This window comes from Corynebacterium sp. HMSC078A10 (genome assembly GCF_001811565.1).
Lineage (GTDB): Bacteria > Actinomycetota > Actinomycetes > Mycobacteriales > Mycobacteriaceae > Corynebacterium > Corynebacterium hesseae.
Genome location: NZ_KV805228.1, coordinates 1 through 52,854, shown reverse-complemented (window position 1 = coordinate 52,854; position 52,854 = coordinate 1). Strand labels below are relative to the sequence as shown.

The window sequence follows — 52,854 nt, the reverse complement described above, 5'->3', positions numbered from 1 at the left end:
GTCGGGTCCTCGGTCGGGTCTTCCGTCGGGTCTTCCGTCGGGTCTTCCGTCGGGTCCCCGGTGGGATCAACTGTTGGGTCCTCGGTCGGGTCCTCGGTTGGCTCTACCGTCGGATCGTCGGTGGGAGCAACTGTCGGGTCGTCCGTCGGCACTTCGCACTTGCACTTGGAACCCACACGAATCTTGCGCGGGGTCGGCTCCTTAATGACTTCCTCAGACGTCTCCGGATCGCCTTCCGGCACGCCGTCCTTGAGCTTCCAGGTCTTGGTTACTTCCTTCTCACCAAATTCGCCTGCCTGGTCCTCAACAACCTTGCCAACTTCCAGGTTCGGGTCATACTCAATGATGGTGTCGAACGGAGCGCTCTCCTTGTGCTTATCCGTCAGCTCAGTCTCGTGGTGGGTCGCAGGACCAACCTCGATGATGTGCGTGGTCGGATCACTGATCTTCTCAGTGGACTCATCCTTCGTCGCCTCACCGTTCTCAGCGTTAACGGTGACGGTGTGCTTAATCTCGCCCTGCTTGCCTTGCTGGACAGCCTTGGTCTCGCCAGGCTTCAGCGCAGGGTTAACGCGGACCTCAACCTCGAACGGAGTGTGCTCATTCCATTCAATGACCGTGGATGCAGGTTTGCCCTTGGTGCCTATCCTGACGATCTTCTTGACTGGATCGCTAACACGCTCAGTGGTGGTCTCCGTACTAGTAACCTTCGAATTCTCGATGGTCTTCGTCGTGGTGACCTTGTCCTTGCCCAGCTTGCCCTCTTGGACAGTCTCCTGGGTACCGGCTTCCATCGTGTCATCGAAGATGTACTCGGTCTCGAACGGCACGTCGACCTCATACTCGGAGGTCTCAGAGCCCTCGGTCTTGGTGCCGACGCGGATCACCGCGTTGCTCGGCTCCTTGGTGCGCTCAGTAGTCACAGTCGGCTCACCATCCGGCTTACCGTCCTTGATCTTCTGAGTGGAGGTGACGGTCTCGCTACCGAGCTCGCCTTGCTTGTCGACGACCTGCTCGCCCTCCTTCAGCGTGTTGTCAAAGACAATCTTGGTCTCAAACGGAACCGGCTTTTCAACCTTGGTCACCACAGAGGTGTCCTTGGGCGCTGGGCCATATTCGATGATCTCATTGACAGGAGCCTTGGTCTGCTTCTCCTCCGGGGTCACCGTTGCCTGATCGCCCTTCGCGGTGAAGTCCGCGGTGTAGGTCTTCTCACCCGGAACACCCTTCTGGACAACCTTGATCTCACCCGGCTTCAACTCCGGGTTCGGCCGGGTCTCAACATCGAACGGAACCTGAGCGGTCCACGTAACCTTCTCAGAGGCCTCAGACGGCTTGGTGCCAACGGTGATGACTTCGTCGACAGGTTGCCTGGTGATCTCTTCGGTGATCTTGGGATCGCCCGGCTTGGAGTTGACGATGTCACGCTTGATCGTCACCGTCTTCTCACCCGGCTCACCCTTGGTGGTCACCTTTGACTCGCCAGCAGGCATGTTCGGGTCATACTTCACTACAACCTTGTACGGGGCCTCAGCCTTGTAGGTCTCGGTGTTCTCACCGGTGGTCTTGGTACCGACGCGGATGATCTGCTCGGTCGGCTCCTTGGTGCGCTCCGTGGAAACGGTTGGGTCGCCGGAAGGCTTACCGTCGACAAGCTTCTGCGTAGAGGTCTCGACCTCAGTGCCGAGCTCGCCCTTCTTATCGACGACCTGCTTGCCCTCTTCCAGGATGTCATCGAAGACGACCTTGGTCTCAAACGGAATCGGCTTCTCGGTCTTGGTCACCAGCTCGCTCGGGGCCAGACCCGGGCCATACTCAATGATGCGCTTGACCGGTTCCTTGGTGGTCTCTTCCTCAGCTACCTCGGCCTTGTCGCCCTTAGCGGTGAACTTAGCGGTGTAGGTCTTCTCGCCGTCCGCACCTTCCTGGACAACACGGGTTTCACCAGGCTTCAGGTCCGGGTTCTCGCGAACCTCAGTCGGGAAAGGAATCGGGACCGTCCAGGTCACGTCCTTGGCGCTCTCGGCAGGCTTGGTGCCGACGACAACGACCTCATTAACCGGCGCCTTGGTGCGCTCCCAGCTACCGTCCTTGTTCTGCTTCTCCGAGCCCGCCTTGCCTTCGGTTTCAACCTTGTACTCGCCGGCAGGGATGGAGTCGTCGTACTTGTAGACGACGTCAAACGGAACTTCGCGCGTCGGAACGTCAACAACGTTCACAACACCGTAAGCGGTGTCCGTGGAGCCATCCTCGTAAGTCACAGTAACCGGGATCTTGACCTGGTCACCCGGCTTGGCATCCTTAGGTGCGGTTGCGGTGATCTGGCCATTGTCATCAATGCTGACGGTCCAACCTGCCGGAACCTTGCCCAACTTATAGGGGTTTTCCTTCGCAACGTTGACGTTGTCCGGCTTCTCAATCGTCACCGGCAGCTTCGCAGTGTCACCCGGGTAGACCGTTTCCTCGGGGTAGGTTGGATCGGCCTCCCATTTGTTGGTCAGCTTCACCACGGTGGTCACGGGGACCTTCGGGGTGGATCCGTCTGGGGTCTCAACCGTGACGCTGACGGTCTTCTTATCGCCCGGTTTGGAATCCGCCGGCGGGGTGGAGGTCACGACACCAGTGCTCGGGTCGATCTTGTACTTCCAGCCGTCGATTTCTTGCTCGGTGATCGGCGTTCCATCGTCGTTCTTGCCGAAGGAGAACTTTGATCCCTTCGGGGCATCCTCGACCTTGTGCTCCACAGACTGGTTCGGGCCTGTGACCTGTACGTCGTAGGTAGGGGCGATGTCGCTCTTGAGCACGACAACGGTGCCCTTGACCTGCTGCGGTTTAGCGGTGTTGTCGTAGTAGGCAAGAACCGGAACGTCCAGGACGTATCCTTCGGGCGCGGTCCGTGGGATGGTGGTGGTGATTTCACCAGTATTCTCATCGATCTTGACGGTCCACGTACCGCTGTCATCCGTGACGGTGTACTCGGTCTTGCCGCCTTCAAACGTGTAGCGCTTCGGGGCTTCATCGTTCGCGTTACCGCTCAAACCACGCTCCGGGAGCTTCGGCTTGAGGCTCACCTTTGCGGTCGGCTTGTTGGTCACCGTGTCATAGTCGGGGATCTTGATGTCCACGATGGCTTGGAACTGCGTCTCAATCTCATCGGTGGTCTGATCCGGGTAGGTGGCCTTGATCTTTGGGGTGATGATGCTGCCCGGCGGGACGGTTTCGTCCGCCTTCGCGGTAACCCTACCGGTCTCATCGACGGTAACGGTCCAGCCATCCGGAACGGAATCCGGGTCAACCTCAAACTTCGCTGGATGGACCGGCTTGTGCCCCTTCATGATGGACTTGGTGCCTACCTGAGCAGTAATGTCCTGGCCCACCTTGCCCTTCGAGATGCCCGGGCGCACTAGATCGGTGACCTGGGTGTTGTTCGGGTCGACCACGACGAGCAGCTCAAGCTCATCGGTGGAGCCGTTCGAGTACTCCACAATAACCTTCGGACGAGCGAAGGTGCCAGGCTTTGGCTCCTCTGGAGCGGTGACGGTGACGTTGTAGTCCTCGTCCATCTCGACGGTCCAGCCGTCGAAAATGTACTTTTCGTCCAGCTTGACCTTGGCTTCGAAGCCCTTTTCACCCTTCTTCTTCGCCAGATCCTTGATCAAGTCCGGGGTCTGGGTGAAGGTCACCTTCTGCGGCTCAGTGGCGAGAGGACCGGTTTCACTGTCAACGCCCGAAATGATTGAGGCGTCGGTCTTGTCATACTTCGGGGTGTGGTACTCGGTGTCGTCCAGGGAGAAGGCCTTCGAGTCGATGACGTTCGCCTTGTTGTAGCGAGCCAGCGAGTTGGAGGCATCAAACGTCTCGCCTTCGCCATAGTTATTGTGTTCAACCGCAGCCTGAAGCTGGTCGACGGTACGCGGCTTCGCCAGAACGGAGAAATTCACGTTCTTGTCAGTCGCTAGATCCGTGCCCCGGTATTCCGGCCACGTGAAGTAAATGTCACCGTTGTCGTCGATGCGTAGGTCCTGCTCGCCACCGGAGGCTGCGGGGTCCGTGGTCCCGATGAACTTACCGTTGCCGTCGTAAGCCTCCACAAGCATGCGCGACACTGAATCGTCCGTACCCCCACCGTCCCCCTCCAGTGCCGGGATGTTAATGTGACCAACCTTGGTTTCTTCACCAGGGACGATAACGTGCTTTTCGAAGTTTTCCCACGAGACCGTAATCGGGTTACATTCGATGTTCTCGCTCGGCCACGGGTTCACTACAGCCGTAAAGGCTGCGTTGGCCCCCCGGGTGGCAAACGGAGCGACGGCGTGGTCTACCTTATAGTTGCTCTGCCACGCATAACGCACCGGGTTAGCGGCAGTTGCCTCAGCGAACTGCTTGACTTTCTGATCAGTCAGTTCTCCGTAGAGGTTCAGGTTTAGTTGTCGGCCAGCAGCAGTAATCTCGAAGTCTTCGTCAGCCTTCTGAGTAACTTTGTTACCAAGAAAGGTCTGACCAGCACCCGTAGAGGGAACCTTGCCCTTGTCGAGGAAATTCGCCAACAGTCCTGAATTGGTAAAGCCCCAATCGGCAAACGTGCGGTCCTTCGAGTTATCGAAGGCGACACTCAGGCCCCAAGCGGTTTTTGAGGGAGAGGTGCTACCAGGCTCCTGGGTGCTCCAGCTAAAACCAGCCTGACTACCATCCGGAGTTGTCTCATTGACCACACACGACCCGGCCGGCAGGTCCGAGGCCTTCTGCTTATCCTTCTCCACCGCGCCGGACTTGTCGCGGATACCGCCGCTGAGGGTGGCGGCGGTGGCCTCGGGGACCACAGTATTAAAAGAAGTGATGCTCAGCCCACTGAGCGCGAGAGTAATAGCGGAGAGAGCGGCCACTCCCCTGCGAGGAGAACGACGACGCGACGAGCTACTGCTTTGTGCATTCATTCCAATAGACCTTTCCAATGCAAAACTCTGCCTCGCCCCCGCGGGAAAGCGTTGGTCTTAGGGCTTGCCAAGCGCTCTCCCCTCAAATACCCGAGAGAACAGACAGGAAATAGACAGGTTATCGCTAGAAATAATACCTACCAAAGAGGAGAAAAGCAAGGAAAAATACCTACTCACCAGCCATTTATTGACGACAGTTCACAGCATTTTAAAAGCTGAAAATTCGCTGGATCGTTCACCCTATGAGACGGGACTAGGTTTCTGCATGTAGGGCACGGCGAGACGTCGCCAAGCACAGCGTGCCCACCGTCATGCGAAGCACACGAACAAGCGGTAGGCACAACCCCTTAGGATTTTTCGTGGACCAAATCCGAGCCACCGGAGGAATTGGAGTCGCCTTCCTCGTTGAGGTTCTGCGAGAGGTTCGCCTCCATCCAGGCGCGCACGGCGCCCTCGAAATCCTCAGACTCCTCCACCTCCTCAACGACTTCATCGAGGTCCTGCGTCGTCAGGAATTTGGTAAAGGACGCGATCTCTAGTTTCTCATCGCGGTTAAAAAGCCCGTCCTGGTAGACCACAACATAGTTTTGCGGCAGTTCCGGCTTGGAGTTAGGGCAGCCCTCAGCGCCGGCAGGCTCGACCACGGACATCTCCGGAGGCATCGACGCCATGAGCGCAACGTGGGTGCGCTCCAGGAAATCCACGTCCTTCGTCCCCTCATCCTTGGCGGCCACATAATCCTTTGAAATCTCGCGGGCCTCCACCGGGTTGTAGATGTTTAAAAACTCGCCCGTACAGCCAACAAAGAAGTTACCGTTCGTGCTTACCCCACTGACGTGTTCACCGCCGCGCCGGACCATCATTGGCTCCTGGGAAACGGTGGCCGCACGCCCCTCATCGCGGAGGGTCTGGCGGTAGATTTCCGCCAAAACACGCTGCGCATGGGATGTCGGGTCAATCATGATGGTGATTGGCGCCGATGCAACAGGCTTGGGATCTGGCTTGGGCTCATATCCCGAGCAAGCGCTGAGCGACGCCCCCACAACCCCCACCAAGGCCACCCCAGCAACGCGGGAGAAGGTTCGGGAACGTGAGGTTTCGCGGGGCATCAAAATAGGGCGCATTCTTTCTCTTAAACCAGACATGGGGCAGGACATAAACCACAACATGTCACTACTGTGCAGCTGCAGCGCTTCAGGCGCAGCATCTGGCTGAATTTTACACATCCCATTGCCCTGACGCGGTGTGGCTCTCCTCAGCAACGGGTGACTAGACTGGTGCGGGTTATGACTAGCGCTATTACTGAATCTTCCGTTCGCGACGCGCTCACCCGCGTCGATGACCCAGAAATCGGTCGCCCCATCACTGAGCTCGGCATGGTGAAGTCCGTGACCGTCACCGGCTCGGACGTGGATATCGAGCTTTATCTCACCATCGCGGGCTGCCCGATGAAGAGCACCATCGAGTCCAATACCCGCGCGGCGGTTTCCGAACTAGACGGGGTCGGCGAGATCACCATCTCCATGACACCGATGAGCGACGAGCAGCGCAAGGAGCTCAAACAGAAGCTGCGCGGCGGGCAAGCCGAGCCGGAGATCCCCTTTGCCAAGCCTGAGTCCACCCCCCGCGTCTTCGCGGTGGCCTCCGGCAAGGGCGGCGTGGGTAAGTCCTCCGTCACGGTGAACTTGGCGGCTGCCTTGGTGAACAAGGGCCTCAAGGTGGGCATCGTGGACGCCGATATCTACGGCCACTCCGTGCCCAGCCTGCTGGGTTCCACGGCGGGCCCCACAGTGCTTGACGACGAAATGCTGCTTCCCCCCGTCTCCCACGGCATCAAGCACATCTCGATTGGCCAGTTCGTGGAGGGTAACGCGCCCGTCGTCTGGCGCGGACCCATGCTGCACCGAGCCCTTCAGCAGTTCCTCGCGGACGTCTTCTGGGGTGACTTGGATGTGCTCCTGCTGGACCTGCCACCGGGTACTGGTGACGTGGCCCTGTCGGTGGCCCAGCTCATCCCCAACGCCGAGCTGCTCATCGTCACCACCCCGCAGGCGGCCGCGGCCGAGGTGGCCGAGCGCGCCGGTTCCATCTCGCAACAAACGCGCCAGCGCGTAGCCGGCGTGATCGAGAACATGGGCGCGATGGTCATGCCAGACGGCTCCACTATGGATATCTTCGGCTCCGGTGGCGGCAGCGTGGTAGCCGAGCGCCTCAGCGTACTGCTGGGCCACGAGGTTCCCCTGCTGGCCAGCATCCCGCTCGATCCAAGCCTGCGCGCGGCTGGCGATGCCGGAACCCCCATCGTCATCTCCGCGCCCGACTCCCCCGCTACGCAAGCCATCACCAAGGTGGCGGATTCCATTGCGGTGCGCTCCGATTCCCTCGTGGGCAAGAAGCTCGGCTTGGGCGTGACCCGCAAGAACTAATCGGGCCTTAGGTGACATCCTCCCAGGAGGAGCTGCCCTCGCCGGCGGATTCATTCCCGCCGCGCGGGGGCTGTGTCGTTTTCTTGTTAGTCGCTCGCTCTTCCACGGACTGCTGCGCACCCAGGTCCGGGTAGACCTGCGAATAATCAAACGTCGGCCGCGCGGGGTTCTCCTGTGGCGCGGGCTGCGCTGGTCTCTGCGGCGCGGGTTGGTTGTTTACTTCTGCGTCGTGCTCGTACGGGCTGGTGCTCTTCTTGATGTCCTCAGCCATCTTTTTCGGGTTGAAATCGTCCCAGGCGGACTCGTCGCCGTCGAAAAGCGCCTTGGTGATAACCCCGCGCGGCCCCATGCGCGTCCACTCCGCCGCCTGGCTCAGAGGTACGCGAAGATCATCGAACTCCGCGCCGAGACCGCTCATCTCACCGTTGAGCTCCGCCTTAGCGTTGGCAATTGCTTTGCGCGCCGCATAAATCGCCGCACGCACGTCCATAATCACACCGGGCAAGCGCTCAGGTCCGATGATCACCAGACCCAGCAGCACGATGACGAGGATCTCTACCCAACCAATTGAGGAAAACACGAAACTATCTTAACTACTTCGCTAATGGTGACAGGGCGACGGGCGCGCGGAAGGCTTCGGGGCTTATAAGTCAGCCCCGCTGGTTATGCCGGATGGCGCGCACAACCATCTCCACCTTGTCAAGGAAGTCTTGGCGAGGCCGATGGGCGGGCATCTCCGCGTCCGGCCCAGGCCCAGCGCCCTGATTAGCAATACCCGCAAGTTTAGCCATGAGGGAATCCGGCGCCTTGACATGGGAATCCACGCTGCATTCCCGAATCCATTCGGCGGCATTGCGCTGGTGGTGAATGTCCGCACGGCACTCCGCACAGTGCACGAGATGAACGCGCACGCGGTGGGCATACTTGGCCGGCATTTCACCGTCGACAAAGGCGACGACCGCCTCGGGCCCCAAGTGGCCAATCGTATCCGCGCGCTGAGCGCGTGACTTGGCTTTATCGCGGACTTTGGCTTGGGCCTCAGTAAAGAATCCGGACAAGCCTAGGGAGTGGCCATGCTCCTGATCCCCCGAGGACTTCTTATGCCCTGATTCCTTCACCTCAACGTCACCTCAACTCAGCGCGTGCTTTAAACCTTCACTTAGCTGCGAGTTTCGCAGTCCTAAGGCTAAACGCTGCCCAGTCTAGCGCGTGCGCAGCAGGCTGCGGGTGTCCGCGTTGGTCTGTGCTTCCTTTTCCAATGCGGCGCGCAACTGGGAGCGGCCACGGTGGATTCGAGAGCGCACGGTACCCATCTTCACGCCGAGAGTTTCGGCGATTTCGTCGTAGCTCATGCCAACGACATCACAGAGCACCACCGCAACACGAAAGTCAGGTGCAAGGTTATCCAGTGCCGATTGCAACGCCGGGTCGAGGTTAGCCACCGAGTAGGCCTGCTCCGGGGTCATGTCAGTGCCGGGGACACGCTCATAATCCTCCGGCAAGGCCTCCATGCGGATTTTGGAGCGGTGGCGGACCATGTCCAAGAAGAGGTTCGTGGTAATGCGGTGCAGCCAGCCCTCAAAGGTTCCGGCCTGGTACTTATTCAAAGAGCGGAAGACACGCATGAAAGTCTCCTGCGTAAGATCCTCAGCGTCATGCTGGTTACCGGAGAGGCGGTAGGCCAAACGGTAGACACCATCAGCATGTTCGGCAACGAGTTCCCCCCAAGAGGGCATATCACCCTGGCCAGCGTCGAACGCTGCGGTTCCGGTCAGCTCTTGGGCTTCTGCGTTCTCGGAAGAGCTGACGGTGGAAGAAGAATCACGAGTGCTTTGAGCGGGCTCAACACTGCGCTGCTGTGTGGTCATGACGATCATCATTCTATAGTGCGGGCCGAAACTCCAGCCAGCGCACTGTGAGCAGCCTGTGAATCCGTCACTCCTCTTACATGCGCTTCTTGTGCCACACGGAGAGGACAATCGCGGGCGATTCTCGGCGCGCAGCTGCAGCGAGTTCACTATGGTTTTCTATTGTGACTACTACGGCTTATGACGCAATGCGAACCTATATCGAATCCACCAGCGAGAGCTCTGAGGTACTCGCCGCCGCCCGCGCCCACGCGGAGGAGTACGGACTTCCTTCGCCGGATGAGGCCACCGGCCAACTGCTCAGCACGCTCGCCGCGGTTTCTTCCGGTACCGCCTCCCGCCCCCAAGCGGTGGCGATTACCCCCGCTGCCTCTGTCGTGGGCCTTTACCTGTTGGCGGGGATGCCGGACAACGGAATCCTGACATGCATTGACCCAGAGGCCGAGCACCAGGCCAGCGCTAAGCAGGCCTTCCGCGATGCCGGCTACTCCCCTAGCCGCGGGCGCTTCCTTCCTTCCCGCCCCCTCGACATCATGGGCCGCTTGGCTAATGACACATACCAGGTGATTTACGCCGAGGTCCCCGCCCTCGACATGCCTGCGCTTCTCAAGGCCGCCTGGCCTCTGCTCCATCAGCACGGCACCTTGGTGTTGGCCAATGCGCTTCTCGACGGCACCGTGGCCGACCCCTCCCGCACCGACCGCGACACCGCCGCCGCCCGCGAGGCCGACGAATACGCCCGCTCCCTCGAGGGTGCGGCCGTCACACGCCTGCCCTATGGCGCGGGTCTGACGCTCATCACGAAGCTCTAGTCCACCAAGCACCACAAAAGCGGGCGTGGGGTGGACTTCAATCCACCCGCACGCCCGCTTAGTGTCCTTCGCTGTCTTGCGGCTTAGACCTTTACGTTCTTGCCGACAACCACGACTCCACCTTCAGAGACCTTGAAGCGCTCCTCATCGCGCTCGCGGTCCACACCGATGATGGCACCATCACTGACCACCACGTTCTTATCCAGGATGGCGTGGCGGACCACCGCACCGCGGCCAATGCGCACACCCGGCAGGATGACGGAGCCTTCCACCGTCGCGCCATCCGCCACGTGCACGTCCGAAGCCAAGACGGAGTTGCGCACCGTGCCGCCGGAGACGATGCAACCCGGAGCCACCATCGAGGACTGCGCAATACCGTTCTGCACAAACTTCGCCGGCGGGAAGTTGGAATCATCCGTGGAGTGGATAGGCCACGAACGGTTGTACAGGTTGAAGATTGGGTGCACCGAAATCATGTCCATGTGCGCCTCATAGAAGGAGTCGATGGTACCGACGTCACGCCAGTAGCCATGGTCACGCTCCGTGGAACCGGGAACTTCGTTAGCCATGAAGTCATAGACGTGCGCCTGATCGCGCTGCACGAAGTAAGGGATAATGTTGCCGCCCATATCGTGAGCGGAATCCTCATCCTTTTCGTCTTCCAGCAACGCGTCGATAAGCGCCTGCGTGGTGAAGACGTAGTTGCCCATGGAGGCATAGGTCATGTTCGGATCATCCGGGGTCGCCGGAGGATTGGCAGGCTTCTCGACGAACTCCGTGATCGTGCCCATCCCATCCGCCTGAATGCAGCCAAAGGCGGAAGCCTCCGAGCGCGGGACGCGGATACCCGCTACCGAGCAATCGAGACCGGTGGCGATGTGCTCTTCCACCATCTGGGCCGGGTCCATGCGGTAGACGTGGTCGGCGCCGAAGACGATGACATAGTCCGGCTTTTCGTCATAAATCAGGTTCAGCGACTGCAGGATGGCATCGGCGGAACCGTTGTACCAGCGCTTACCGCGACGCTGCTGAGCCGGAACGGAAGCGATGTACTGCGGGGTGGGTCCAGACAGGTTCCACGCTTGGGAAATGTGGCGGTCCAGAGAATGGGACTTGTACTGGGTCAGCACCGCGATCTTGAGGAATCCGGCGTTGACAAGATTGGACAGCACGAAATCGATCAGGCGATAGGAACCGCCGAACGGAACGGCGGGCTTAGCGCGGTCTTCCGTCAGAGGAAAAAGGCGCTTTCCCTCACCGCCGGCAAGGACAATGGCAAGGACATTTGGAAGGCTTCTCACATCACCCAATCTATAGACGTTTTCTGGATCGCGCAGTCGAAGAGTGCTTGTTTTTACCCCCTTTTGATGACCTCTCGCCGCCCCCGCGGGCCAACGTGCCACATGGCCTCTCAAGGTTTAGCGCGAGCTGTGGATAATCCGTATTCTGGCGATTATGAGAGCCGGAATTTTTTCTAAGGAGTATCCGCCGGAGATTTATGGCGGAGCGGGCGTCCACGTTGCAGAGCTCACGCGCTTCATGCGCGAGATCATCGATGTTTCAGTTCACTGCATGGGTTCTGAGCGCGACGAGAAGGATGTGTTTGTGCATGGCGTTGATCCCTCGTTGAAGGAGGCTAACGCCGCGCTGCAGACACTCTCCACAGGGCTGCGCATGGCCAACGCCGCCTCCGATATTGATGTGGCTCACTCCCACACCTGGTACACGGGACTGGGTGGGCACCTTGCCAGCCGCCTGTACGGCATCCCCCACGTGGTCACCGCACACTCGCTCGAACCCCACCGCCCGTGGAAGCGCGAACAGCTTGGTGGTGGCTATGAGATCTCCTCGTGGTCGGAAAAGAACGCCATGGAGTACGCTGACGCCGTCATCGCGGTGTCGGCCGGAATGAAAGACTCGATCTTGGATGCCTACCCCCGCATCGACGCCGACAAGGTCCACGTGGTCCTCAACGGCATCGATACCCAGGTATGGCAACCGGGTGAGTCGGCGGTGCTGGATAAGTTGGGCGTCGACAAGCAGCGTCCCATCGCCGCCTTCGTGGGTCGGATCACCCGACAGAAGGGCGTGAAGCACCTGCTGAAAGCCGCCCAGAACTTTGACCAAGACATTCAGCTTGTGCTGTGTGCCGGCGCACCCGATACGCCGGAGATTGCGGCGGAGACCGAGGCCCTCGTGGAGGAGCTACGCGCCCAGCGTGACGGCGTGTTCTGGGTCAAGGACATGCTCTCGCGCGAGGAAATTAAGCAGGTCTACTCCGGCGCCGACGTGTTCGTCTGCCCCTCAATTTATGAGCCTTTGGGAATCGTCAACCTTGAGGCAATGGCTTGTGGCACCGCCGTGGTGGCGTCCAATGTGGGCGGCATCCCCGAGGTCGTTGTCGACGGCGAAACTGGTGTTTTGGTCAACTATGACGCAGATGACGACGCGACCTTTGAGGCCGATATTGCCGCCGCCGTGAACCGCGTTGCTGCCGATAAAGAGCTGGCACAACGCTTCGGTGCTGCGGGCCGCCAGCGCGCCATCGAGGACTTCTCGTGGGCCACCATCGCGCAGCAGACCGTGGACATTTACCGCTCGTTAATGTAGGAAGGACTGCCGTGACGCATAAAGAAACGCACCATCGCCCAGAACTTCACTTCGTTCCCGATAGCGGGATCCTCGACGCCCCCGCAGGAATCGTCCGGGACGGTCATACCTGGCACTTGTTCCACCAGTACCGCCCTGACGCTGGCCAGCCTGCGCGCTGGGGCCATTCCACCTCCGAGGAAACAGCCTTCGCGTGGCTGGACTGCGACGACGTCCTCGCCCCCGTCGGTGGCGAGCTGTCACTACGCGCAGGCTCAGTGGCGGAGGGCAAGGACGCCCTCAACCTTTATTTCACCTCGGTGACCTCGGTGGGCACCAGCGTGCGCTTGGCGCGGTATACCGACTACGCCGATGAATGCATCGTGTCTGATGACCCTTCTGCGCTCGATCCGGATGTCGTCCGCTTTGGGGAGGCCGTGGGCGCCCACACCAACTATGACCGCTTCCGCTCGCCTTCCGTGGTCCCGGATTGGGCCAAGGAAGACCGCGAAGAGGGACACGATGGCTGGCTGATGCTGGCGCTGACCGGTCATTCCGATGCCCCGATGCCGGTAATTCTGGACAGCCCCAATGGCGAATCTTGGACTCTTCTTGGGCCCTTGAGCTTCGACGGCGACCCTGGCTTTGAAGACGGCGAGGTCCCGGCTACCTCCCCCATCCCGCCGGTGGTGTCACCGCGCTTGGTGCGCCTTCGTGACGAGGTAGATAGGGAAATCTACGATGTCCTCTTCGTCACCTTAGAGCGCGAGGGCCGCGACGTTTCTGGCTACATCGTGGGCCGCCTCGACGGCACCGTGTTCACCGTGGCACGAGGTTTCCAGCGTGTGGACTATGGCCATGACTTCTCCCGGCCACGCAACACCAACACCACGACCGGAACGATTCCGCAGGAGCGCCGCTACGACCGCGCAGTCATCCTCGGCCTGCTCAATGGCAATGGCCGCGGTGATGACGCTACCAAGCACCCCACGTGGGAGGCTGAGGACTGGGCTAATAGCTTGTCACTGCCACGTGCAGTCACGCTGCAGGGCGGTGTGCTCTACCAGACTCCGGCGGAGGGGCTGCCGGATGCTGTGAAGCTCTCGAACTACGCACGGTCTTGGACAGGTGTATTGGAGGTACCGGCGGGCTCGAGCGTGACTGTCACGCTGAAGGACGGCTCCGGTGACGCCGCTGCGGTCATCCGCCACACGGGCGAGGAAATCAGCTTGGATCGCTCCATGTCGAAGTCCTTCGACAACTACTTCAAGGATTCCGCGCCAGCAGTGGCCAAGCTGGCCGAGGGCGATTCGGATACCCTCACCGTCATTCAGGATGGTGCCAGCGTTGAGGTGTTCGTAGACGGCGGATTGGTCGCCATGAGCTCCCGCGTCTACTTCGAGGGTGGTTGCTCTGCTATCGAAATCAGCACCGAGGGCGAGGCTATTATTGAGCAGTCCTGGAACAGGAAGGGCACCAAGCTCTCTTAAGAGCATCGAACGACGATCATAGAAGGAGGCCCGGGGTAACCGGGCCTCCTTTTGTGTGCGGGCCCACTGTGTTGTGTGGCCACGTTGCGCCGCTGCGCTCGCGGTCATCATTTCTCGCGCATGCCTCATCAGTTCCACTCGCTCCCCTTCCGCCCTTCGCGCTCACCGGGAGCGGTCATGACGGCTGATTGAGGCTCTTGGTGAGCGCGAAGGGAGAATTCGATGGGTGGCTTCGAGGCAAGGGTTCAGCGAAATAGCCAGCGCGTCAGCGCAAGCTCCAGATCACAGTGAGCAAACAGGCCCAGGGGTGGTTGCATCACAGGCCGCCCCGCCCTTCGCGCTCACGGAGGAGCTAAAAACTTCCGACGGACCCATTGCCGGTGAGCGCGAAGGGTCGTTCCGGAGAGAAAAGGGACGTTCCGAAGAAAGAAGGGCCGTTCCCCGGGGCTGAAAAGCAAGGGCTGGCAATGAGAAGCCGAGCGCAAGCGATGAGTTAGGCCGAGCGCAAACGATCCAGACGGGCGTGGGCCGTCACAGTCAACGTCTGCGGCAAGGAGGCCATGCGCTCTGCCAGCTCTTCCGGACTAATGTGGCGCGCCGAGGGGCTCATCCCTACCTGCGCGGCGATGGACGCCTTGTCCAAGACGATGGGGAAAGAAATATCGACCGGATCCGCTGCCTGCTTAAGGAACCCTTCCGCCTGCGTGTAGAGGCGATCCACCTTGCCTTCTTCCACGCCGAGAATTCCCAGCGGCTCTCGCAGCTCATCCAGGTGACCGGACTGCGGGGTCAAGACGATGACCTCCCCGCCGGGTGCGAGAACGCGCTGGAACTCCGCCGGATTGCGCGGCGCGAAGACCACCGAGATGGCATGGATTGAATCATCCTTCAAGGGCAGGCGCTCCCACACATCCGCAACCACAGCGCCGACGCGCTCGTGCGACTTTGACAGGTGTTTAGCCGCATGCGTAGAGATATCGAGGCCCACGCCGCGAGCGCCCTCGATCGAATCGAGCGTGTGCGCCAGGTAGTAACCCGTGCCAGCGCCTACCTCCAGGAGCGAGGGGGCGGTGTCCTCATTGAGGCCTGCTTGCTGAGCCGCGTCCTGACTCTCCAAAGAATCCTGCACCGCTCCAGTGACTGCCTCCACGAAGGGCGCGAAATGCCCCATCGCCAGGTAGGTTTCACGGGCGGTGACCATCGCGGCATCGTCACCTTGATGCTTCAGACCCGCACCAGCTGCCAACGTGACGTAGCCTTGCTTGGCCACGTCATAGGAATGGCCGGTCTCCGACACGAGGCGGGAAAAATCATCCGCGCCCTCAAGGGCGCTGCCATCGGCGGGATCGGCCAGAATATCGACGATATGTGAAAGCATGCTCCCTAGACTAGCTAGAAACTGCTACGAGGAGTGAACCCAACTCCGCTGCTTCTTCTTTGCTGAGCTCAATAACAATGCGTCCACCCCCGTCAGAAGGAATGCGCATGACGATCTTGCGGGACTCCTCTACCGCTTCCATCTCTCCACCAGTGGTACGGGGCTTCATCGCTGCCATATTGAGTCTCCTTCGACTGTATTTTGTACGTCCTTCTAGTCTAGCTCTTTTTCGGCCGCCGGCGGCAGACTCGTCGCTGTAGGCTCGGCCTAGGCCTGAACCGAAGGTTCTGAAGGTTCGCCCGATGACGCCGCCTTGGCACCCCAATGGCGCTCCACTGCCGCCAACAGGGCATCCACTTGGTCCTGGCGGTAGCCGCGCGCAACCACGTCAAAGCGCAGGTCATCGAAGCGCCCCTCCTCGAGGGCCCGAAGATTCTCTCGATCGGTATCCACGGCCTTGTCGGGAGCGCCCATGACAGGCCCCCGGCCCACGAAGCTTCCCCACGCCCACGTGCCGATGATGATGAGGGCAATGAGCACCACGATAAGAAGAATCCAGGACATCATGCGCTAAATCCTACCCAGCAATGGTGGCCTTTGGGCAACAGGCCCAACCACGCCAGCACGGGACAGGATGGTGCGCGCAACCACATCGGCCATCGGGGCCAGCTCCTCCAATGGTCGGTTACGGTGGGTGCGGGTGCCCAGGTCAACCTCGGCGAGGGCATAGGGGCCATAGCGCTTGGCGACGTCTATCAGCAGGCCCGCTTCCACCCCGTACCCTTCCACGAACGGCAGCTCCATGGCGGCCGCGCGTCTTAAGGCGTATTCGCCGCCGAGTGGTTGGTCAATGTATGCGAGCTCTGGGAAGAAATGTCGCAAAAGCGGCTTGGCGGTCAGCTCGGTCACGCGCCCGCCGCCGGTGGGCTTGCCGTTCAGGCTGCGCGCATAGCGGGCCTTAACCAGCTGGACGTGCGGATCCACGAAGGGCTCGCTGAGCGCTGTGACCATTCCGGGCGCGGCGGATTCTAGGTCCGCATCGATGAAGACAACGATGTCGCCCTCAGCTGCCGCCACGCCGCGCCAGAGGGATTCACCCTTGCCGGGTCGGGGCTTCTCAGGCAGGATCTCGCGCCAATTGAGCACCCGAGCCCCTGCCGCCTGTGCCTCAGCCACAGTTTCATCGCTCGAGTCCGCATCAATGACGATGACCTCTAGAGGTTCATCCGCCAGGCAGGCACGCACCACGTGCGCGACTGTGCGCTCCTCGTTGAGCGCAGGGATAACCACAGAAACGCTGTCGGTCATGGCTTAGGCTAGCCCCCGCGTCGTGGCCAAGGGAGCTATCTGGCCCTGGATGGCGGCGGTCATGCGGATGACGTCGAGAGTCGGGGCCACCTCATGGACCCGAAAGGCCGCCACGCCCCGTGCCGCCGACCATGCCGTCGCTGCCAGCGTGCCCGCGACGCGCTGGTCCACGGCGCGGTCGAGGGTCTCACCCACAAAGTCCTTGTTCGACAATGCCATGAGCACCGGCCAGCCGGTCGCCACGATCTCGTCGATGCGCCGCAGCAACTCCAAGCCGTGGAAGGTGTTTTTGCCGAAGTCGTGCGTGGGGTCGATAAACGTCAGCTCCTCCGGGCAACCGAGGTCGGCGGCTCGCTCGGCCAGCCGCGTGGTCTCGCTGATGACATCGGCAACCACATCATCGAAGTGCACGCGGTGCGGGCGGGTGCGCGGGGTGACGCCACCGGTGTGCGAGCACACGTAGCCTACCTTGTGGTGGCCAGCCACCTCGATGAGTTCGGGGTCCCAGCCGGCCCACGTGTCATTGACCAGACCAGCACCGGCGGCGATAGCCGCTTCTGCTACCTCAGCGCGCCACGTGTCCACGGAAATCAGCGCCTCTGAGCGGCGGCGGTGCAGCTCCGCGATGGTGGGCACGACGCGCTCGATTTCCTCGGCGGCGTCGACATGCTGACCCGGGCCGGCCTTGACGCCTCCGATGTCGATGATGGAGGCGCCGTCGTCAAGCGCTTGCTCCGCGCGCTGGATTGCTGGGTCGAGCTCGAAGGTGGCGCCCTTGTCGTAGAAGGAGTCTGGGGTGCGGTTCACAATCGCCATGACCCGCGCGAGGTTGTGCGCTTGGGTCACTTGCTCTCCTGCTCCCGCAGGCGCTTGTCCGACATGACCTTGTGCGCGGCCAGGATGTGGGCGACGGCTTCATCGATATCGTCGGTAACCAGGAAAAGATCGAGGTCCTCGGGGTTGATGAACCCGCCCTCGGCCAGGGTCTTCTTCATCCACTCCACCAGACCGGACCAGTATTCAGTACCCATGAGCACGATGGGATAGTTGGTCACCTTGCCGGTTTGGACCATGCACATGACCTCGAAGAATTCATCCATGGTGCCCATGCCGCCGGGAAGGCAGATGAAGGCCTGGGAGTACTTGAGGAACATGGTCTTGCGGGCGAAGAAATAGCGGAAGTTAAGCCCCAGATCCACGTAGGGGTTCAGGCCCTGCTCGTGCGGAAGCTCGATGCCCAAGCCCACAGACAACCCTCCGGCCTCGTGCGCGCCGCAGTTGGCCGCCTCCATGATGCCGGGGCCACCGCCGGTGATGACGGCATACTTGGCTTCTACCAGGCGGCGGCCCAAGGCCACACCTAGCTGGTAGTTCGGATCCTCCTCCGGGGTGCGAGCGGAACCAAAGACGGTCACGGCCTTCGGCAGCTTGGCCAGGGCGTCGAAACCATCCACGAACTCGCCTTGGATGCGCAGGACGCGCCAGGGATCGGCATGCTGCCATTCGTGATCCGCGCCGGACTGCAGCAGGCGCTGGTCAAAGGTGGAAGACTGCTCTCCAGCAGTGCGCACGAGGAGAGGTCCGCGCAGGGTGCGCAGTTGCTCAGGCGTCATGGTGGTCTTATCCCTTCAGGTAGTTCAAGAGTGCGGTCGAGACTTCGGCGATCTGGGTGACGGGCACTTGTTCGTCCTTCTTGTGGGCAAAGCCTGGGTCACCAGCGCCGAAATTGACGGCTGGGGTCCCCATCTCGGAGAAGCGGGCCACGTCGGTCCAACCATACTTGGCGCGGACGTTGCCGCCGACGGCGTCGACAAGCGCGCGTGCCGCCGGCTGACCCAAACCGGGCAGGGCGGCACCGGCGATGTCATCGACCTCCACGGTGATGTTCTCGTGTTCGCCGAGGACCTCCATCAGGTGCGCCAGCGCCTCCTCGGAGCTGCGGTCCGGGGCGAAGCGGAAGTTGACGAACATCCAGGCCTCATCCGGGATGGTGTTGGTGGCCACGCCGGATTCGAGGTGGACGATGTTGAGGCCTTCCTTGTAGGTGCAGCCGTCAATCTCCACGTCGCGCGGCTGGTAATTGGCCACGTTGAGCATCACCGGCACCAAGGTGTGGACGGCGTTGGACCCCAGCCAGGCGCGGGCCGAGTGCGCGCGGGTGCCGTGGGCGGTAACGCGCACGCGAATGGTGCCCTGGCAGCCGGCCTCGATCATGGCGCCGGAAGGCTCCCCCAGCAGAGCGAGGTCCCCCTTCAGCCATTCCGGGTGATCCTTTTGCAGGTGGCCCAAGCCGTTGAACTCGGTGGCAACCTCCTCGCCCTCGTAGGCGATGACGGTGAGATCGTGCTTCAGCTCGTCGGAGTTATATAGCTGCGCAAAAGCGTTGAGGTAGACGGCCATGCCCGACTTCATGTCCACGGTGCCGCAGCCATACATGATCTCCCCGTCCTCCGACATGGTGTGGGGGACGTTATCGGCCAGAGGAACGGTATCGATGTGGCCGGCTAGGACCACGCGGCTTTCAAAACCCCGGTTCGTCCGGGCACACACGGTGTTGCCATAGCGTTGCACCTCCACCGTGTCCTGGTCCAGATCGCGCAGGGCCTCCTCGACGGCGTCGGCGATCGCCTCTTCGTGATGGGAAGGGCTCGGGATATCCACCAGGGCCTTAGTGAGCTCGATAGGATCGGAGAAGAGATTTAAAGTCACAACCCGCCATGCTAGCGCCCCCGGATGCTCAGCGCATTGCGTAAAGTACTTCCCATTACAAACAATCAATAGCGTTGAAGGTGATCACCCTATGGCAGCGGCCACACAACTTAAAACCCGCCACCTCACCATGATGGGTCTCGGATCCGCGGTGGGTGCGGGGCTCTTCCTGGGCGTGGGCCTAGGCATTCAGGTGTCCGGCACCTCCGTTCTCATCTCCTACGCGGTGGCCGGCGCGCTCATCGCCTTGGTGATGTGGATGCTCGGAGAGATGGCCGCCGCACGCCCTTCGCTGGGCGCGTTCTCCACTTATGCAGGACAGGCTTTTGGGCCGTGGGCGCGGTTCACTCTGGGCTGGATTTACTGGTTCATGCTGGTCATGGTGATGGGCGCGGAGATTACCGGTGCTGCGGCCATTATCTCGAATTGGTTCGGGGTCGATCCGTGGATACCGGCTTTGGTGGCTGTGGTGTTCTTCGCCGTGGTCAACTTTGCCGCCGTGGGTGGTTTCGGCGAATTCGAATTCTGGTTCGCCATTATCAAGGTGGCCACCATCGTGGCCTTCCTGGGCGTCGGTGTGCTCATGGCTTTGGGCATCCTGCCCGGAATGGACCTCTCCTTGGCAGGACAGAACTTCACAGAGAACTTCCTGCCCAACGGCGGCCCCGGTTTTGCTGCCGGCCTGCTCGCCGTGGCTTTCGCCTTCGGTGGCATCGAGTTGGTCACCATTGCCGCTGCCGAGTCCGAGGATCCAGCGCACAACGTCGCCACTGCGGTGCGCGCCATCATCGTGCGCATCATGGTCTTCTACATCGGTTCCATCCTGGTTATCACCCTGGCCTTGCCTTTCAGCTCCATCCAGGACGCCGACGTCGCCGCGGACTCGCCGTTCACACTGGTCCTCGCCGCCGCGAAAATCCCCTTCGCTGCGGGATTCATGGAAGCCATCATCGCCCTAGCGCTGCTCTCTGCCTTCAACGCACAGATCTACGCCACCTCCCGCCTGGTCTATGACATGGCGAAGGACCATAGCGCGCACCACATCTTCCTTCGGACGAACGCCTCCGGTTCCCCCATTTTTGCGGTGGTGCTCTCCATCATCTTCGCCTTTGCGTCGGTGGTGCTGCAGTACTGGAACCCGCCGGGATTGTTGGCCTTCCTCTTCAACGCGGTTGGCGGCTGCCTGCTGGTCATCTGGTGTTTCATCGTGGCCTCCTATATCAAGCTGCACCCACAGATGCAGGCCAACGGCGAGCTCACCACGCTGCGCGTCCCGGGCTTCCCGTGGCTGCCGTGGCTCACCGCCCTAGCGCTGGTCGGCCTCACAATTCTTATGCTTTTCGACGCCTCCGCCCGCAACCAAGTCCTCGCCGTCCTCATCCTGACCGTGGCCCTGGTTGTGATCTTTCACCTACTACCGGGTAACTCACGGCGCACGACAGAGGCGTAGCTGCTAGGGTGTGAGCCTATGACTTCAGCATCCGCACGCGGCCTGGCAACCATTACCCACGACGGCACCGTCCTGGACGTTTGGTTCCCGGCAGTTCACACCGATATTTCTGTAGACGCCAGCGGCACCGAGCGCTTGGGGGAGGTTCCGCAGCAATTCGCTGACCTGGTTGGCCCCGATGAGGAGCGCGGCGTCGCCCGCATCGCCGTGGAGACTAAGATTGCGGACCTTGACGCAGCACCCGCCGATACCTACGACGCTTACCTGCGCCTGCACCTGCTCTCTCACCGCGCAGTCAAGCCTCACGGCCTGAACGTGGACGGGATCTTCGGCAAGCTGGCCAACGTGGTGTGGACCAACTACGGCCCCTGCGCGGTTGCCGATTTCCAGATGGTCCGCGGCCGCCTCGCCTCCCGCGGCCCGGTCGTGGTCTACTCCGTGGATAAGTTCCCGCGCATGGTGGACTACGTCGTCCCGTCTGGCGTGCGCATTGGTGATGCCGACCGCGTGCGCCTAGGCGCCCACTTGGCTGAGGGCACGACCGTGATGCACGAGGGCTTTGTCAACTTCAACGCCGGCACCCTGGGCGCCTCCATGGTCGAAGGCCGCATCTCCGCGGGCGTCGTCGTGGGCGATGGCTCCGATATCGGCGGCGGCGCCTCCATCATGGGCACCCTGTCCGGTGGCGGCAAGGAGGTCATCTCCATCGGTGAGCGCTGCCTGCTCGGCGCGAACTCGGGCGTGGGCATTTCGCTTGGCGACGACTCCGTCGTCGAAGCCGGCCTCTACGTCACCGCCGGCACCAAGATTGCGGTCTTTGGCAAGATTGCGCAGGCACTAGGCCTGTCCGAGGGCGAGACCGTCAAGGGCTCTAAGCTCTCCGGCGTCTCCGGCGTTCTGCTGCGCCGCAACTCCGTCACCGGCGCCGTCGAGGCCGTGGACTGGAAGTCTGAGGCTGTGGCCCTCAACGAGGATCTGCACAAGAACTAAGCGCTGTTGCTTGAGGCCCCCGTTTCTGCGGGGGCCTTTCGCGATCGTGGACTTAAGCCCTCCGCATTGTGCACAAGCGCTATAAAATCGCCCCTTTATGCCCAAACGCCTTGGCAGCTGCCTACAATGCTAAAGGTGACTGCTCAAAACGATTCCTCTCCTAGCTCACTCGGCAGCGGCTTGAAAGTCCGCCACCTGACCATGATGGGGCTGGGCTCCACTATCGGTGCCGGTCTTTTCCTAGGCACCGGCGTAGGTATTTCCGCCGCCGGTCCCGCGGTTCTCTTGGCCTACCTCATCGCTGGCTTCCTTGCCATCTTGGTCATGCAAATGCTCGGTGAGATGGGCACGGTCATCCCCGCTTCCGGTTCCTTCTCTGAATACGCCGAGCACGGTATCGGACGCTGGGCAGGCTTCACACAGGGCTGGATTTATTGGCTTGCCACCGTCGCCGTCCTCGGCGCGGAAATTACGGGCGCTGCTGGTTTCATCGGCGCATGGTTCGACTGCCCGCCGTGGATCCCCGCGGCCATCTGCGTGGCGCTCTTTGGCACCATCAACCTCTTGCGTGTGCGCTTGTTCGGCGAGTTCGAGTACTGGTTCGCCTTCATTAAGGTCGCCGTCATCATTGCCTTCCTTGTCATCGGTGCGCTGCTGATCTTCGGGCTGCTTCCTGGCCACACCTTCATCGGGACGTCCGTCTTCCTTGCCGACGGCTTCATGCCCAACGGCCTCGGCGGCGTGGCCGCCGGTCTGCTCGCCGTGGCCTTCGCCTTCGGCGGCATCGAGGTCGTCGCCATTGCCGCAGCGGAATCCGAGGACCCCGAGAAGTCCCTTGTCAACGCGGTGCGCACCACCATTACTCGCATCTCGGTTTTCTACTTGGGCTCCGTCCTCGTCATCACCTTCCTCCTGCCCTACTCTTCGCTCGGCTCCGCGCAATCTGCCGCCGAGTCTCCGTTCACGATGGTCTTGGACCGGGCTGGAATCCCTGGTGCTGCGGCCATCATGGAAGTGGTCATCGTGCTCGCGCTACTCTCAGCGTTCAACGCGCAGATCTATGCTTCCTCCCGCATGATGCACTCGCTGGCTAGCCGCGGCGAAGCCCCCAAACTCTTCGCGTCGACAGACCGCCGCGGCGTGCCGACTGCCGCCATTGCGCTGTCGGTCATCCTCTCCGCAGTCATGGTTGTTCTCAACTATGCGGATACCGGATGGCTGCTGTCCTTCATGCTGAACGCCGCTGGTGCTTCGCTGCTCATCGTGTGGGTCTTCATTGCAGTGAGCCAGCTGCGCCTGCGCCCCCGGCTCGAGGCCATCCACCCACTGCCGGTGCGCATGTGGGCCTACCCCTACCTCACGTGGTTCGCATTGGCGCTCTTTGCAGCTATCGCAGTGCTCATGCTTAGCGACGCCTCCGCCCGCATCCAGCTCTACTCCGCTGCCGCCATGTTCGCTGTGCTCGCTGTCGCGGGCGTGATCAACGCTAAGGCCCGCGGAATCTCCCCGACCGCGCGCCTGCCGCTACCGACAGCCGAGGCGCTGAAGGCCCGCTAGCCGCCCCTCCCGCTGCCGCTCCACTCCCTTCGCGTCCCTTCCTCACTCCTCCTCGCAGCCACCCCACCCCCTTCGCGCTCACCGGCGCACTGCGTAGCACCGTTTCTTCGATCCCTGTGGCCGCCAAGGGCATGCCGCATGAGCTGTCACCCCAGCAAGCGCCCTTCGCGCTCACCAACGAAGGGCGGACTATGACAGGCGCCTGCCCCGTGAGCGCAAAAGGTAGGTGGACCCGAACGGCGCTCGATGCAATTCCCAACCTCACCGATGCAATTCCCGACCAAGCCTATGCCCTTCGCGGTCACCGCCGAAAGCTCTAGCAGCTAATCAGCGAGCTCGGTGAGCGCCAAGGGCGCGGAGGGATTTAAGGGGCTGTGTTGGTCGACAACGCCGAATCGATGCGGCGATCCGAACACTGCAAAGCCCAAACGATAGGGAATGCGCTAGACAGGAAGACGACGCGTCAACATAAACCCTCAAAATCTGGCTTTTGAGGCAGGGTTATCCACAGGCGGAGAATTGACTATCGACTCGTCGCCAAGCACTGCATACCTTGAGTTTCATGAAGGCATGGACTACCGCAGAGCTGCGCGAGATGGGGTTGAGCAAGGAGGCAATCCGGCGGAAGCTTCGCGCGGGAAAGCTGTTTCGCGTGCATCGGGGGATTTATAGCGATGAGTGGTCGCCGTTAGCTGTGGCACAAGCTCTGGCTCACGGGCTGAGTCGAATACATTTCACGGGTAAGACCGCGCAGGAGATTCACTTGGGGCGGAATTTGACGTTTCCGCTGGAGGCCGAGGGGCCGCGAACGCTCAAGGGGAAGAGCTTTCGGGTGACGCATTCGCGGCTTTCGGCCACAACCCTGGTCAACGGACTTCCGGTCATTCAGGTTCTCTGGGCGGCGCGGCGAATAGCCGCAGCGTGTGGTCAATTGCTGGAAGAGCATTATCGCGGCAAGACAGGCCCTGCTCGCCTCGAAGATGACCGGCGGAGAATGCGGCGAGTCCCACAACGCTTGAAGGAAACTATCCGTCGCACGCCCATCGGCACAGACAGCGTGCCGGAGCGCCAGCTCAGTCGAAGACTGCGCACGGACGGAATCTTCCCTGAACACAATGCGCTCATCGCGGGCTACCGCTTTGACTTGAAGATTGGCAAGCTCATAGTCGAGGTCGACGGCTGGGAGCACCACAAACATAGTCGCGCTTTTCAAGCAGACCGCTCGAAGCAGAACGCCGCAGTGGCACATGGCTATACGGTTTTGCGCTTTACTGCCGACGATATCCGCTACCACCTCGACGATGCAGTTCTACTCATCAAAACCACACTTGAACAGCTCAAAGGCCGTAAACCGAAGCTGCCGGCTGTGGTGATGCAGCCCTACTGGACATGGCATGTTTGCATGTAACTCTTGCTCTACTGGCAAGTTGTCTTTACACTAAGACATGTAAACGCGACACACCGTAAAGGAGACCAGATGGCCGAGCACCAAAACATGGTTCGCAAATGGCGTCGGTGGCTCGAGATGTCTCAAGCTGACCTCGCTGAACAGGCGGGCGTGTCCCGCCAAACTATCGCCAATATCGAACGCGGCAACTACTCCCCATCTGTGCACCTAGCTCTCGGGATTTGCCGCGAACTAGGAAAAACCGTCGAAGAAGTCTTTGGAGATGAACAACATGATTAACGCCCTGGCCAACTACACCCTCAACGAGATCGAACGCGCCTCTCGCGACGAATACGAACGCGAAACTTTCTACAAGGCGTATGCCATCAGCGCTACCCCGAAACTCTTCCTCGAGCTTGTCGCCGCAGCCATCCTCGCCTGGGTCCTCCCTGGTCAGATGAGCATGCTGTGCTTCCTCGCCATCGCGCCGTCTATCATCGGCAATCTCTTCGGCACGGCGTGGCTGCGCAAACGAGTCGCTACCCCATCTGTTGGCCGTAATTGGTCCGCCATGGCCGTCTACCTCATCCCGCTCATTGTGATGTTCGTCGGAATTGCCCATAACGCTTACGCACCGGACTCCACCTCCTACTTGGTTGGCGCTGGGGCAGGCGTGACCGCCGCCATCATCTTCACGCCATTCCTTCGCCGCCGCCAGCACCAACGCGACCAAGAGCGCCTCGACGCCGAGCTCGACGACTAGGCAGCTCTTCCCCGCCCACCTTCCTCCATCCCGCCCTTCGCGCTCACCGCGGACGGCGGGTTCCTCTATTTTGCAGGCGCCGGTGAGCGCCAAGGGAGAATAGGGCCACGTCGAACCAAGCGCCGAAGTGCATCTCATCCCGCCATCTCACCGGTCAAACCGCTAACACGCCCTTTCGCGCTCACCGGCAGCAGTAGCTACCGAATCTATTGGACGCGTGTGAGCGCGAAGGAGGCATTTCCACCAATTACCCCTAAGCGCTCACCAGGGCGATGGAGCGCTGCCTCGTCGTGTTTCCGGTGAGCGCGAAGGGAGCATCTGCTTGCCGACGCCCCCCTTCCCGCTCACCGCAGCATCGAAAAGACCCCACCGGCCGTCGCTGGTGAGCGCGAAGGGCAGGCGGGGCGAAGGGTCGATTTTAAGCCGGTTCCGTCTCGTGGACCACGACCGGCGCCTTGGGCTTCGAGCGGAAGGTCCACAGCTTGTTGAAGATGAAGTTAATCGGCATGGCTACCACGATTGAAATGGCATTGGCCCAGTAGTACATCGTGCGGAAGCCGGTAGAGTCGTCGAAAATATGCGGCGGCAGCTGCAACGGCGAGGTCGGATTCATCAGCAAGTACTGCACAGCAAGAGTTACCAAATACGCGCCAATGCCCGTAATGAGGAACGGGAAGAAACCCCGCAACCACGAGACTTTGCTAACGGATTTAAAAGTCCACATGCGGTTGAGCTGGTAATTCCACGTATTCGCAACGAGGAAGGCGATGGTGGAAAAGAGCATGAACCAGCGCACGTGAAACTGGGTGCCGAAGAGGTTGAACATCGCGTCATGCGGCGTAGCGCCGAACCAGGACAATCCACACTTTGCGGCCAGGATTGAAACTGCAATATTGACCAACGCGCCCGAACCGCCAACCAGACCGAACTTAATGAACTGGCCAAAATTCGAGGCAAAGCGAGCAAAGCTCAGATCCGCCATGGACACGCCCTTCGTACAAAATGCTCAAATATGATGAATAAAACTTCGTTTGAGTTTAGTCCCTCATTCAGCACAAACTAAAACGCACGCCGCATTAGCGCCCAATCTCACAGCTGAAACTCCCGGTTGCGGCCGGTAACTGGATCGCTAAAACTCAAAGCGACATGGGAAAGCAGCAGCGGCGTGGAGAAATCATAAAGATCCAAGCCTCGATCCACGGGATAAGTATCATCCCCCACAATCGGATGTCCCAGGTGGTTAAGTACCACGCGGATCTGGTGGGTATGGCCGGTGAGCGGCCATACATCGGCAGTCGTTCCACTAGCACACACGCGGGTCACCGTAGGCGTACCGGTGGAATCCACGCGGACCTGGCGTTCACCACGCACGCGCCGCATACCCAGCCGTACAGTGCCGCCGAAGGAGAAGGGCGCGGCCACCTGAGCCCGGTAGTGCTTCACCACCGCACGCTTCTGAAAGAGTTGCTGATACGCAGCGCGCGTGCGGGGATTGCGCGAGCACAGCACCAACCCCGAAGTCAACCGGTCCAGCCGGTGCAGCGGCACGATGAAGTCCTCATTTAAGTCCACGCGCAAGCGTGTCTGGAGCGTCTCGCGGACGATGCGCCCATTCGACGTCGTGGGTAAGAAGTGCGGCTTGTCCGCGACTATCAGGTCCCCGTCCTCATATACCACCCGGTAATCAAAGGGAATGGGCTCTTCGGAAGGTACCGAGGGGTGATACCACGCCAGCGTAGGGCCAGGAAGTAGAGTGCCTGGTTCCAAGCGAGTGCCAGGAGAAAACGCGGAATCGCCCGCCTCACCTGCCCAATAGGTAGGTGTGGCGGGCACGATTCCAGTGAGCATCACCTTGCGCGGGCTAATCCCCTCCCGCGCAGGTGGGCGAAAGGCCACTTACTCAGCCAAGCGCGCCACCGCCGCCGCGATGCGCTCGTCCGTACCGTTGAGGCCAATGCGCACGAACTGCTCGCCCGCTGGGCCATAGAAATCACCCGGTGCAACGAGGATGCCGCGCTCGGCCAGCCAGTCGACGGTCTCGCGGCAGTTCTCACCGCGCGTTGCCCACAGGTAGAGCCCAGCCCCGGAGTGCTCGATCCTAAAACCAGCTCCAGTCAGCGCCCGCATGAGCTCCACACGGCGCGCGGCGTAGCGTTGGCGCTGGAGGGCTTCGGAGGGGTCGTCGTCAAGCGCGGCAACCATGGCCGCCTGGATGGGGCCTGGAACAATGAGCCCTGCGTGCTTACGCAGCTCCAGCAGCTCGGCGATGAGCTTGGCATCGCCCGCAAAGAAACCGGCGCGATAGGAGGCCATGTTCGCGCTCTTGGACAGCGAATGCATGGCGATAAGCCCGGTATTGTCGCCATCGGTCACGCGCGGGTCCAAGATGGACACCGGCGGGTTCTCATCGTCCCAACCCAAGCCCATGTAGCACTCGTCCGAGGCCACGATGGCATTGTTCGCACGCGCCCAGGCGACGATTTCACGCAGCTTCTCGACGCCCAACACCCGGCCCGTCGGATTCGACGGCGAGTTAATGAACACGAGCGACGCATCTTGGAAGTCCTCGTCGGCGCGCAGGGGCTTAGCACCGGCCAAGAGGGCGCCGACTTCATAGGTGGGGTAAGCCACCGTCGGGAAAGCCACGGTCTCACCGCGCATGCCCAGCAAAGTGGGCAGCCAGGCGATAGCCTCCTTGGTGCCGATGACCGGCAGCACCGCGTCCACGTTCATGGTGTAGCGGCGCTCAAGTGCCTTCGCGATGGCCTCGCGCAGCTCCGGAGTGCCCTGAGTCTGCGGATAGCCGGGAGCCTCGGCCGCTGCTGACAGCGCTAACTGCACGCCAGGGGCAACTGGATCAACGGGATTACCCACCGATAGATCAACGATCCCGTCCGGATGCGCCTGGGCTTTCTTCTTGGCACCGGCGAGCGAGTTCCACGGAAAATCCGGAAGCGTCTGTCCAAGCGGCGTGCGGCTCATGCTCTACTCCTGGTTCTGGGGCGGGAGCTTAGCGATCATCGGGACGTCAAAGTCCTGAGGTCCAAGTGCTGCCGCGCCACCCGGGGAGCCGAGATCATCAAAGAAGGCGGCATTGGCGTCGTTGTAGTCCAGCCACTCATCCGGGACGTCATCCTCGTAGAAGATGGCCTCCACCGGGCAAGCCGGCTCGCAGGCGCCGCAGTCCACGCACTCGTCTGGGTGGATGTAGAGCATGCGCTTGCCCTCGTAGATGCAGTCGACCGGGCACTCTTCAACGCAGCCGCGGTCCATCACGTCGACGCAGGGCTGCGCGATGGTGTAAGTCATAAGGTGTTTAAACTCCTGTGTGTCACGGGTTTTCTACGAATAACAGTATGCTACTCCGAGGCGAAAAATGGCCAAACGCTGCCCGCGATTCCCGCAGCGAACAGCAGCAGGCTGAGAATATTATTGGCCAGCAGACTGCCATCCCCGATGGCGGCTCCCAGCATGAATGCGAGAAAACCGCCCACCCAGGCCAGTCCTGGCACGCCTGCGATGTAGGGATTCTCACTCCACAGACGCGCTGTGCGGGTCAACACCCCGTTGAACCAGAAGGCGATGAGGATGGTGATGGGAAAGGCCATCCCGGACTCGCCGGGCCACGGCAGACGCGCGGTGAGATAAACCACCTCGAGGGTCAGCGAGCAGAGCGCTCCCAAGACCAGCCACACCAAGCCACCTATCTGTTCGCCCCGGGAGAAATCAGTGCGAATGGCGCGCTCGCTCACTTCTCCCCCAGCAATGAATCCTGTGGCTCTCCCTGACCAAGCTGGTAGAACTCTTGGCGCAGCAGCGGCATCGTGAGCAGGTTGGACAAGGCATAGGCGGCGGGGACTTGGGCGGGGTCCTTAAGACCCGCCTGGGCGGCGTGGGGGTTGACGGTGGTGAGAGAGCCGTCGGCAAGCCAGATCTGCGTGGCGTGGGCCAGCATCGCGGCGCGCTTGGCAGCAAGTGCTGCGTCGCTGAGCGCGTAGGTCACGTCGCAGCCGGCGTTGGTGAAGTTGTCCAGGTACGTCTTGTCCGGCAGGCTCCAGCCATCCGGAGGAGTAACAGCCTCGAGGCCGCGATAGTGCGCGGCACGCTCAAAGACGGCCCACCAAATGCGCTGTTCCGGCGCGGCGGCCGTGTGCACGGCCTTGTGCACGGCGATGTGGTCTGGGTGACCGTAGCCACCGTCCGGACCATAGGTCAGCACCGCGTGCGGTCGCAGCTGTTCAAGGTGGCCGCGCAACAGGTCTGCTGCTTCCTCCACACGGTTGACCAGGGCCCGCGGGTGATCATGGGCGGGGGAACCTTCCATCCCGGAATCACGAAAATGCCCGAAGCCGCCCAGCTGGATTCCTTCAACGCCCAAGGCATCGAGCGCGTGCTTGAGCTCCCAAGCGCGGAACCCTCCCAGCTGATCTGTTTCCGCGAGGCCTTGGTAGGGCTCACCGATGATTTCGCCCTCCTCCCCCAGCGTCGCGGTAATCACGGTGACCTCCGCACCGCGCGCGGACAAGTCCGCCAACGTGCCGCCTGTAAAGAGCACCTCATCATCCGGGTGCGCGTGAACGGCCACGACACGGTAGCCGGTGAGATCCTTATTCATCGTCTTTCCTCCACTGCGGTGCACTAATCAGACCGGAGTCCCAGTCCTTGATGCTTTGTCCGGGGCCAACAATACCCTTGCCCAAAGCGTGGATTCGCACCTCATTAAGCAACGGGACGAAGAGAACTTCTTCTTTGTTGAGGTGCTCCACCTGCTCTTGAGCCGCTGCTGAATCGAGCTTTCCCGACAAAATATCGGTAGCAGTCTTCGCGGACTCTTCAGGGCAGAACTCCGACTGCGTTGCCGCAGGCCGCGTGGGCGTTGCGCACACGAAGTAGTTAGCCAAACTCAGCGCATCGCTGCCGTTTTCGTCCCACGCCACCACGGCATCTACCTTGCCAGCCGGGAGCAAGTCAGAAGTAATGGTGGTCGGGCGTTCGGTGACGAGCTCCGCGTCGATGGCCTTGGCTTGCAACACGTCCACGATGGTGGTGGCTGCAGCCAGGGCAGTTGGATTGAGGGGATCCGCGGCGATGCGCACGGGTTTGCGGCCCGCACGCTCGCGCAGCGGGGCAAGTTCTGCGTTGCTATCGAAGGGGTTCTCCCCCGGTTCGAGCTCCGCAGCGCGGCCGGTGGCAAGCCGGGCCAGCTGGTCGGTGTTGAGCAGTGAAGCCAAAGCGCGGCGTTGCGGCTGCTCCTCGAGAGCGCCCTCGGCGGCCGACATCTCCAGGCGGAGCTGGCGCTGCCGGGTCACCACACCGGTATTGACGTTGCTGAGCAGGCTCAAATTCTCCAGGGTGGTCTGCTGCGGGGTGAAGTCAGCAAACCCGATCTGGTGCGAGCGCAGCATGTTCACCGCCTGTGCGGTATCGCGCACAGCGCGCAATTGGATCACGTCGATATGTGCGGGATCCTCTCCCCAGAACCGGTCATTGCGGTTAAGCGTGATAATCCCTCGCCCGCGATCCATCCCTTCTACGAGGTAACGTCCAGCAGAGGCTGGGATACCCTCAGCTAAGGCCGAGGTGAAGTCCTTGTCCTCCAGCACATGGGAGGGCAATAGGTGGGCGAAAAGCTTGTTCCAATCCTCCACGCGGTGGTCGAAGTCCACGGTGACCACTCGCCCATTACCGGAAGTCCGCACGGCCGAAATCGCCCGGTAGCCGGACACGTTTTTAGCACCCGGAGTGCGCGAGATCTGGGACCATAAGTAATTAAAGTCGGAGCCACTGATCGGCGTCCCATCGGACCATTGTGCTGGCGCGGCGATGGTGTAGCGCACCCGCATTGCAATGCTGCCCGGAGCATCGATCTCCTCGGCGGATTCGAGGACATCCGTGTCCATCTGGTCCCCGTGGAAAGCCGAGGGCAGCACGAGCTCCGCAATTTGGTTGACCAGCTCCGAATTATTCGCCACGAGGTGCGGGTTGAGCCCGCCGCGCAGCGGGTCGACCCCGATGGCCACGGTACTGCGCTTCGGCAGTGTGTCTTCCTCGGGTGCTGCCTCCGGCGGCGGGGCGGTGGTGCTTGAGTTCGTGGGCGTGGCGCTGCGATCGTCCTCGTCCACCACCGGCGGCGGGCCGGGATTGGCTTGGCATGCAGTCAGCACGGCGGCTGCGAGAATGACTCCGAGCCGGGGCAGGAAACGGTCCACTCCACACAACCTTTACGTCCGGAAAACTCTTCCGCGCTATTTTAATACCCCGGGGCAGGTGGTCCTAGCGGTGGGGCGCCGCTTGGCGACGCCCACAGCGGCCTATTTGTTGAGCTGCTTAGCGCGTGCGGTCGCGCGCTTGCGGTCGGTGGCAGATAGCTCGACCTTGCGCACGCGCAGGACCTTCGGGCCCACCTCGACGCACTCATCGGTGCCACAGAACTCCAATGCCTCATCGAGAGACAGGGTCTTGGCCTTAGCCAGCGTGACGGTGGCGTCGGCGGTGGCGGAGCGCATGTTGGTCAGCTTCTTTTCCTTGGTGATGTTGATGTCCATATCCTCATCACGGTTGTTGGCACCGACGACCATGCCCTCATAGGCCTCCATGCCCGGCTCCACGAAGAAGTCACCGCGGTCCGCCAGCTGCTGCAGAGCATAAGCGGTGATCTGGCCGGAACGGTCGGCCACGAGCGAGCCGGTCGGGCGAGCCTTGATGTCTCCGGCCCACACGTCGAGACCATCGGAGATGGAGTTAGCGATACCGGAACCGCGGGTCTCCGTCAGGAACTGGGTGCGGAAACCGATCAGGCCGCGCGCTGGGACGCGGAAGACCATGCGCACCCAGTCGCCCTCGCGGACATCCATTGACTGCATCTGGCCCTTGCGGGAGGCCAGCAGCTGGGTGATAGCACCCTGGAATTCCGATGGGGAGTCGATGGTGAGCATCTCGTAGGGCTCCATGGTCTTTCCATCGATGACCTGGGTCACCACCTGTGGCTTGCCGACGGTCAGCTCGAAGCCCTCGCGGCGCATATTCTCGATGAGCACGGACAGTGCCATCTCGCCACGGCCCTGAACCTCCCAAGCATCGGGACGCTCAGTCGGCAGCACCTTGATGGAGACGTTACCGATGAGCTCCTGGTCCAAGCGGGCCTTGACCATGCGGGCGGTGAGCTTGTCGCCGCCGCCCTGGCCTGCCATCGGGGAGGTGTTCACGCCGATGGTCATGGAGATAGCCGGTTCGTCGACCTTAATGCGCGGCAGCGGCTTCGGATCCTCGACGTCGGCGATGGTGTCACCGATCATGATGTCGGAGATACCGGAGATGGCCACGATGTCACCGGCGATGGCCTCAGTGTCCGGCTGACGCTCGAAGCCGACGGTGCGCAGCAGCTCGGCCACCTTGACCTGCTTGACGTGCATCTCGCCCTCGTCGTCGTAGTGCATCCAGGCCACCTGCTGGCCCTTCTTGATGGTGCCGGAGTAGATGCGCAGCAGTGCGATACGACCCAGGAAGTCGTCGGAGTCCAGGTTGGTCACGTGGGCCTGCAGCGGGGCGTCGACCTTGGCGGAGGGCTCAGGGAGGACCTCGTAGATGACGTCGAAAAGCGCCTGCAGGTCGTCGGCGTTAGGAACATTGCCGTCACCCGGGTTTTCGGTCGAGGCCTTGCCCTCGCGGCCGGAAGCGTAGAGAACCGGCAGGTCCAAGAGTTCCTCGGCGGCAGCGGCTGCTTCCTCATCTTCGAGGCCGGCAGCGATTTCCAGCAGAAGATCCTGCGCTTCGGTGACAACCTCGTCGATACGGGCGTCGGGGCGGTCGGTCTTATTCACGCAGATGATGACCGGCAGCTTGGCTTCCAGTGCCTTGGTGAGCACGAAGCGGGTCTGCGGGAGGGGGCCTTCGGAGGCGTCGACAAGCAGCACGACGCCGTCCACCATGGAGATACCGCGCTCGACCTCGCCGCCGAAGTCGGCGTGGCCCGGGGTGTCGATGACGTTGATGATGAGGTCCCCGCCGTCCTTGCCCAGGCCCTTGCGGTGAATGGCGGTGTTCTTCGCCAGAATGGTGATGCCGCGCTCGCGCTCCTGATCATTGGAGTCCATGACGCGGTCCGAGTGTTCGCCATGGTCGCCGAAAGCGCCGGACTGCTCCAGCATTCCGTTGACGAGGGTGGTTTTACCGTGGTCAACGTGTGCGACGATGGCTACGTTACGGAACTCAGTATTACTCACGTGTGGGGTGCTCCTTTAAAGCAAGATGCGTTAGCGGTATGAACGGCCCTTAAATATACTCTCTAGCTCTTTCATGTGCAGCATCGTGCGCATCGCACGCATTAGCGCGCGATGTAACAGATTGGTATCAACAGCCGACATACCGCACAGTAGGTCTCTATTTAGAGTTGACTACGCCAAAAAAGTGAATATTGTGGCAGCAGATACTATTGTGACGCATGTGATTTAGTTTCCTGCCGCCACGTTCCCCTACCCAAACACAAGGATTATCCATGGCCCTTTCCGAACAGCGCTCTTCCCGCTCCGCCCGCCGTGGCGTCGCCGGACTAACTGCTGCCGTGATGATGGGCTTCCTCAGCATCACGCCAGCACATGCCGGCGCCCCCGACCTCTCCTCGCTGGTGAACATTCCACAGAGCAGTAACCCGCTGGACAGCCTCGGCCGCCCCACCCCGGAGACGCAGGAGCGTGTTCGCGCTTTCGCGGCACAGCCATGGATCCCACAGGAGGCCCGCAGCGCCATCCTCACCGCCCTTAACTTCTCCGCCGGTGACGGCGGCGAAGGCGGTGTGGCCATGCCGGAGGGAAACAACCCCGGCTTCCGCCAGTTCTACTGGCCTACGGTCTCCGCGCAGTGCATCGGCGGGCAGGGCGATTCGGTGGGCTCCGCCATCGCCGTGCCTGGCCCGACCGATATGCCGGCCCCAGGCGCAGGCGAAGGAGAAACCGTCTTCCTCTTCACCGCGCTGGGCACCCCCACCGCCGCTGAGCAGCAGGGTGCCATGAGCGTCCAGTGGTTCAACCTGGATACCTTCCAGTTCGGCATCACTCCCCTGTTCAACAACGGCATCAACGCCGATGGGCCGACCACGGTCTCGGGCCGCGCAGCAACGGGCAAGGGCACCGTCGTGGCGGTCCTCTCCGGTGCGGTCAACACTGCTGAATCCTCGTGTTCTTTCCCACCTACCGCGGCTTACCTCGAGGTTAACTAATGAGCACTGACCTGCACCCAGTCAAGCAAGAAACCTTTAACACCCCCGACAACATCAACGTCGACCCGAAAGGTTTTCAGCGGGAGGTAGACACCTACCGGGTCACCGACTTTGGCCTTTACATGGCCCGCGGCGCCAACCACCCGCGCTTCGGCTACCTTGAATCCTGGTTGCTCCCGGAGCTGGGCCTGCGCGCCAATATCTTCCACTTCCGCGAGGGCGTGGATGTCCACCAAGATTTCTACATCGACGTCGCTGATATCGACGTCGACGGTGATGTGTGGACTACCCGCGATCTTTATGTCGACTTGGTCTCCACCTCCGGCGAGCCGGTTGATGTGCTCGACATCGACGAGCTAGCCGCCGCAACCTCCAACGGCCTCATCAGCGCCGAGGAGGCCGAGCGCGCCATGGAGCGCACGCTTACCGCCGTCGAGGGCATCACGCGCTACGGCGATGACGCCATGAGCTGGCTGCGCACGCTGGGCATGGAACTTACCTGGGCAGAAAATGTGGAGCTCGTTCCTGCCGAGTAACCTAGGGTAAACACTTACCCCTACACCACAAGGAAGTGAGCCATGGCCGGTGGCCTTTTTGCCCTGCTTGATGACGTCGCCCTGATCGCCCGCTCCGCTGCCTCCAGCGTCGACGACGTAACAGCATTGGCCGGAAAGACCTCGGTGAAAGCAGCGGGAGTCGTCGTCGATGACGCCGCTGTCACGCCCCAATACGTCCAAGGCGTCAAACCGCAGCGTGAGCTGCCGATGATTTGGCGGATTACCAAGGGCTCGCTCATCAACAAGCTCGTCATCATCCTGCCGATTGCGCTCATCCTGTCGTGGATCGCTCCTTGGGCGCTCACCCCCATCCTCATGTGCGGCGGCACATACCTGTGCTTCGAGGGCGCGGAAAAGATTTTCCATGCTATCCTCCACCGCGGCGAGGAGGAGCAGACCGTAGAAGAAAAGGGCGCCGACGCCGAAGATTCTCTGGTCAAATCCGCGATCACCACGGACCTCATCCTCTCCGCCGAAATCATGGTGATCTCCCTCAACGAGGTCATGGACCAGCCCTTCTGGCTGCGCCTCGGCGCCTTGGTTGCCGTCGGCATTCTCTTGACCTTAGGTGTTTATGGCGCCGTCGGGCTCTTGGTCAAAATGGACGATATCGGCCTCGCCCTGCTCAAGCGCCATGATGGCGATTCGGCCGTGGGTACCGCCCTGGTCAAGGGCATGCCCATCGTGCTCAACATCATCGGCATCATCGGCACCGCCGCCATGTTGTGGGTCGGCGGCCACATCGTGGTCAAGGGCTTGAGCGAGTTCGGCGCTGAGCAGCCCTATGGCTTCATCCACCACGTGACCGAGAGCATCAACAATGGCGCGCTCGCCTGGTTGGCGGACACCGGCTTGTCCATGTTGTGCGGCTTTATTCTCGGCTCCGTTATCGTCACCATCATCATGGCGGTCAAGGCCACCGCGGAGCGCGTTAAATAAACATCGCGAGGGACACTGCCATGACCGCCATACCAGCGATGAGGCCGTAGATGGCGCAGTGGTGTTCGCCAGTCTCCTCCGCCGTGGGCAAAAGCTCATCCAGGGAGATGAACACCATGATTCCTGCGATGACGGCAAAGCTTATGCCAAACGTCATCGGGCCAATGAACGGCATGAGCAGAGCGAATCCGATAATGGCGCCGACAGGCTCAGCGAGCCCAGAAATCGTGGCCCACCAAAATGCCTTCGTGCGCGATCCCATGGCACTGCGCAAGGGAACCGCAACCGCAATACCTTCCGGAATGTTGTGGATGGCGATGGCCACCGCAACGGGGATCGCAATCTCGGGGGCTTCGAGGCCCGAAAGAAATGTGGCAAATCCCTCGGGGAAGTTGTGGATGGCCAGCGCGAAGGCGGTGAACATGCCGGTCTTCATCAGCCTCTTGCGGCGTGCTTCTTCCTCTGTCGTGGCCGGCTCGTGCGGGTTAATCTCCTCGGGAACGAGGCGGTCGATAATGGCGATGACCGCAATGCCGGCGAAGAACGCCGCCATCATCGTCCACGTGGCAGTGGCCTCTCCCCCAAGGGTGCTTTCCAGCTTCTCTAGGGACTGCGGCAGGATCTCCATAAAGGAGACGTAGAGCATCACGCCCGCAGACAACCCCAGGGCTGCGGCCATAAACTTCGGCCCGGGCTCGCGCTTGCCGACGGCCAGGGCGGCACCGATGGACGTCGACAAGCCAGACAACAGCACGAGGCTGAAAGCAAAGGCGATGGTGGCTAGATCCATAGTGGGAAACTATAGCCTGTCTGTGCTGTCCTCTGGCGGTAGCGCAAGTGACTCGCCGTCCTTGACTGTCGGGTCGTCGTCGGTGTATTCGCCGGTCTCATAGTCATAGCCCACGGCGTGTCCATCTTCATCCGTGCGCGCATACCATTCGGTGACTTCAACCGCGGTGGAATCAAAGTCTGCGCCAGTGGCGTAGGCGGAATCATCCGTTGTGGGCTCAATGGCCAACGCAAAGTTATCGCCGTGGTCTCGGACGCCGTGGATGATGGCATTGGACACTGCTTGTTCTTCATAGAACGTGCGGATCGCGGCGGGGTCGTGACGCAACTCCCGAATCAACGCGATGCACATGAGCACAATGATGACCGCGAAAGGCAATGCAGTCACGGTGATGAGGTTCTGGAGGCCTTGCAGCGCATTACGGCCGCCCGCGAGAAGAATCACTACGGCGATTCCCGCCATGCACATGACCCAGAAGATGGTGACCCCGGGCTTCGGCTTCGGGTTGCCGCGTTGCGTGAGCTGTGAATTCACGATGGACGCGGAATCCGCCGTGGTGATGAAGAAGACGATGAGCATGACGAGCACGAGCGGCGCCATGATCTGCGACCCCGGTAGGTGGTCCAGAACGGTGAAGAAGATATCTTCTGCAGGCGGCATGGAGTCAATCGTTCCATCGGGCGCAATATCTCCGTCGCGACGCTGCAGCCAGATTGTCGTGCCGCCCAGGATGGTGAAAGCGCACACGATGATGGCGGAAGGAATGAGCAAGACGCCCAAGATGTACTGGCGGATGGTACGTCCGCGCGAGATCTTGGCCACGAACACACCGACGAAGGGCGCCCAGGACACCCACCAGGCCCAGTAGAACGTGGTCCAGGAGGACAAGAATGACACCATTTCTTCGCCTTGTCCCATGTTGGCGGAGAGCATGCTCGGCATCTCATCGAGGTACTCAATGATGACGGCGGGCAGCATGTTGGCCAGGAAGGCGGTGGGCCCCACGACAAAGAAGAAGACCGCGAGCCCGAGCGCCAAGACAAGGTTGATGTTGGACAGCCAGCGGATTCCTTTCGATACACCCGAGACCGCGGAGAAGATCGTGCCGATGGACAGCACCATGATGATGACCAGTGCCGCCGTGTTGCCCGTGGTTGACCAGCCGCTGACGATTTCCACGCCGCGACCGATCTGCAAAGCTCCAATACCGAGCGTTGCCGCGGTGCCAAAAAGTGTGGCGATGATTGCTAGCCCGTCGATGATGCGCGCGGGCATGGAGTCCGTCTCGCGGTTGCCAAAAAGCGGCATGAGGATAGAACTCATCAACGGCACTCGCCCGCGGCGGTAGGACACATAGGCCACACACAGTCCGACGATGGCATAGATTGCCCACGCATTGATTCCCCAGTGCATTGCTGCTTGAGCCATCGCACCCATGACGGCTTCATCGCTGGCGGCCTCATAAGCGCCGGGCCGGGGTGACAGGTAGTAGCTCAGCGGCTCGAAGGGGCCGAAGAAAATAATTCCGATGCCGATGCCGGCTCCAAAGAGCATCGCTGCCCAGCTCACAGTAGAGAACTCCGGCTTCTCTCCATCCACGCCCAAGGGAATCTTTCCGTATTTGGAAAAGGCGAGGATGAGGAGCAAGAACATAAGGAATGTTGCCAGCGTAGTAAAGATCCATCCCAGGTTGCGCATGACCCAATCCAAAGCCGCGGAGGAGGCGGTAAAGACCTGCTCGGGCGCGATGACGCCCCAGGCAACGAATGCCACAATGAGTCCGCCCACGACGATCAAAATGGGTTTGTCCACCCCATACTTCACCTTTTGGTCTTCGATGGACACGCCCGGAACCAAGGCGGGATGGATGTTGTGCGGATAGATAATATCTTTAAGAATCCGCTTAGCCTCGCGCGTACGCTTCTTGCTCTGATCGGTATTGTTCACCGAACTACGAGAATCAGCCGTGATGGGTCTTCACTCCTTATTCGATATGTTGTTGTTTAAGTCTTCTATCGACCGTATCGGAGATCCGGCTCCTGCGTAAGCTTGAGACAAGTCCGTCGATTCCCATCTGACCCACGAGGTGACTGACGCAACTATGGCGCTGTATCCGCTAGCTCCTTCTTATTTTGGTGTCGAGCACGTCGCGGTTCTTGAGCACGTGAACTTCTCCACCGCGTTGAGCATCCCTGGGTTGGCGCAGGAGCCTGCGCTCGTCGACGTTTCCTTGCTCCCCGACCCCACCACCGGGGGCTGGCGCGTACATTCAGCTTTCGGTTTCTTGGGTTCACTCGATGGCGAGGAGTCCGCAGAGTATCCCGCCCTGAATCGACTGCGCACGGCGGCGATGAACCCGGCGACGCATGCCACCGTCGACATTGTCGACGGTGAGGTGGAGATCGCCCTCGCCTTGGGGCTCGACCCGTGGATGGTTCCCGCCAACAACCAACCGGCGGGTACCGCGCTGCTCAACGGCGGACAGGGCGCGCTTGTTCGCGTCGCGGAAGGCGAGCTCACCGCATATCAGCTCCGCACGATGGGCACGGAACAGTTCTTCGTGACGCTCGTGCTTCTCGACGACACCGTCCTCGCCACCCACGACAACCTCGTCCTCGGTCCGTGCGCGGGGCTCTCCGATGCCCCAGCGCTGGCCGCCGCGTTCGCGGCCGCCACCCAATCCGGTGCCTCCCTTGCCGCCCGTGCTTATGCTGCCGCGGGCCGCATCGCAGTGGACCTTCCGATAGACCCCGCCGAGCTCTTCGCCCCCGCAGTCCCGCCGTTGCCGATCGACCCGAACAAGCCTGCTATCCCGCCAGTGCTCAACCCCAATGCCGATTGGGAGTTCACTGCCCCGGCCGATCCCCTTGCCTCACCGCTGCCGGCCGGTCCACGCGCCTTCGCGTCCCCCAAAGACACCTTTTAACTGGCACCTTATGCGCTTAACCTAATACACTGACCTGGGATTTCTCCGAAATCCGGCCACAAATGGTGCCGTTACTTTGGTTCCTTTGCCCCTGCCGCGCGCACGAATCGCTTTCCGTCGACTAGGCGCGTCGCCCCCGTGGCGTCGAGGTGCTCCAGCACCGGGATGGCAACCCGGCGCGTCGTTCCAAGTACCTTGCGCGCCTCCGAGAGGGTGAAGGGCTGTTCCAACTGTGAGACCACGGCGAGTGCCTCGCGCGGAGCTGAAGGCAGAAGCACCACACCGTTGGCCAGCCGGAGCAGGCGACCGGCGCGTTCAGCAGCGGCCAGCTCTTTCGGTCCCAGTCCCAGCTCTTTGAGGTCTTCCGCTTCCGGGGCAGCAAAGGGGTCCTCGCGCAGTCGCCGCTCGAGCTCCGCCACTCCCCTCTCCGCGGGGCCGAGGTCGACGGTCTGCCCGGGCATGCGCAGCACGCCATCAACTGTCTCGAGCTTGGCAGCTGCTACCGCTAGGCCTAACAAGGCCGGCTCGGTCAGTCCCAGTGCATCCATGGCCGCTGCCTTCGTCAGCCCCGGGGAGAGCGGATTCGCCTCGGCATGGGCTTCCACAGCCTGAATCAAAGCCCCTTTCCACGCAGTGACCTGACTGGCGGCGATCCACCAGTCGCGGAACTCAATGACTCCCGCCGGCTTCTCTGCCACAGAAAAGCCGTCGCGCACAAGACCACGCAGCTCCGCGTAGCCACAGCGCTTGAGCCACTGGGCCGGGTTCGTTGCTTCTAAAGCTTCTAGCTCAACAGCGCGCTTCTTGGCATCACCGCGCCTATTTAATTCAGCTGGGTGCACATCCACCACTTCTAAACCGGCCACGACGTGCCGCCCGCCCGGACTGCGCACCACAAACCTATCGAGCAAAGTAAGCGGTAACGGGCTTTCCAGAGTCAACCGCGCGAACTCACCTCTTAAAGGCCGCAGCCGCGCGCCCACTCCCGCGGTGCCGATGTGCACCACGAGGTTCTGCGGAAGCTCGCTCATGTCAGTACCGAACGTTCGCCGCACATCCACGGTGTCGAGCACACGCCAGCACCCAGGGCTAAGCAAAGCATCTCCGCGATGAACCTGGTCCGCAGCCACCCCGCGCAAGTTGAGCGCCACGCGCGTGACGGGTGCAGCGCTGTCCACTGCCTTGTTCTCACTGTGCACCCCACGCACCGTGACGCGTTGCCCACTGAGCTCAAGGCCATCGCCTACCGAAACCGTCCCGGCCGCCAGCGTTCCCGTCACCACGGTTCCAGCGCCCTTCACGCTGAAGGCGCGATCCACCCACAACCGCACGCGCGCCTGCGGATCCGACGTGGGCATACCGGCGAGAACCCGGTCCAGTTCGGCACGCAGCTTCTCCACGCCCTCGCCGGTCTTCGCCGAGACTTCGACTACGGGAGCGTCGGCAAGCGCTGTTCCAGCCAGTTCTGCTTTGACCTGCGCGGCTACCTCTGCCCGGCGGGCAGTATCAGCCCTATCAGCACGAGTCAGCGCCACCACGCCGTGCTCGATTCCCAGGGCACGCAACGCGTCACGATGATCGGTGGACTGCGCCTGCCAGCCTTCATCGGCCGCCACCACAAAGAGAACCACCGATGCCGGCCCCACCCCGGCCAGCATGTTGCCCAAGAACTTCTCGTGCCCCGGCACATCGACAAATGCGACGTCCGCGCCCGAGCCCAGCCTCGTCCACACAAATCCTAAATCGATGGTCAATCCGCGCCGCTTTTCTTCCTCCCAGCGGTCCGGTTCCATCCCCGTCAGCGCCTTGACCAGGCTCGACTTGCCGTGATCCACGTGCCCCGCAGTGGCCACTACATACACCTAGATCACCGCCCGCAATGCCGCGATGAGCTCGGCATCCTGTGCCTCCGGCACACACCGCACATCCACCAGGCAGCGCCCCTGATTCACGCGCGCCACCACAGGAGGCTCACCCAACCGCAACGGCCGTGCCAACTCCTCTGGCAACGCCACGGCCCACCCCGGTAGCGGCACCTCGGGTGCCCCGCCACCGCCGACGCGTCCGGCGTGTTCGACGACCTCACCGCCAACTGCCGCTGCCACCTTCTCCGTGCGCTCGCGGTGGCGCTGCGGATCAATGTGGAGCGCGTCCTGCACGGCGTTGGAGGGCGTGGACAGAGAGGCCTCGAGCGCGTTGAGCCGTAGCTTATCGATGCGCACCGCCCGCGCCAACGGATCTTTCTTGCACGCAGTAATCGCTTCCTTTGCACCGACGAGCACCCCGGCCTGCGGGCCGCCGAGCAGCTTATCCCCTGAAAAGAGGACAACGTCGGCGCCATCGCGAAGAGCCTCGCTGGCGGAGGGTTCTGCCGGCAGCGCGTCATCTGGTCTAAGCAACCCCGAACCGATATCCACGATGAGCGGCAAGTCGGTGAGCGCACGAAGCTCAGCAACCGATACCGAAGAAGTGAACCCACTGATCAGGAAGTTGGAGGGATGCACCTTCAAGATGGCTCCCGTGTCCTCCCCCATCGCCCGCTCATAGTCCGCCAGGTGAGTGCGGTTCGTAGCGCCGACCTCGCGCAAGCGGGTGGCCGTGGACTCGATGAGCTCGGGCAAGCGGAATCCCGCGCCAATCTCGATGAGCTCACCGCGGGAGATGATGACTTCCTTGCCAGGGGCCAAGGCCGCCGTAGCCAACAGCAGCGCGGAGGCACCGTTGTTCACTATCAGCGCATCCTCCGCGCCGGGGCATGCAGCCAATACCGCATCAACGGCCGCGCGGCCCCTATCTCGTGAGCGCAGGCCGCTGTCCAGATCCATCTCAACGTCCGTATACGATGCCGCGGACACTAGCGCATCTACCGCTGCCGGCGGTAAAGGAGCCCTGCCCAAGTTCGTGTGGATGATGACGCCAGTGGCGTTGATGACGTGGCGCAAGGAATATGGCTGCACAGCATCGAGCCTGGTGGCCAGCTCCTCCTCAATCTGGGAGGGGGCGAGGGAGCCGGAGCGGGCGTCGGCAAGCACGGCGTCGATGATCCCGCGCACCGAGTGCGGCGCCAGGCGGTGGTGGGCATCCTGCACCGCCGGGTACTGGAGGATCTCATCCATCTTCGGGATAAAGCGGCGGGGGTCAGTCATCAAAGTTCCTCCTAGCTGCGCACATGGCGGAGACGGACAGGAATCGAACCTGCCAGACCGAGATGCTCGGCCTCACCGGTTTTGAAGACCGGGGCGCCCACCAGGACACGTACGCCTCCGTCTGCTCACCTTACACGGGGCTAAAGTAGGACTTATGACTGACATTAAACTTACGTCCTTTGCCGCCGGTGGCGGTTGCGCCTGCAAGATTCCCCCGGGAGAACTCGAGTCTGCTGTGGAGGGCCTCGTGGGCACCGCGGACCCCAACGTGCTGGTCGGGCTTGACGACGGCGACGATGCCTCCGCCGTGCGCATCCCCAACGGCCTGGCGGTCATCTCTACCGCGGATTTCTTCACGCCGATGCTCAATGACCCTTATGACTGGGGCCGCGTGGCTGCTGCCAATGCGCTTTCCGACGTCTACGCCATGGGCGGCACCCCCATCACCGCCATCAACCTGGTTGGCTGGCCACGCGAGGTGCTTGGTCTCGACATTTTGCGCGAGGTTCTGCGCGGCGGCATGGACGTGGCATCTCAGGCCGGCATCTCCATTACCGGCGGCCACTCCATCACCGCACCGGAACCCACCTATGGTTTGGCAGCCACGGGTATCGTCCACCCGGATAAAATCCTGCGCAACGACGCCGCCGAAGCTGGACTTCCCATCACGCTGACCAAGCCGATTGGCGTGGGCATCCTCAATAACAAGCACAAAACCACCGGTGAGGTCTCCCAGGCCGCGGTGGACTCCATGACCGCGCTTAATCGGGATGCCTCTGCGGCAGCCGTGGCGGCCGGGGTGCGCGCGGCAACCGATGTCACCGGCTTTGGTCTTCTGGGCCATCTCTACAAGATGTGCCGCGCCTCCGGTATAGGCGCAGAGCTGGACTTCTCAGCTGTTCCTGCGATTGAAGGTGCCAAGGATGCCTTGGCGGATGGCTTCATCCCGGGTGGCTCGCGCCGCAATCTGGATTGGGTGCGCCCCCACCTCGACACAGATTTGAGCGAGGAAGACTTGATTTTCCTCGCCGATGCCCAAACATCCGGTGGACTCCTCGTCATCGGCGAGGTTCCCGGCTACCCAGTCATTGGCCGGACTGTGCCGGGCGATGCACGGATTTCTATCCGCTAGTCACCGTCGAATGGCTGAGGCCCTCTGCCCTGCGGCGGGCTTCAGCGCGCCGCTTTTGGGGGCCAATGCTTGTCGACGGATCCTTCACCGCCTCCAGCCCAGCGTTGAGCACGCCAAAGCGCGTGCACGCGGATCCCGCCATGAGCGCCACGCCGGATACCACCGACACCGCGCGCGACTTTGTCGCCGACGCGATTACGGTTCCCACCCCACCCGCGGCGATGAGCGCCTCAGAGGCCTTCATGAGTTTCCCGGGCGTGCCTTCGTGCAGCGGGCGAAGAGGCTCAGGCTCCATGTTCGCTTCCATGACACGGGTCGCGGCCAGATCGGCCGCTGCGGCAGTAATACCGAGCGCTCGTGCCGCGCCCGCATTCTCCACCGGGGTAAAGACCATGACAGCACCCGACGCCGCTGCCGAGGCCGAGGACACGAACACATAGGGCAGGTGCTTCTTCGCGTCATTCCACGTCGGGTTTGATGTGTTGGCCAACAGCACCGCGGTGTAACCCGCCAGCGGTCCGCCAAGCACGCCGGCGACAGCGCCTGCTGGGCCCGCGGCCTTATTGAGGAGGCGGCGAAGCGGCTCCGGCAGCACACCACCGACCAGCTCGTCCGCTTCCACGACCGCGGGCAGGGCCGCGGCGGAAGCGAAGCTGCCCAGGATCCACGAGCCGATGGACATCGGCGAGGTCACCTTGAAGACGCGGAACATGTTGAGCAGGCGCTCTGGGCGGCCGAGGTCCAGCACCAAAAAGACCGAACCTACCGACGCCGCGGAGAAAGCCGTCAACCGCGTCGAGCGTTTCAGCGGTGCGTTCCCAGTGGCCTGGGCACCGGCGGCCAACATCGCAGAACCGCCGGCCACGCCGCCGAGGAAGAAATAGCCGCCGATGGGCCACTCCCACGGCGGGGCCTTGACTACTGGCTTGCCGTAATACGAGGAGAACTCGAAGTCCTCGGCCATGCGCTCTTCTTTGGAACCATCCTGTGCGCCGGCTCCGACTCGTCCACGCCGGCGCTTCTTGCCGCCGCCACGCCTGCGCCTAGGCTCCTGCGGCGGGCGGTACTCATCAAACTCGCTCACTTGCGGCCTCCCAACATGAATGCCCCGGCCACAGCCAGCGCCATTCCTCCGATAGCTTTCGCTGCGGTCTTGTACATCTGCGGCAAATCCGCCGTGGGCACGCGCGGATCCGGCGGCAGCCCATAAACCTCAGGAGAGTCGAGCAACAAGAAGATTGATCCCGTTCCCCCAACACCATCTTGCGAGTTTGCTCCGTAGAGACGAGCCTCCGTCAGCCCTTGCTCGTGGAGGACGCGCACGCGCTCCCGCGCTGCGGCAAGCATCTCCTCGTAGGGGCCGAATTGGATGGAGTCCGTCGGGCAGGTCTTGGCGCAGGCAGGCTGCTCACCAATTTTCAGGCGGTCATAGCACATGGTGCATTTCTGGGCCACGCCCAGATTCTTAATGGGCATGGCCTGTCCCGGTGTATGGTCGGGGCCCTGCGGCTTGAGTTGCTTCAGCTTTGCCAACACGTTTACGCCCGCGTGGTCCGGAACCTGGTAGTCCACGGTGGCCGTTTTATCCGCCTTCAGCGTCACGCCGCCGTCATCGCGGCGCTCAATCACGCCGAACGGACAACCGGCCACGCATGTCCCGCAACCATTGCACACATCATCTTGGACCACGACGGTGCCGAATTCGGAACGGAACAGCGCGCCTGTCGGGCACACGTCCAAGCATCCAGCGTTGGTGCAATGCTTGCACACGTCGGAGGACATCAACCACCGGAAATCATCGGTATCCGGGGTCATGCTTGGGGCGGAAGCTTTGGGCATGCCTAGCGAAACAAGTTTCCGTCCCTCCTCGCGAGCCTGTTGAATACGCTCGTTGCTTTGCTCAATGAAGGCCACGTGGCGCCAAGTATTGGCGCCCAGCGAACCAGTGTTGTCATAAGAGTCACCGGTGACCGCGTACCCCTCAACCGGGTTTCGGTTCCACTCTTTACACGCCACCTCGCAGGCCTTGCAGCCAATGCAAATCGAGGTATCCGTAAAGAAAGCCATGCGCTGATAGGACTCATAGCCGTGCTTATCAGCCTTTTCGGTCAAAAGATTAGCCATTGGTCCTCCTTAGCTTTCTTTGCCTTCATAGTCGGCGACGTTTCCAGCAGTCGCATCATCACCCGTGTTGTCCTCGGTAGCTGCTTTCTCAGTGCTGAAGGCATCGTCAACATCCAGGATCCGGTTGCCGGAGTCCACGGTGAGGTGTGCTCGTTCTTGGTACTCGTGCAAGAGCTGAAGACGTGCCTCGCCACGCGGGCGGCGGCCCGGCTGGATATCGCACGCGCCCACCTTGGAATTCTGGATGAATACGTTTGGTTCCAGGGTCAGGCCCAACAGGTCGTTGGCGCCATCGCCGGCTACCTCGGTGGTCTCCGATTCTCCGTAGTGATACGGCAGACCGATCTGGTGGAAGTCCTCACCATTGATAGTAAGCATCTCCATGCGGTCCGTTACCAGAACCTGTGCCTCGATGACACCGCGTGGGGACACGATGGTGGCCCACTCACCGTTGACCAATCCACGCTTGGCGGCCAGCTCCTTGTCCACCTCGCAGAAGAGTCCCGGCTGCAGCTCCGCCAAATAAGGCAGGCGGCGTGACATCGCACCCGAGGTATACATCTCCGTCAGGCGATAGGTGGAGAAGACGAACGGGAAAACATCAGCACCGCGCTCCCCCGGCTCCGGGCGGGAGAGGTTGTCTTCGCGCTTAATTGTCAGACGCGTCGGCGACTGCTGCTGCTTGTACAGCGCATTGTGTACCGGTGATTCTTGCGGCTCGTAGTGAGTCGGCAGCGGGCCGTCAGACAATCCCTTCGGCGCGAACAGCCAGCCTAGGCCGTCGGCCTGCATGATAAACGGATCGTCGCCATCGAGGGCATCAGGGCCAATGGCGTCGACAGGTGCCACGTAGTCCGGGCGCTTCGTCAACGGGAAGTCGGGCACGTCATCGCCAACCCACTTTCCTTGCTCTTCATCCCACCAGATGTACTTCTTGCGCTCCGACCACGGAGTTCCATCCGGCTTTGCGGAAGCACGGTTGTACAAGATGCGGCGATTGGCCGGCCAGACCCAACCCCAGTCGAGAGCAACCTCGTTTTGCTCCGAACCCGGAACCTTCTTCGCGGCATGGTTGATGCCGTCCTTGTACACACCGGTGTAAATCCAGCAACCGCCGGAGGTGGAGCCATCGGTACGCATTTCTGTAAAGGCAGGCAAGAGCTGCCCCTTCTTCGGGCCGTCGAGATAGTAACCGTTGATCTCCCGCAAAATCTCATCCGAGCTCGGATCGCCGTGTTCATCTTCGGTGTAGTCCCAAGTTACGGACTTGATTGGCAGGTCGCGCGGATCAGTCGAATCCGCGAGGCGCTCCCTAATCTTCTTGCCCAGCTGGTAGAAGAACCACGCCTCACTGCGCGCTTGCCCGGGCGGCGGAACCGCTTGGAAACGCCACTGGACCATGCGCTGAGTCTGGGTAAAGGTTCCGGACTTCTCCACGTGGGTAGCTGCCGGCATGAGGAAGACCTCAGTAGCAATGTCCTCAGTCTTCAGCTCGCCGTTCTTAATCTCCGGCGAGTCCTTCCAGAAGCTTGCGGTCTCAATCTCTTGGAAGTCGCGAACAACCAGCCACTTCAGGGAAGCGAGACCGCGGCGCTGCATACCACCGTTGGACTGCGCCACCGCCGGGTTCTGGCCGAAGACAAAGTAGCCCTCTACCTCATGGCGCAGCATGGCCAGCAAGGTCTCATAGGTCGAGTGCGCACCAGAGAGACGCGGCATGAGGTTAAAGCCCCAGTCGTTCTCCTTAGTAGCGGCATCGCCCCAGTAGGATTTCATGAGCGAGACCGCGTAGTTCTCACCCAATTGCCAGAAGCCCTTCTGGTCCGCCGCGCGGAAAGAATCCAGGTAATCCGACCAGGTTTCCTGGTCCACATGCGGCATGGGCAGGTAGCCCGGAAGCGAGTTGAACAGGGTCGGGATATCCGTCGAACCCTGAATCGAAGCATGCCCGCGTAGCGCCATGATGCCGGAACCGGGGCGGCCCACGTTACCCATGAGCAGCTGCAGGATTGCCGCGGTGCGGATGAACTGTGCACCCAGAGTGTGCTGGGTAAAGCCCAAAGCGTAGGCGAAGCACGTCGTGCGCTCCGGGTTAGAGTTCTGCGCAATGGAATCCGCCAAGTAGTAGAAGTCCTCCGGCGAAATGCCGCACGTCTCCTCCACCATCTCCGGGGTGTAGCGCGAGTAGTGGCGCTTGAGAATCTGGAAGACCGTGTTCGGGTCCTCCAGCGTCATGTCCTTCTCCACGTTCCACGAGGAGCCCTCGGGCTTTTGGACATATTGCCACGAGTCCGTGACATATTTGCCCTTCTCTGCGTCGTATCCAGAGAACAGGCCCTCCAAATCCTCGGTGTCCTTAAAGCCCGGCGAAATTATCGACGCCGCGTTGGTGTAATTCACCACATAATCGTGGAAATACAGGTCATTATCCAGCACGTACTTGATAATCGCGCCGAGCAACACCACGTCGGTGCCACCGCGAATACCGATGTGACGGTTCGCAAAGGCAGACGTACGCGTATAACGCGGATCAACGTGAATAATGCGCGCGCCGCGCTTCTTGGCTTCAACGACCCATTGGAAACCAACTGGGTGGCATTCCGCCATGTTAGAACCCTCGATGACGATGCAGTCCGCATTCGCCATATCCTGCAGCGGTTGGGTTGCGCCGCCGCGGCCAAACGAAGTTCCTAGACTAGGAACGGTGGCGGAGTGTCATATGCGCGCCTGGTTTTCCACCTGAATGGCGCCGGTGGCAGTAAACAGCTTCTTGATGAGGTAGTTCTCCTCATTATCCAGCGTCGCACCGCCCAGCCCAGCGATACCCATCGTGCGGTTAAGGGGACGCCCCTGCTTATCGACGTCCTCCCAGTGCCTTGCGCGCGATTCCACGAAGCGGTCCGCGATCATGTTCATCGCGGTCTCTTCATCGAGCTCCTGCCATTCGGTGGCGTAGGGTGCTCGGTACTTGATCGTGGTGATGCGAGTCGAGGAGTTAATGAGCTGCTCAGAGGCCGAGCCCTTAGGACACAGACGCCCGCGGGAAATTGGGGAGTCCGGATCGCCCTCGATTTGGATGACCTTGTCATCCTTGACATAGACGCGCTGGGAACAGCCCACCGCGCAATAGGGGCACACCGATTGCACCACGCGGTCCGCGTCTACGGTGCGTCCGCGCAGATCTTCGCTCTTAGCCGACTGCGTAGACACATCGCGACCGAAGGCATCCTTGTTCCGGATCTGGCGCACGACGGGCCAGTTCAGTGGGCTAAAACGTGACATACCTTAAACCTACTTGCTTGCCCCAGCGTTTTCCAGCTGCCACTACCCCGCCTCTCCGAACAGCACCGCTGAGTACGCTGACAACTATGAACCACACTAAGCACTTTGAGCTCAAGGTCCCCGGCGGCAAGTTGCTCGTCGTTGACCTCGATTTAGACACCGACAACACCGTCACTGCCGCGAAGGTTTCCGGCGACTTCTTCCTCGAGCCTGAGGAGGCCTATGAGGCACTAGCCCCCGCCTTGGTCGGCATCACCACCGCCACCTCGACAGAAGAGATCCAGTCCCGCCTCGATGCGGCCCTGGCTCGCGTTGACGCCCCGGTAGCTCTCCACGGCTTTGACACCCACCACCTTGCCGTCACCGTTAAGCGCGCGCTGTCTGGTGGCACCGATTTCACCGACCACCACTGGGAGATCCTGCGCCCAGGTGTTCTCCCCACGCCCGTAAATGTCGCACTTGACGAGGTTCTCCTCAACGAAGTTGCTGAAGGAAAGCGCGGGCCCACGCTCCGATTTTGGGAATGGGAAGACCGTGCCGTCGTATTCGGTTCCTACCAGTCCTATGCCAATGAGCTGGATCAGGAGGGCGTCGACAAGCACGGCATTGTTCCGGTGCGCCGAATCTCCGGCGGTGGCGCGATGTTCATGGAGGGTGGCAATTGCGTGACCTATTCCCTGTACGCCCCGGAATCGCTCGTGGCCGGCTATTCCTACGAGGCCAGCTACGAATACCTGGACCAGTGGGTGCTCGCGGCACTGAACAAGCTTGGCGTCAATGCATGGTACGTGCCGATCAATGACATCACCTCGGACGGCGGCAAGATTGGCGGCGCCGCCCAGAAGCGCCGTAAAGGCGCGGTACTGCATCACACCACGATGAGCTATGACATCGATGCGGACAAAATGATGGAGGTCTTGCGCATCGGCAAAGTCAAGGTCTCGTCGAAGGGCCTTGCCAGTGCAAAGAAGCGCGTCGACCCGCTCCGCCGCCAGACTGGCGTGCCCCGCGAGGAGATCATCGAGACCATGGCGCGCGAGTTCGCCACCCGCTATGGCGCCATCGACGCCGAGCTTTCCGACGACTCCCTCGCCGCCGCCCGCCACCTCGTCGACACCAAATTCCTCAACGATGAATGGACCAAGCGTATCCCATAATTTGCGGGGGAATTTCTGGGCAGCGTACGGTGTTATAAGTTCAAGTGAACCGATCGGTACGAGAGTACCGAACTAAATGGTCCATTTCTATACAACACTGTCTAGAAGGAAAATCTCGTGTCAGACACTTCCTCTCGTGCATCCTCGCGCACGCTGCCCTCTTGGGCCACCGGCTTTGGCGCCCAAGTTATCGCCGGTCTCATCATCGGCCTCATTCTCGGTTTTATCGCTTCCGGCATGGAGTCTGAGTGGCTCTCCGATACCCTGTCCGGCGTCGGCGGCGCGTACGTCCAATTGCTCAAGGTGATGGTCCCGCCGCTCATCTTCGCGGCCGTCGTTACCTCGGTTGCCAACCTGCGCAAGGTGGCTAATGCAGCCTCGCTGGCGATCTCCACTCTGGTCTGGTTTGCCATTACGGCGTTCTTCTCCGTGCTTGCCGGCATTCTGGTCGCCCTAGTAATGAAGCCGGGAGTAGGCACAACTGTCGATGCTTCCACCGCCGCCGACCCATCCCACATCGGCTCCTGGACCGCTTTCCTCCAGCAACTTGTCCCCGCCAACTTCTTCGGGCTCACCGCTTCGCTGAGCGACGGTGAAATCTCCCTCAGCTTCGGTGCCCTTCAGCTCCTTGTCATTTCCCTCGTGCTGGGAATCGCCGCCGTCAAGGCTGGCAAAGCCGCCGATCCCTTCCTGCGCTTCACCGAATCCTTCCTCAAGGTCATCCAGGTGGTCCTCTGGTGGATCATCCGCCTTGCCCCGATTGGCACCGCCGCTCTTATCGGCAAAGCCGTGGCCACCTATGGTTGGGATGCGCTTAGCTCCTTGGGCAAGTTCGTCCTCGCTATGTATGTGGGCCTTGCACTCGTAATTTTCGTGGTCTACCCCGCCGTGCTCGCATTCAACCGGATCCCGGTAGTTGGCTTCTACAAGCGAGTCTGGCCCGTCTTCTCCCTTGGCTTCGTCACCCGCTCCTCCATGGGCGTCATGCCAGTTACCCAGCGCTTTACGGAAAAGGCCATGGGCGTGCCCCGAGAATACGCCTCCTTCGCCATCCCGCTGGGCGCTACCACCAAGATGGACGGCTGCGCCTCCGTCTACCCGGCCATCGCCGCCATCTTCATTGCACAGTTCTACGGCGTTGATCTCTCCTTCACCCAGTACCTGCTCATCATCTTCGTTTCCGTCATTGGTTCCGCAGCAACCGCCGGCACGACAGGCGCCACCGTCATGCTGACCCTGACGCTCTCCACACTGGGCCTTCCGCTCGCTGGTGTGGGTCTCTTGCTGGCCATCGAACCCATCATTGATATGGGACGCACCGCCGTCAACGTCACCGGCCAATCACTGTGTGCCACCATCGTGGCCAAGCGCGCCGGCATTCAAGACGAAGCCGTCTGGGATGCTGCTGGTAACGGAGTCTCACACATTATGAACGAGGACCAAGACGCAGACGAGCTCGAGACACAGCCGGTCAACACGACTGCATAACTCTTCCTGCCCCTCCCCAAGCCTTCCTAACACGCAAGAGCCGTGTAGGAAGGCTTCGGTATTTCTGCCCCAAGCGACGGGCTTTACCCGTCGTTCTTTTCGACGGCGGGTGTGTTCTTGGCTTCTTGTCCTTTCGGTTGTTTGGAGTGTGGTGTCGTCGTTTGATTCAACGAGGGCTAGGCCCCCTGTTCTTCGTCATCGTCGTTGTTTGGATCGACGGGTATTTTCGCCTTTTTCGTCGTTTGATTCGACGACCCAGGTTTTAGAAGGGGATGTCCTCGCCGCTGTCGGTGTTGGTTTGGGTTTCGGCTTCGGCGTTGGCTTTGGTTTGGGCTTGTTGTTGTGCGTAGTCGTCGAGTTCTTGTTTGAGGTGTTGGGCTTGTTCGCGCACGCGTTTTCTGGTGGTGGTGATGTGTTGGGCGACTGTTTGCGCCCACC

The 52,854-nt window shown here is 61.3% G+C and carries 45 protein-coding genes and 1 tRNA gene; 17 read left to right on the top strand and 29 right to left on the bottom strand.

Annotation, left to right across the window (positions count from 1 at the left end; all coding sequences use genetic code 11):
* Both HMPREF2808_RS11790 and HMPREF2808_RS11785 read right to left on the bottom strand, forming a co-directional pair.
* A partial coding sequence (locus HMPREF2808_RS11790) for a G5 domain-containing protein (RefSeq protein ID WP_246818581.1) occupies positions 1–4,934 on the bottom strand: 4,934 nt, incomplete at its 3' end.
* Positions 4,935–5,281: 347 nt separating this feature from the next.
* Positions 5,282–6,058, bottom strand: a complete 777-nt coding sequence (locus HMPREF2808_RS11785) for a hypothetical protein (RefSeq protein ID WP_070624819.1) — start codon at positions 6,056–6,058, stop codon at positions 5,282–5,284.
* A gap of 162 nt (positions 6,059–6,220) precedes the next feature.
* On the opposite strand from HMPREF2808_RS11785, the gene HMPREF2808_RS11780 reads away from it, so the two are divergent.
* Complete coding sequence (locus tag HMPREF2808_RS11780; RefSeq protein ID WP_210386974.1) at positions 6,221–7,360, top strand: Mrp/NBP35 family ATP-binding protein; 1,140 nt, start codon at positions 6,221–6,223, stop codon at positions 7,358–7,360.
* 7 nt (positions 7,361–7,367) lie between these two features.
* Here the strand turns inward: HMPREF2808_RS11780 and HMPREF2808_RS11775 are convergent, their stop codons facing one another.
* The 3 genes from HMPREF2808_RS11775 to sigE all read right to left on the bottom strand — a co-directional run bounded on the left by HMPREF2808_RS11775 (position 7,368) and on the right by sigE (position 9,228).
* On the bottom strand, positions 7,368–7,940 hold the full coding sequence (locus HMPREF2808_RS11775; RefSeq protein WP_070624815.1) for a twin-arginine translocase TatA/TatE family subunit: 573 nt from the start codon (positions 7,938–7,940) through the stop codon (positions 7,368–7,370).
* Positions 7,941–8,010: 70 nt separating this feature from the next.
* Positions 8,011–8,478, bottom strand: a complete 468-nt coding sequence (locus HMPREF2808_RS11770) for an anti-sigma factor family protein (protein WP_070624813.1) — start codon at positions 8,476–8,478, stop codon at positions 8,011–8,013.
* Positions 8,479–8,562: 84 nt separating this feature from the next.
* Positions 8,563–9,228: an RNA polymerase sigma factor SigE gene (gene sigE / locus HMPREF2808_RS11765; protein WP_070562087.1), complete on the bottom strand. Its 666-nt coding sequence runs from the start codon at positions 9,226–9,228 to the stop codon at positions 8,563–8,565.
* Between the two features lie 164 nt (positions 9,229–9,392).
* Here sigE and HMPREF2808_RS11760 point away from each other — a divergent pair, with 164 nt between their 5' ends.
* A complete protein-coding gene (locus HMPREF2808_RS11760) occupies positions 9,393–10,040 on the top strand; it encodes an O-methyltransferase (protein WP_070624811.1) in 648 nt (215 codons plus the stop codon).
* Positions 10,041–10,123: 83 nt separating this feature from the next.
* Here HMPREF2808_RS11760 and glgC read toward each other — a convergent pair whose 3' ends face one another.
* Positions 10,124–11,341, bottom strand: a complete 1,218-nt coding sequence (gene glgC / locus HMPREF2808_RS11755; protein WP_070624809.1) for a glucose-1-phosphate adenylyltransferase — start codon at positions 11,339–11,341, stop codon at positions 10,124–10,126.
* A 154-nt stretch (positions 11,342–11,495) separates the two neighbouring features.
* Here glgC and glgA point away from each other — a divergent pair, with 154 nt between their 5' ends.
* Positions 11,496–12,650 carry a glycogen synthase gene (glgA, locus tag HMPREF2808_RS11750; RefSeq protein WP_070624808.1) on the top strand — a complete coding sequence of 385 codons (1,155 nt, stop codon included), beginning with the start codon at positions 11,496–11,498 and terminating at the stop codon, positions 12,648–12,650.
* Between the two features lie 11 nt (positions 12,651–12,661).
* A complete protein-coding gene (locus HMPREF2808_RS11745; protein WP_070524938.1) occupies positions 12,662–14,119 on the top strand; it encodes a GH32 C-terminal domain-containing protein in 1,458 nt (485 codons plus the stop codon).
* 493 nt (positions 14,120–14,612) lie between these two features.
* On the opposite strand, the gene HMPREF2808_RS11740 is transcribed toward HMPREF2808_RS11745, so the two are convergent.
* From HMPREF2808_RS11740 to dapE, 7 genes are all read right to left on the bottom strand, one after another.
* The gene (locus HMPREF2808_RS11740; protein ID WP_070624806.1) at positions 14,613–15,497 is read right to left on the bottom strand and encodes a methyltransferase domain-containing protein; all 885 of its coding nucleotides are present in this window, start codon (positions 15,495–15,497) and stop codon (positions 14,613–14,615) included.
* 10 nt (positions 15,498–15,507) lie between these two features.
* Entirely contained in the window at positions 15,508–15,675 is a 168-nt protein-coding gene (locus HMPREF2808_RS11735; RefSeq protein ID WP_010187237.1) for a DUF3117 domain-containing protein, read from the bottom strand.
* Positions 15,676–15,764: 89 nt separating this feature from the next.
* The gene (locus HMPREF2808_RS11730; RefSeq protein ID WP_070530397.1) at positions 15,765–16,064 is read right to left on the bottom strand and encodes a DivIVA domain-containing protein; all 300 of its coding nucleotides are present in this window, start codon (positions 16,062–16,064) and stop codon (positions 15,765–15,767) included.
* Positions 16,065–16,067: 3 nt separating this feature from the next.
* Positions 16,068–16,805 carry a glucosyl-3-phosphoglycerate synthase gene (locus HMPREF2808_RS11725; RefSeq protein WP_070624804.1) on the bottom strand — a complete coding sequence of 246 codons (738 nt, stop codon included), beginning with the start codon at positions 16,803–16,805 and terminating at the stop codon, positions 16,068–16,070.
* Between the two features lie 3 nt (positions 16,806–16,808).
* Complete coding sequence (gene folP, locus HMPREF2808_RS11720; protein ID WP_154762078.1) at positions 16,809–17,621, bottom strand: dihydropteroate synthase; 813 nt, start codon at positions 17,619–17,621, stop codon at positions 16,809–16,811.
* Between the two features lie 26 nt (positions 17,622–17,647).
* On the bottom strand, positions 17,648–18,418 hold the full coding sequence (locus tag HMPREF2808_RS11715; protein WP_070624801.1) for an LOG family protein: 771 nt from the start codon (positions 18,416–18,418) through the stop codon (positions 17,648–17,650).
* Between the two features lie 7 nt (positions 18,419–18,425).
* Positions 18,426–19,514 carry a succinyl-diaminopimelate desuccinylase gene (dapE, locus tag HMPREF2808_RS11710; protein WP_070624799.1) on the bottom strand — a complete coding sequence of 363 codons (1,089 nt, stop codon included), beginning with the start codon at positions 19,512–19,514 and terminating at the stop codon, positions 18,426–18,428.
* A gap of 91 nt (positions 19,515–19,605) precedes the next feature.
* On the opposite strand from dapE, the gene HMPREF2808_RS11705 reads away from it, so the two are divergent.
* The 6 genes from HMPREF2808_RS11705 (at position 19,606) to HMPREF2808_RS11680 (ending at position 25,661) form a co-directional block, all read left to right on the top strand.
* Positions 19,606–20,964, top strand: a complete 1,359-nt coding sequence (locus tag HMPREF2808_RS11705; protein ID WP_070624798.1) for an amino acid permease — start codon at positions 19,606–19,608, stop codon at positions 20,962–20,964.
* 18 nt (positions 20,965–20,982) lie between these two features.
* A complete protein-coding gene (dapD, locus tag HMPREF2808_RS11700) occupies positions 20,983–21,954 on the top strand; it encodes a 2,3,4,5-tetrahydropyridine-2,6-dicarboxylate N-succinyltransferase (RefSeq protein ID WP_070624796.1) in 972 nt (323 codons plus the stop codon).
* Between the two features lie 126 nt (positions 21,955–22,080).
* The gene (locus tag HMPREF2808_RS11695) at positions 22,081–23,511 is read left to right on the top strand and encodes an amino acid permease (protein ID WP_070624794.1); all 1,431 of its coding nucleotides are present in this window, start codon (positions 22,081–22,083) and stop codon (positions 23,509–23,511) included.
* A gap of 562 nt (positions 23,512–24,073) precedes the next feature.
* Positions 24,074–24,919 (top strand): type IV toxin-antitoxin system AbiEi family antitoxin domain-containing protein, encoded by an 846-nt coding sequence (locus HMPREF2808_RS11690; RefSeq protein ID WP_070624793.1) that lies wholly within the window; start codon positions 24,074–24,076, stop codon positions 24,917–24,919.
* Positions 24,920–24,988: 69 nt separating this feature from the next.
* Positions 24,989–25,198, top strand: a complete 210-nt coding sequence (locus HMPREF2808_RS13630; protein WP_070624791.1) for a helix-turn-helix transcriptional regulator — start codon at positions 24,989–24,991, stop codon at positions 25,196–25,198.
* Entirely contained in the window at positions 25,182–25,661 is a 480-nt protein-coding gene (locus tag HMPREF2808_RS11680; RefSeq protein WP_227485796.1) for a transcriptional regulator, read from the top strand. Before HMPREF2808_RS13630 ends, HMPREF2808_RS11680 begins: the two co-directional genes overlap by 17 nt.
* Before the next feature lie 418 nt (positions 25,662–26,079).
* Here HMPREF2808_RS11680 and HMPREF2808_RS11675 read toward each other — a convergent pair whose 3' ends face one another.
* The 8 genes from HMPREF2808_RS11675 to typA all read right to left on the bottom strand — a co-directional run bounded on the left by HMPREF2808_RS11675 (position 26,080) and on the right by typA (position 33,883).
* Entirely contained in the window at positions 26,080–26,643 is a 564-nt protein-coding gene (locus HMPREF2808_RS11675; RefSeq protein ID WP_070562861.1) for a GtrA family protein, read from the bottom strand.
* 107 nt (positions 26,644–26,750) lie between these two features.
* Complete coding sequence (locus HMPREF2808_RS11670) at positions 26,751–27,557, bottom strand: pseudouridine synthase (protein WP_070624789.1); 807 nt, start codon at positions 27,555–27,557, stop codon at positions 26,751–26,753.
* Positions 27,558–28,643 carry a succinyldiaminopimelate transaminase gene (gene dapC / locus HMPREF2808_RS11665; RefSeq protein WP_070624787.1) on the bottom strand — a complete coding sequence of 362 codons (1,086 nt, stop codon included), beginning with the start codon at positions 28,641–28,643 and terminating at the stop codon, positions 27,558–27,560.
* Positions 28,644–28,646: 3 nt separating this feature from the next.
* Positions 28,647–28,970: a ferredoxin gene (gene fdxA, locus HMPREF2808_RS11660; protein WP_070524905.1), complete on the bottom strand. Its 324-nt coding sequence runs from the start codon at positions 28,968–28,970 to the stop codon at positions 28,647–28,649.
* Positions 28,971–29,020: 50 nt separating this feature from the next.
* A complete protein-coding gene (locus HMPREF2808_RS11655; protein ID WP_070530376.1) occupies positions 29,021–29,413 on the bottom strand; it encodes a hypothetical protein in 393 nt (130 codons plus the stop codon).
* The gene (locus HMPREF2808_RS11650) at positions 29,410–30,276 is read right to left on the bottom strand and encodes a PIG-L family deacetylase (RefSeq protein WP_070624785.1); all 867 of its coding nucleotides are present in this window, start codon (positions 30,274–30,276) and stop codon (positions 29,410–29,412) included. The genes HMPREF2808_RS11655 and HMPREF2808_RS11650 overlap by 4 nt, the downstream gene beginning before the upstream one ends.
* Entirely contained in the window at positions 30,269–31,870 is a 1,602-nt protein-coding gene (locus HMPREF2808_RS11645; RefSeq protein WP_070624783.1) for an ABC transporter family substrate-binding protein, read from the bottom strand. Before HMPREF2808_RS11645 ends, HMPREF2808_RS11650 begins: the two co-directional genes overlap by 8 nt.
* A 102-nt stretch (positions 31,871–31,972) precedes the next feature.
* Complete coding sequence (gene typA, locus HMPREF2808_RS11640) at positions 31,973–33,883, bottom strand: translational GTPase TypA (RefSeq protein WP_070624780.1); 1,911 nt, start codon at positions 33,881–33,883, stop codon at positions 31,973–31,975.
* A 272-nt stretch (positions 33,884–34,155) separates the two neighbouring features.
* Between typA and HMPREF2808_RS11635 the strand changes: the two genes are divergently transcribed.
* The 3 genes from HMPREF2808_RS11635 to HMPREF2808_RS11625 are packed head-to-tail and all read left to right on the top strand — an operon-like array spanning position 34,156 to position 36,371.
* Positions 34,156–34,875, top strand: coding sequence for an Rv1157c family protein (locus tag HMPREF2808_RS11635; RefSeq protein WP_070524895.1), 720 nt, complete (start codon positions 34,156–34,158; stop codon positions 34,873–34,875).
* Positions 34,875–35,411 (top strand): ribonuclease FAU-1 family protein, encoded by a 537-nt coding sequence (locus tag HMPREF2808_RS11630; protein WP_070624778.1) that lies wholly within the window; start codon positions 34,875–34,877, stop codon positions 35,409–35,411. Before HMPREF2808_RS11635 ends, HMPREF2808_RS11630 begins: the two co-directional genes overlap by 1 nt.
* Positions 35,412–35,453: 42 nt before the next feature.
* Entirely contained in the window at positions 35,454–36,371 is a 918-nt protein-coding gene (locus HMPREF2808_RS11625; protein WP_070562129.1) for a DUF808 domain-containing protein, read from the top strand.
* Here HMPREF2808_RS11625 and zupT read toward each other — a convergent pair.
* Positions 36,364–37,161: a zinc transporter ZupT gene (gene zupT / locus HMPREF2808_RS11620; protein WP_070624775.1), complete on the bottom strand. Its 798-nt coding sequence runs from the start codon at positions 37,159–37,161 to the stop codon at positions 36,364–36,366. The two genes, HMPREF2808_RS11625 and zupT, sit on opposite strands and share 8 nt — an antisense overlap.
* Before the next feature lie 9 nt (positions 37,162–37,170).
* Positions 37,171–39,108 (bottom strand): BCCT family transporter, encoded by a 1,938-nt coding sequence (locus HMPREF2808_RS11615; RefSeq protein WP_070624772.1) that lies wholly within the window; start codon positions 39,106–39,108, stop codon positions 37,171–37,173.
* Between the two features lie 154 nt (positions 39,109–39,262).
* On the opposite strand from HMPREF2808_RS11615, the gene HMPREF2808_RS11610 reads away from it, so the two are divergent.
* Entirely contained in the window at positions 39,263–40,087 is an 825-nt protein-coding gene (locus tag HMPREF2808_RS11610) for a hypothetical protein (RefSeq protein WP_070624770.1), read from the top strand.
* Between the two features lie 71 nt (positions 40,088–40,158).
* Here HMPREF2808_RS11610 and selB read toward each other — a convergent pair whose 3' ends face one another.
* From selB to HMPREF2808_RS11595, 3 genes are all read right to left on the bottom strand, one after another.
* Entirely contained in the window at positions 40,159–41,949 is a 1,791-nt protein-coding gene (gene selB, locus HMPREF2808_RS11605; RefSeq protein WP_070529050.1) for a selenocysteine-specific translation elongation factor, read from the bottom strand.
* Positions 41,950–43,233, bottom strand: coding sequence for an L-seryl-tRNA(Sec) selenium transferase (selA, locus tag HMPREF2808_RS11600; RefSeq protein WP_198531058.1), 1,284 nt, complete (start codon positions 43,231–43,233; stop codon positions 41,950–41,952).
* Positions 43,234–43,257: 24 nt separating this feature from the next.
* Positions 43,258–43,352, bottom strand: a tRNA-Sec gene (locus HMPREF2808_RS11595).
* 35 nt (positions 43,353–43,387) lie between these two features.
* Between HMPREF2808_RS11595 and selD the strand changes: the two genes are divergently transcribed.
* Positions 43,388–44,365, top strand: coding sequence for a selenide, water dikinase SelD (gene selD, locus HMPREF2808_RS11590; protein ID WP_070524877.1), 978 nt, complete (start codon positions 43,388–43,390; stop codon positions 44,363–44,365).
* On the opposite strand, the gene nrfD is transcribed toward selD, so the two are convergent.
* From nrfD to fdnG, 3 genes are read right to left on the bottom strand one after another with little or no spacing between them, the layout of a single operon-like run.
* Positions 44,355–45,449: an NrfD/PsrC family molybdoenzyme membrane anchor subunit gene (gene nrfD / locus HMPREF2808_RS11585; RefSeq protein WP_070524875.1), complete on the bottom strand. Its 1,095-nt coding sequence runs from the start codon at positions 45,447–45,449 to the stop codon at positions 44,355–44,357. The genes selD and nrfD overlap by 11 nt on opposite strands.
* Positions 45,446–46,489, bottom strand: coding sequence for a 4Fe-4S dicluster domain-containing protein (locus HMPREF2808_RS11580; protein ID WP_070524873.1), 1,044 nt, complete (start codon positions 46,487–46,489; stop codon positions 45,446–45,448). Before HMPREF2808_RS11580 ends, nrfD begins: the two co-directional genes overlap by 4 nt.
* A 9-nt stretch (positions 46,490–46,498) precedes the next feature.
* Positions 46,499–49,771: a formate dehydrogenase-N subunit alpha gene (fdnG, locus tag HMPREF2808_RS11575; RefSeq protein ID WP_246818580.1), complete on the bottom strand. Its 3,273-nt coding sequence runs from the start codon at positions 49,769–49,771 to the stop codon at positions 46,499–46,501.
* A gap of 86 nt (positions 49,772–49,857) precedes the next feature.
* On the opposite strand from fdnG, the gene HMPREF2808_RS11565 reads away from it, so the two are divergent.
* Positions 49,858–50,928 carry a lipoate--protein ligase family protein gene (locus tag HMPREF2808_RS11565; protein WP_070562812.1) on the top strand — a complete coding sequence of 357 codons (1,071 nt, stop codon included), beginning with the start codon at positions 49,858–49,860 and terminating at the stop codon, positions 50,926–50,928.
* 117 nt (positions 50,929–51,045) lie between these two features.
* Positions 51,046–52,416 (top strand): dicarboxylate/amino acid:cation symporter, encoded by a 1,371-nt coding sequence (locus tag HMPREF2808_RS11560; protein ID WP_070624766.1) that lies wholly within the window; start codon positions 51,046–51,048, stop codon positions 52,414–52,416.
* Positions 52,417–52,854 lie beyond the last annotated feature (438 nt).

Excerpts from the sequence above, each read along its gene's own strand:
- folP (WP_154762078.1), bottom strand. The coding sequence starts at position 17,621 with ATGGCGATTGTGAACCGCACCCCAGACTCCTTCTACGACAAGGGCGCC.
- HMPREF2808_RS11730 (WP_070530397.1), bottom strand. The coding sequence starts at position 16,064 with ATGATGTCCTGGATTCTTCTTATCGTGGTGCTCATTGCCCTCATCATC.
- HMPREF2808_RS11630 (WP_070624778.1), top strand. The coding sequence starts at position 34,875 with ATGAGCACTGACCTGCACCCAGTCAAGCAAGAAACCTTTAACACCCCC.
- dapD (WP_070624796.1), top strand. The coding sequence starts at position 20,983 with ATGACTTCAGCATCCGCACGCGGCCTGGCAACCATTACCCACGACGGC.
- sigE (WP_070562087.1), bottom strand. The coding sequence starts at position 9,228 with ATGACCACACAGCAGCGCAGTGTTGAGCCCGCTCAAAGCACTCGTGAT.
- HMPREF2808_RS11580 (WP_070524873.1), bottom strand. The coding sequence starts at position 46,489 with ATGGCTAATCTTTTGACCGAAAAGGCTGATAAGCACGGCTATGAGTCC.
- HMPREF2808_RS11610 (WP_070624770.1), top strand. The coding sequence starts at position 39,263 with ATGGCGCTGTATCCGCTAGCTCCTTCTTATTTTGGTGTCGAGCACGTC.
- HMPREF2808_RS11785 (WP_070624819.1), bottom strand. The coding sequence starts at position 6,058 with ATGCGCCCTATTTTGATGCCCCGCGAAACCTCACGTTCCCGAACCTTC.
- HMPREF2808_RS11725 (WP_070624804.1), bottom strand. The coding sequence starts at position 16,805 with ATGACCGACAGCGTTTCTGTGGTTATCCCTGCGCTCAACGAGGAGCGC.
- HMPREF2808_RS11780 (WP_210386974.1), top strand. The coding sequence starts at position 6,221 with ATGACTAGCGCTATTACTGAATCTTCCGTTCGCGACGCGCTCACCCGC.
- fdxA (WP_070524905.1), bottom strand. The coding sequence starts at position 28,970 with ATGACTTACACCATCGCGCAGCCCTGCGTCGACGTGATGGACCGCGGC.
- HMPREF2808_RS11680 (WP_227485796.1), top strand. The coding sequence starts at position 25,182 with ATGAACAACATGATTAACGCCCTGGCCAACTACACCCTCAACGAGATC.
- selA (WP_198531058.1), bottom strand. The coding sequence starts at position 43,233 with ATGACTGACCCCCGCCGCTTTATCCCGAAGATGGATGAGATCCTCCAG.
- HMPREF2808_RS11625 (WP_070562129.1), top strand. The coding sequence starts at position 35,454 with ATGGCCGGTGGCCTTTTTGCCCTGCTTGATGACGTCGCCCTGATCGCC.
- HMPREF2808_RS11675 (WP_070562861.1), bottom strand. The coding sequence starts at position 26,643 with ATGGCGGATCTGAGCTTTGCTCGCTTTGCCTCGAATTTTGGCCAGTTC.
- HMPREF2808_RS11695 (WP_070624794.1), top strand. The coding sequence starts at position 22,081 with ATGCTAAAGGTGACTGCTCAAAACGATTCCTCTCCTAGCTCACTCGGC.
- HMPREF2808_RS11715 (WP_070624801.1), bottom strand. The coding sequence starts at position 18,418 with ATGACGCCTGAGCAACTGCGCACCCTGCGCGGACCTCTCCTCGTGCGC.
- selD (WP_070524877.1), top strand. The coding sequence starts at position 43,388 with ATGACTGACATTAAACTTACGTCCTTTGCCGCCGGTGGCGGTTGCGCC.
- HMPREF2808_RS11635 (WP_070524895.1), top strand. The coding sequence starts at position 34,156 with ATGGCCCTTTCCGAACAGCGCTCTTCCCGCTCCGCCCGCCGTGGCGTC.
- HMPREF2808_RS11705 (WP_070624798.1), top strand. The coding sequence starts at position 19,606 with ATGGCAGCGGCCACACAACTTAAAACCCGCCACCTCACCATGATGGGT.
- HMPREF2808_RS11735 (WP_010187237.1), bottom strand. The coding sequence starts at position 15,675 with ATGGCAGCGATGAAGCCCCGTACCACTGGTGGAGAGATGGAAGCGGTA.
- glgA (WP_070624808.1), top strand. The coding sequence starts at position 11,496 with ATGAGAGCCGGAATTTTTTCTAAGGAGTATCCGCCGGAGATTTATGGC.
- HMPREF2808_RS13630 (WP_070624791.1), top strand. The coding sequence starts at position 24,989 with ATGGCCGAGCACCAAAACATGGTTCGCAAATGGCGTCGGTGGCTCGAG.
- zupT (WP_070624775.1), bottom strand. The coding sequence starts at position 37,161 with ATGGATCTAGCCACCATCGCCTTTGCTTTCAGCCTCGTGCTGTTGTCT.
- dapC (WP_070624787.1), bottom strand. The coding sequence starts at position 28,643 with ATGAGCCGCACGCCGCTTGGACAGACGCTTCCGGATTTTCCGTGGAAC.
- HMPREF2808_RS11740 (WP_070624806.1), bottom strand. The coding sequence starts at position 15,497 with ATGCTTTCACATATCGTCGATATTCTGGCCGATCCCGCCGATGGCAGC.
- HMPREF2808_RS11650 (WP_070624785.1), bottom strand. The coding sequence starts at position 30,276 with ATGAATAAGGATCTCACCGGCTACCGTGTCGTGGCCGTTCACGCGCAC.
- HMPREF2808_RS11690 (WP_070624793.1), top strand. The coding sequence starts at position 24,074 with ATGAAGGCATGGACTACCGCAGAGCTGCGCGAGATGGGGTTGAGCAAG.
- HMPREF2808_RS11565 (WP_070562812.1), top strand. The coding sequence starts at position 49,858 with ATGAACCACACTAAGCACTTTGAGCTCAAGGTCCCCGGCGGCAAGTTG.